Genomic DNA, 57,483 nt, shown 5'->3' with positions numbered 1-57,483 from the left:
TGGCCGCGGCCGGGGCGCTGGTCGCTGCCGGGTGCGTGCCCGGCGACGGCGGCGGCGCGCCGGGCGGGGGCGACCTGCAGGGCGTGCAGCTGAAGGTCGCCGCCAAGTGGACCGGGGTGGAGCAGGAGAACTTCGTGGAGGTGCTCAGCGCCTTCGAGGAGGAGACCGGCGCCACCGTCGAGTACGAGCCCACGGGCGAGGACACCGGCGCCTACCTGGGGCCCAAGATCGAGGCGGGCGAGCCGCCGGACGTGGCGCTGCTGCCCCAGCCGGGGCTGCTGGAGGAGTACGCCGCCCAGGACGCCCTGGTGCCGCTGTCCGGCGACGCCGCCTCGGCGCTGGAGTCGAACTACACCGACTACTGGCGCGACCTGGGCTCGGTGGACGGCGAACCGTACGGCATCCTGCTCAAGGCGGCCCACAAGTCGATCGTGTGGTACCGCCCCGACGCCTTCGACGCCGCCGGGGTGCAGCCCCCGCAGACCTGGGACGACATGGTCGGCACCACGGCCCCCACCCTCTCCGACGCCGGCGAGACGCCCTTCGCGATGTGCGGGGCCTCGGGCTGGACGCTGACCGACTGGTTCGAGAACGTCTACCTGTCCCAGGCCGGGCCGGAGAACTACGACCGGCTGACCGCGCACGAGATCCCCTGGACCGACGAGTCGGTGGTCCAGGCCCTGGAGACCCTGGGCGAGGTGTGGGGTGAGCCGGACTACATGGCCGGCGGCACCTCCGGGGCCGTGCAGACCGACTTCCCCACCTGCGTCACCCAGGTCTACGGGCAGCAGGAGGCGGCCATGGTCTACGAGGCCGACTTCGTCGCGGCCAGCGCGACCGAGGCCGGGGCGACCGTGGGCGAGGACGCCCGGGCGTTCCCCTTCCCCGCGGTCGGCGAGGCCGCGCCGGTGGTGGTCGGCGGCGACATCGCGGTGGCGATGAGCGAGAACGAGGGCACCCAGGAGCTGCTGGCCTACCTGGCCTCTCCGGAGGCCCAGAGCACCTGGGCCGGCCTGGGCGGCTACCTGTCGGCCAACTCCCAGGTGCAGCCCGACGCCTACGACGACGACTTCACCCGGCAGCTCGCCCAGACCGTCCTGGACGCCGGCGAGGACGTCCGCTACGACATGTCCGACCAGGTGCCCAGTCGGTTCGGGGCCACCGAGGGGCGCGGCATGTGGGCCGCGCTGCAGGACTTCCTGCGCGACCCGGGCGACCCCGAGGCCGCCGCCCAGGAGCTGGAGGACGCCGCGCAAGAGGCGTCCTGACCCCGGCCGGGTCCGGCGGCCCCCGCACCCCGGGGCCGCCGGGCCCGCCTCCCCCGGCACCAGCGACAGCGGAGAGGAGGGCGCGCGGCGCACCGCGAGGGCGCGCCGCGCTGCACCGCGATGGCCGAGACCTCACAGCCGCCGGAGGCGGGAGGCGCCGCACCGGGCGGCCCCGCGGCCGGCGAGGAGCCCGGGCCCCAGGAGCCCGGGCGCGCGGGGGCGTTGGGCCCCCCGGGCTGGCTGGCGCTGGCCTTCCTGCTGCCGGCCCTGCTGTTCCTGGGCGCCTACATGCTCTATCCCATCGGGTTCTCGGTGTACCGGAGCCTGTGGGACGCCTCCGGCACCACGTTCGTGGGACTGGAGAACTACCTGCGGATGTTCACCAACCCGCCCACGTTCGTGGCGCTGCGCAACAACGTGGTGTGGGTGGTGGTGGCGCCGATCGCCGTGACCGTCGCCGGGCTGATCTTCGCGGTGCTGACCGAGCGGATCCGCTGGGCCACCGCGTTCAAGCTCGTGGTGTTCATGCCGATGGCCGTGTCCTTCCTGGCCTCCGGCGTCATCTTCCGCCTGGTCTACGAGCAGGACCCCGAGCGCGGGCTGGCCAACGCGGTGATCACCACCGTGCAGGACACCGTCGCCCCTGCGGGGGCCTACCCCGACGCCCGCCCGCGCGAGGGGGCGGGCCTGGCCGAGGGCCCCGAGGGCGGCTACCGGCTGGAGGCCGAGGCGGCGCCGGGCGAGGGGGTCGCGCTCCCGCTCGTGGGGGTGGCCGCCGACGACCTGCCCGCCTCGGCCGGACCGGCCTCCGGGCCCCCGGACGCGGGGCCGGAGGCGGTCACCGGAACGGTCTGGCTGGACTTCACGCCCGGCGGTGGCGGAGAGGAGGGCGCGATCGACCCGGAGGAGCGGGGCCTGCCCGGCGTCCAGGTGCGCCTGGTCGAGGCCGACGGCTCGACCGCCGCCACCGCGAGGGCCGGCGGCGACGGCTCCTTCGCCTTCGAGGGCGTCGAGCCCGGCGCGTACACGGTGGTCCTGGACGGGCGCAACTTCGCCGAGCCCTACCGGGGCGTGACCTGGCTGGGGCCCACGCTCGTCACCCCGGCGATCATCGGCGCCTACCTGTGGGTGTGGGCGGGCTTCGCCATGGTGCTCATCGCGGCCGGGCTCGCGGCGATCCCCCGCGAGGCCCTGGAGGCGGCGCGGGTGGACGGCGCCACCGAGTGGCAGGTGTTCCGCCGGGTCACGGTGCCGCTGCTCTCGCCGGTGCTGATGGTGGTGTTCGTGACCCTGATGATCTATGTGCTGAAGATCTTCGACCTGGTCTTCGTCATCGCCCCCGGATCGGTGCAGGCCGACGCCAACGTGCTGGCGGTGGAGATGTGGCGGGTCGCCTTCGGCGCCAACGACCAGGGGCTGGGCAGCGCGCTGGCGGTGTTCCTGCTGGTGCTGGTCGTGCCCGCGATGGTGTTCCAGATCCGACGGTTCCGCCGGGAGAACTCATGAGCGACGACGCCGCGGCCACGGCTCCCCCCGACGCGCGTCCGGACCCGCCGCCGGAACCGGACGGGGGCCAGGGCGTGCCCCGCCGCTCGGCGGCCTCGCGGGCGGCGGCCCTGCTGGGGTCGGGCGCGGTGCAGGTGCTGCTGGTGCTCATCGCGCTGTTCTGGCTGGTGCCCACCCTGGGCCTGTTCGTCTCCAGCCTGCGCACCCCGGCCGACAACGCCGCCTCGGGGTGGTGGACCGCGCTGGCCCGGCCGGCCGAGCTCACCCTGGCCAACTACGCGGGCCTGCTGGACAACCCGGTGTTCGTCGGCTCGTTCTGGAACACGGTGCTGATCACCGTGCCCTCGACCCTGCTGATCGTGGTGATCGCCTCCCTGGCCGGCTACGCGCTGGCGTGGATGGAGTTCCCCGGGCGGGACTGGCTCTTCCTGGGCGTGGTGGCGCTGCTGGTGGTGCCCATCCAGGTGGCGCTGGTGCCCATCGCCCAGCTCTACGGCGGGGCGGGCATCTACGGCTCGATCGTGGGCGTGGTGCTGTTCCACGTGGGCTTCGGGCTGCCGTTCGCCATCTTCCTGCTGCGCAACTTCTTCGCGGCGATCCCCCGGGACCTGCTGGAGGCGGCGCGGATGGACGGCGGCAAGGAGCTGACCATCTTCCGCCGGGTGATCCTGCCCCTGGGCGGCCCGGCGATCGCGTCGCTGACGATCTTCCAGTTCCTGTGGGTGTGGAACGACCTGCTGGTGGCGCTGGTGTTCGCCGACGCGGCCAACCAGCCCATGACCAAGGCCCTGCAGGCCGAGATGCGCCAGTTCGGGGCCAACATCGACGTGATCTCCTCGGGCGCCTTCATCTCGATGGTGGTGCCCCTGGTGGTCTTCTTCGCCTTCCAGCGCTACTTCGTCCAGGGGGTGATGGCGGGGGCCGTCAAGTAGCCGCCGGCCCGGAACGCGAAGGGGGCGGGGCGCCGCGCGCCCCCGCCCCTGCTCTCAGGGCCCCGCTCCGGGCCTCAGCGCACCGGGCCTCAGCGGTTGTCCGGGTGGCCGATGGCCAGGCCGCTCTCCTTGTCGAAGAAGTGCAGCTGGGTGACGTCCACCGACAGCGTGATCTGCTGTCCGTGGGTCACCTCGCTGCGCGGGTTGACGCGCGCGGTGAACACCGACTTGTCGCCGGCCAGCGGCAGCCCGCTCCCGGAGCCGGCGTCCTCGCCGTCCCCGGAGAGGTCGGCGGCCAGCGCGGCGGCCTCCTCGTGCTGCACCGGCGGGGCGTCCACGCTGAAGATCACATTGATCTCGGTGCCCAGCTCCTCGGTGACGTCGGCGGTCACGCGCATGCTCGGGCTCTCGCCCGAGGAGAGCGCGGCGTCGTCGAAGTCGGAGGGGCGGATGCCCAGGATGACCTGGCGGCCGAAGTAGTCGCTGAGCCCGTCGCGGGAGGCGACCACGCCGGCGGGGACCTTCAGGGCCTGGTCGGCGAACTTGAGCACCGCCCCGTCGCCGTCGCGCTGCAGCTCGGCCATGACGAAGTTCATCGCCGGCGAGCCGATGAACCCGGCGACGAACAGGTTGACCGGGTGGTTGAACAGGTTCTTGGGGGTGTCGACCTGCTGCAGGCGGCCGTCGCGCAGCACCGCGACCCGGTCGCCCAGGGTCATCGCCTCGACCTGGTCGTGGGTGACGTAGACGGTGGTCACGCCCAGGCGCTCGTGCAGCTGGTTCAGGGAGGCGCGCATCTGCACGCGCAGCTTGGCGTCCAGGTTGGACAGCGGCTCGTCCATGAGGAAGGCCTGCGGCTCGCGGACGATGGCGCGGCCCATGGCCACGCGCTGGCGCTGGCCGCCGGAGAGGGCGGCCGGCTTGCGCTTGAGGTAGGTCTCCAGGCCGAGCATCTCGGCGGCCTCCTGCACCCGGCGCTGGATCTCGGGCTTGGCGACCTTGCGCAGCTTCAGGCCGAAGGCCAGGTTCTGCTCGACCGTCATGTGCGGGTAGAGGGCGTAGTTCTGGAACACCATCGCGATGTCCCGGTCCTTGGGCGGGCGGTCGTTGACCACCTCCTCGCCGATGACCAGGTCGCCGGCGGTGATCTCCTCCAGGCCGGCGATCATCCGCAGGGCGGTGGACTTGCCGCAGCCCGACGGGCCGACCAGCACCATGAACTCGCCGTCGGCGATCTCCAGGTCGAGGTCGTCGACGGCCTTGACGCCGCCCGCGTAGACCTTGTCGACCCCGTCGAGGACGATTTTCGCCATGCTCGGGCTCCCGTGTCCGTGAGTGACCGATCTCGTGATCGATCCGACCTGACGTTTCGATCACATCGAACACGATCGGGCGGTTCCTGTCGATAGCGGGATCGATTTCGATCCGATTTCGGTCGCTGTGAGGGGAGTGGGGGGAGGGGAACGCGTGCGCGGGCGGTCGCGGAGGGGTGGCCGGGGGGCGTCCTGCGGACGAAGTGGCGCCGAATCGTCAGGGTGCGTTAGCCTGTCGGCGGTTATCCCTTTCCGGACACTTCGCGTGCCCGCGCCGGGCCCTTCCGGCGGTCATCGGCCGACACGGGCGGCGGTGGTTGCGGCGGAGGGGCCGGAGTCTGGGTAATCTACTGACCAGTCCAGCACTGGACGGACCGGTCGAGCGGTCCGGCGCGTGCCCCACCGGCCGCCGCACCACGCACCAGGTGCGCTCGGAGGTCGGGTAGGCGCCGGGGTTCCGCGACCGGGCGGGGGGTTGGACCCGGAAAAGGCCCGAACATCCAGTAGACAACGGTCTCCGCGCTCGCCGCCGACGAGACGGATCCGGTCCGAAGGGTGGTTTCGGGCCTTTTCCGCGTCCCCCCATACCCCGCCCCGACGGGGCGGCCGTCCGGGGAGGACGCCCGCCGCATGAGCGGAAGGCGCGGGGAGGCCAGGGGACGGGAGCCGCGGCACCCCGCGCCGGGCGTCCCTCCCCGCCTGCGCCGATCGGGCGCGGGCCCATCTGGTCGCCGGCGGCCGAAACCGCCCGCACCCACCCTCTCTCCGGCCTCCCCGCACACCGCCGCCGCACCGGTCGCCCCACCCAGCACAGGCGGTTTCCGGGCGCCTGTGCCGGGGATCCAGGCCCTCCGGGGGCGGTTCAGGGGTGGTGGTACTGTTGCGCTGTGCCGGGGCCCACAGGGCCCGGCGCGTGCCATCCCCCTCCCCGCAGAGCAGACGTCCCGGCGCCGGCGGCCCATCGGCCCCGCGCCCTCCCCGGCCCGTCGCAGGGCCACGGGGACGCAGGTGGAAAGCGAGCCGCACGTGGTAGCCGAGGGCACCCGCTCCGATGCCGGCGGCGCCGAGGGCACCGGAGCCGCCCCGCGGCCCCGGTCCGGAGGCCGCCCCCGCCGCCCCTCGCGCACGGCCCTGCTGCGCGCCGCGGCCGCCGCCGCGAGCGGCCTGGCCCAGCTGTTCTCGCTGCCGCCCTACGGCCTGTGGTGGCTCGGCCCGATCGCGGTCGCCCTCCTGGGCTGGGCGGTGCTCGGCGTCCGCCTGCGCCGCGCCGCCTGGCTGGGCCTGCTGTCCGGCGCGGTGCTCATGGTCCCGCTCATCCAGTGGCAGGACGTGTTCGGCGTCGACGTGTGGCTGGCCATCTCCGCCGCCGAGACCGCCTACTACGTCCCGATGGCCATGGCCCTGGCCGCCGTCTCCCGGCTGCCCGGGTGGCCCGCGTGGACCGCGGCGGTGTGGGTGCTGCAGGAGGCGGTGCGCGCCCGCTTCCCGCTCGGCGGGTTCCCCTGGGGCAAGCTCGCCTTCGCCCAGCCCGACACCCCCTTCTCCGGTTACGCCGCCCTCGGCTCCTCGCCGCTTGCCTCCTTCGCCGTGGCGCTGTGCGGGACCCTGCTGCTGGCCGGGCTGCTGCGCGCCCTGCGCCCCCGCACCCCGGGGGCCGGAGCGCGCGCCCTGGCCCTGCCGGCCGGGCTGCTGGCCGGGGCGGTGGCGGTGCCGCTGTTCGGCGCCGCGGCCCCGCACATCGGCGCACCGCAGGCCACCGGCACCTCCACCGTCGCCCTGATCCAGGGCAACGTGCCCAACGTCGGCGAGATGGACATCGCCGGGGAGCGCATGCAGGTGCTGCAGAACCACGTCGACACCGTCGAGGAGCTCGCCGACGCCGTGGACGCGGGCGAGGCCGAGCGGCCCGACCTGGTGGTGCTCCCCGAGAACGCCAGCGACCTGGACGCCTACACCGACCCCGAGGCGGCCGAGCTCATCGACCGGGCCGCCCGGCGCATCGACGCGCCCCTGCTCTTCGGCATCTCCCACTACAGCGACGACGGCACCGAGCGGGAGGTCCGCAGCGTGGTGTGGAGCCCGCAGGAGGGGCCCGGCGCGCACTACGCCAAGCGGTACCTGGTGCCCTTCGGCGAGTACATCCCCTACCGCGACTTCTTCACCCGGTTCGTGGAGCGGCTGCGCCGGGTCGGCGCCGACGCCGTGCCCGGGACCGAGCCGGGCGACCTGGAGATCGGCGGCACCACCCTGGCCACGGCCATCTGCTTCGACGTGGCCTTCGACCGCCCGCTGCGCGAGGCGGTGGCCGCGGGCGGCGGGATCATCGCGGTGCCCACCAACAACGCCAACTACAACTTCACCGGCCAGAGCGACCAGCAGCTGGCCATCACCCGGCTGCGCGCCGTCGAGCACGGCCGCCCCGCCGTGGTCGCCGCCACCAGCGGGGTGAGCGCCTTCGTCGCCGCCGACGGGACGCTCACCTACCGTTCGCCCGAGGCGGAACGGGCCTGGCAGGTCGCCGAGCTGCCCGCCATGGAGGGGCTGACCCCCGCCACCCGCCTGGGCGCGCTGCCCGAGGCGGCCCTGTGCGCCCTGGCCCTGGGGGCCCTGGCCGCCGCGGCGGTGGCCGCGCGCCGGGGCCGCACCGCCCGCGCCGCGTCCCCGGCGGAGGGTGAGAAGCGGGTGTGAACCCGCCGCCGCGGGAACGACGGGCCGGCCGCACGCGTTGTCCCCGACGAAGACCGCGACGCCGAGGATGGTGGACATGCCCCTGCTGATCGTGTTGGCGCTGATGGCGCTGCCGTTCGCCGAGATCTGGCTGATGATCGCGGTCGGCGGGCAGATCGGCGTCCCCTGGACCATCGCGCTGCTGTTCGCCTTCACCGCGAGCGGGGTGCTCGTGCTGCGCCGGGCCGGGACCCGCGCCCACCGCCAGTTCGAGGAGACCCTGCGCGCCCAGGCCCAGGCCTACCGGGACGCCGGCGGCGACCCCCAGGCCACGGCCAAGGCCCTGCGCGAGGGGGACTCGGCCCGCTCCCGCGACGGCATGCTGGGCGCGCTCATGCTCATGGTGGGCGGCATCCTGCTGGTCATCCCCGGGTTCATCACGGCCGCTCTGGGCGCCCTGCTGGCGCTGCCCTTCACCCGGCCGCTGCTGCGCTGGGCCTTCTCGGCCTGGGCCGACCGGCGCGCCCGCGCCATGGGGGCGACCGCCGGTCCCGGGTCCTTCGGCCCCTCGGGCCCCTCCGCCCCGTCCGGCTCCTCGAAGGGCCCCTCCGGCCGCCCCGGGAGCGGCAAGGTCATCCAGGGCCGCGTGGTCACCGACCCCGCCGAGAACGGCGGCACCGCGGGCTGAGGCGCTCTCCGGCGCCCCCGCCGTCGTTCCACCGGCCCCGGACGGCCCCGAACCGCTCCGGGAGTGCCCGCCCTACGGGCGAACCAGGCCTTTTCCGGGTGTCCCGGGCGCATGCACTCGTGACTCGGGGGACAATTGAGGCGTGAGCAACGAACCGCGGTGGAACTACCTCATGGACATGGACGGGGTGCTGGTGCGCGAGGAGCACCTCGTCCCCGGCGCCGACGCCTTCGTCGCCGAGCTGTGCGAGAGCGGCATCGGCTTCATGGTGCTGACCAACAACTCGATCTATACGCCTCGGGACCTGAGGGCGCGCCTCAAGCGCACCGGCCTGGACATCCCCGAGGAGTCGATCTGGACCTCCGCGCTGGCCACCGCACGGTTCCTGGACGAACAGCGGCCCGGCGGCTCGGCGTACGTGGTGGGGGAGTCGGGGCTGACCACGGCCCTGCACAACGTCGGCTACGTGCTGACCGACCGCGACCCCGACTACGTGGTGCTGGGCGAGACCCGCACCTACAGCTTCGAGGCGATCACCCGCGCCATCCGGCTGGTGGAGAACGGGGCGCGGTTCATCGCCACCAACCCCGACGAGAAGGGCCCGAGCCAGGAGGGCTCGCTGCCGGCCACCGGCGCGATCGCGGCGCTGATCGAGCGGGTCACGGGGCGCGCGCCCTATTACGTCGGCAAGCCCAACCCGCTGATGATGCGCTCGGCCCTGCGCGCCCTGGGCGCGCACTCCGAGTCCACGCTCATGATCGGCGACCGGATGGACACCGACGTGCGCTCGGGGCTCGAGGCGGGACTGAAGACGGTGCTGGTGCTGTCGGGCATCTCCGGCCGGGACACCGCCGACCTGTTCCCCTACCGGCCCACCAAGGTGATGAACTCGGTGGCCGACCTGGTGGGCATCACCGCCGACCCCTTCGGCATCGGGGTGCCCGCGGCCGAGTGACCCGCGGGCGGCCCCCTGCCGTCCCGGACGCGAAGAGGGCGGCGGCCCGGTCTCCCGGGCCGCCGCCCTCCTGCAGCGGCGCTCCCGCCGCTCGGCGCCTGGCGGCATCCCCTCCTCAGGCGCTCTTGCGCTGCGCCATCGTCTCCATGTGCTCCCGCTCCTCGCGACGGCGGGCACGCAGCAGCTCGAGGCGCTCGGCGAGGACCTCTTCGAGCTCTTCCACGCTGCGGCGCTCCAGGAGCATGTCCCAGTGCGTCCGGGCGGGCTTGGCCTTCTTCTCCGTGGGCTCCTCGCCGTTGACCATCAGGGCGGTCTCGCCGCAGTAACGGCACTCCCAGTTCGAAGGAGTCTCGGCCTCGGTCGCGAAGGTGACGGAGAAGCGATGACCCCGAGGGCAGTCGTAGGTCACCTCCTGGCGCGGTGCCAGGTCGGTGTTGCGGTCGTTCTCGTAGCTCGTCGCCCCGAGCCGCGTGCCGCGAAGTGCTCGCTCGGCCATCGTTTACATGCCTCCAGGCGCTCTAGCGGTCTTCGTGGTTGTAACGCTCCGGTCCGTCTCAAAGATTCCCCGGACGATCGGGGTCCAACCGTGCGATGATAGGGGGTCGGTCCGCGATGCTCGCATCGGGGGCACCTTACCGTCCGTGAGGGCGGTCCGCGCCCGGTCACGGGGCGCGATCGACGGCCCCGGGCTTTTCGCGGAGTTGCCCCGGCGGAAGCACGGCGGAAACACGGCGGTCCTAGTGTCACCGGAGCCCTGCCCGCACTCGCACGAGGTGGTCGCCGTGGACTCCGCCCCCGCCCCCGCAAGCGCGCCCCCTTCCGGCCCCGCGCCCGGTCACGGGACCGGCGCGGGCACGGCCGCCGGCGCCGGAGCGCCGACCCGCCGGTGGGAGGAGCTGCGGGCCCGGTCGGGGGAGGTCGTCGCGGTGGAGGCGGCGCCCGGCGTCCCCGGCTGGCTGGTCCTGGGCTACCGTGCCGCTCTGGACGTCCTGCGCGACCGCGACCGCTTCGCCGCGGAACCGCCCGAAGGGGCGTGGCGGGCGCGCGGCCCCTGGTCGGGTGCGGTGCCGGCGGACGGGGCCGGCCACCGGCGGGTGCGCTCGGCCCTGCTGGCCGGGGCGGCCGCGATGACCCCGGACCGCACGACCGGCGAGGTGCGCCGGGCCGCGGGTCTCCTGCTGGACGCCCTCGCCCCGCGGGGCGAGGGGGACCTGGTCGCCGACTACGCCGCCCCGCTGCCGTCGATGGCGCTCAACGGGCTGTTCGGACTGGGCCCCGACCACGGGCGGCTGCTGGCCGCCGCCGGCCCCGGCGAGGCCGCCGCCTACTTCGACGGGCTCGTGCGCCGGCGCCGGCGCACGCCCGGGGACGACACGGCCTCGGCGCTGCTCGCCCACACCGGGGAGGACGGGCCGCTGACCGACGCCGAGGCGGCGCGCGCCCTGGAGGGGCTGTGGCGGGCCGGGGCGCGTCCGACGGCGGCCCTGGTGGCCGGCGCGGTGTCGGTGCTCCTGCGGGACCCGCCGGGCGGCACCGTCCCCCCGGCGCACGAGCTGCTGGAGCGGGTGCTGTGGTCGGACCCGCCGGCCGACGTGGTGGCGGGCCGCTACTGCACCCGGGACGTGCGCTTCGGCGGCGCCGTCATGCGCCGCGGACAGCCGGTGATGGTGGCGCTGGCCGCGGCCCACGGGGACCCGTCCGTGGCCGGGGCGGGGCGCGCGTTCGGGGACCGCTCGCACCTGGCCTGGGGCGCGGGCGAGCACCGGTGCCCCTTCCGCGGGCAGGCTGCGGAGATGGCGGCGGCGGGGGTGCAGGCGCTGCTGGACCGGTTGCCGCGGATGCGCCCGGACGGACCCGAGGAGCGCCCGGCCGGGGGCGGGGCCGGCGGCCCCGGCCGGCTCCCGGTGGTCTTCCCGGCCGAGGAGCCGTCCGGGACCGGCCCGGCTCCGGGCGGGAGCGGGCGCGAGGGCGGCGGAGGCCTGCGCAGGATCCTGCGCAAGGCGCGCAGCCGCCCCCGGCCCCAGGGGGCCAGGTACGGCCCGCCGTCGGCGCCCGCGGACGGCGGAGGGCACGAGCCGGCGCCCCGGGAGGCCCCGGTGCGCGCGGCACGTCCCCTGGCGGCCCCGGGGCGGGCCGGGGCCCGCTACCTTGCCCCGATGGCCCCGCCCCCCGCACCGGAGCCCGACGACCTGGACCGCCTCCTGGATCGGTGGAAGGAGCGGTGAGCCCCGGCAGGGACGCCGCAGACGCCGTACCGGCCCGCCCGGTCGCCGTACAATGGCCCCTTCCCGCGGGAACGGGGCGCATCCCCGCCGGAGCGGCGCCGCCGGCGGCGCGGCCCCGGTCCACGGGACGGCCGGAGCCCGCGAAGAACGCCCGGGGCTCCGCTCAGGAGACCGGTTCCAGGATCACCACCGGGATGTCGCGGTCGGTCTTGGTCCGGTACTGGTCGTAGTCGGGCCAGGTCGCCGCCATCACCGGCCACAGGCGCTGCTTCTCCCCGGCGTCGGCCGTCCGGGCGCGCGCGGTGAAGCGGTCACCGCGCACCTGCACCCCGGCCTCGGGGTCGGCCTGGAGGTTCTTGTACCACTGCGGGTGGTCCGGGGCGCCGCCGTTGGAGGCGACGACCACATAGGAGTCCCCGTCGGTCCGGTAGATCAGCGGCGTGCTGCGCGGCCGCCCGGACGAGCGCCCGGTGGTGGTGAGGATGAGGACCGTGGTCCCGTTCCAGTCGTGCCCCTCGGCGCCGTCGGTCTCCCGGTACCGCTCCACGTGCTCCTTGCCGAACAGCATCTGCTCCCCCTCGTGTCGTGGTCGGACGGCGGGCGCCCGGCGTGCACGGCCCCTGCCGGCGGCCCGGGGCCCACCGCTGCCGTCTGGCACTCCAGTTACCCTCCCCGCCCCGGGCGGAATCCCGCGTGCGGCGGCCGCGTGGCGCCGGGCGCCGCCGGGCCCGGGCCCTGTACACCGGTGCCGGTCCGGCCGATCATGGCCCGGAGCCGTCCGAGGGGTGAGTGACGGGAACGGGCCGCCCGCCGCGCCCCGCTCCACAGGGAGGGAAGGGGAGGGACGATGCCCACCTCACGTCGCCGGCGGCGCCCGGCGGCCGCGGCCGCCGCGGGGGCGGCCTGCCTGCTCCTCGGCTCGTGCGCGGTGCTGTCCACGAGCGTGCGCGAGGACGACACGCCCGACTCCGCCTCCACCTCCGTCACCGGAGAGCCCGTCACCCTCAGGCTCGCCTACGCCGACGACCCGCCCACGAAGGCGCTGGTGGACGGGTTCACCCGGCGCCACCCGAACGTGACGGTCGAGCTGGAGCGGACGCAGTTCCGCGACTACGTCACGACCGTCAAGCTCTCCATGTCCTCCGACGACCCGCCCGACATCGCCCAGTACAACCCGGGCGCCATGGGGTCGCTGATCCCGGCCGGGCTCATCATGAACCTGGACCTGCACGCCGAGGCCTACGGGTGGCAGGAGGAGTTCCCCTCCAGCGCCCTGGAGCCCCTGCGCACCGACGAGGACGCCGGAGAGTACGGCAGCGGCAGCCTGTACGCCGTCCCGGGGTCGCTGTCGGTGCTGGGGGTCTTCTTCAACACCGAGCTGCTGGAGGAGGCGGGCGTCGACGGTCCCCCGGCGACCCTGGAGGAGTTCGAGCAGGACCTGGAGCGGGTGGAGGACACCGGGACGACGCCGCTGGGCTCCGGGGCCCTGGAGGTCGGCGGCTTCCAACTGTGGAACGCGCTGCTCAACGTCATGGGCGACCAGCAGGACTACCGCGACTGGGTCTACGGCTCGCCCGGCGCCACCATCGAGACCGCGGCCGCCGAGCGGGCCGCGCGCACCCTGACCCGGTGGGAGCGCGCGGGCTACCTGTCCGAGGGCGCCAACGCCGCCTCCGACATGGACGCCCAGGCCGACTTCGCCGCGGGCGGGAGCGCCTACCTGGTGACGGGCAACTGGGCGGCCGCCGCGCTGTCCGAGGAGATGGGCGAAGACGTCGGCTTCTTCCTCCTGCCCGGGCCCACGGGCCGGGAGCCGCCGGTGGCCTCGGGCTCCAGCGTGTCCTACGCCGTCTCCTCCCGGACCGGGCACCCCGACGTCGCCGCGGCCTTCCTCGACTACCTGGGCACGCACGAGGCGGCGCGGATCCAGGCCCGGAGCGGGTTCATGCCGGTCGACCCGGCGGCGGCCGGGGCGGGGGAGGGGGTGATGGGCCAGATCAACGCCGGCTTCGCCGAGGTCATCGAGGCGGAAGGGCTGGTGCCCTTCCCCGACTACGCCACCCCCGGGATGATCGACCGGCTCACCCCCGGGGTCCAGGGGCTGGTGGCCGGGGTGCGGAGCGAGGAGGAGTTCCTCACCTCCCTCCAGGAGGAATGGGAGGACGAGCATGAGTGAGGGCGCCCCGGCGGCCCCGCGCCCCCGCCCCGCGCGCCGCCCCGAGCGCGGCCCCCGGGCCGGGAGCTCGCGCCCGGGCCGGGTGGGGACGGGCGCCTGGCCCTACCTGCTGCCGGCGGTGCTGGTCTACGCGGGCTTCGCCGTCTACCCGGCCGTCAGCACCCTGCAGTTCTCGTTCCTGGACTGGGACGGGGTGGCGCCGCCGGCCTGGGCCGGTGTCGACAACTTCCTGCGGGTGGTGACCGAGCCGCTGCTGGGCCGGGCGATCCTCAACGCGCTGCTGCTCATCGTCTTCTTCAGCGTCCTGCCGATCGCCCTGGGGCTGGTGATGACGGCCCTGATCGCCGGCAGGGCGCGCCGCGGGGCCGCCTTCTACCGGGTGGTGTTCTTCCTGCCGCAGGTCCTGCCGCTGGTGGCCGTGGGCACCACCTGGCGCTGGATGTACAGCGAGGACGGGATGGTCAACCGGTTCCTGGGGGCGGTCGGGCTCGGGGACCATGCGCGGGCCTGGCTGGGCGACGAGAACACCGCGCTCGCGGCCCTGGGGCTGATCGGCACCTGGTGCATGAGCGGCCTGTGCATGGTGCTGTTCATCAGCGGGGCGCAGAAGGTCGACGCGGCCCTGCACGAGGCCGCCGCCATCGACGGGGCGGGGCCGGCCCGCCGCTTCCTCAGCGTCACCCTCCCCGGGCTGCGCAAGGAGATCGGCATCGCCGGGGTCATCACCACCATCGCCGCCCTGGCCGGCTTCGACCTGGTGTTCGTCACCACCGACGGCGGCCCCGCCGGGGCGACCAACGTTCCGGCGCTTCTGGTGTACCGGCTGGCCTTCAACGAGGGCGACATCGGCGCCGCCAGTGCGCTGGCGGTCGTCCTGACCGTGCTCGTCGCGGTGTTCGTCGGCGCGATCCGCCTGCTGACCCGGGAGAACGCATGAGCGGGGCAGGCCCCATGGGGCAGAGCGCTCTGGGCACGGCCCTGCGCTACGGACTGCTCAACCTCCTGGCCGTGCTCGTGCTCCTGCCCTTCGCCGGCATCGTCCTGGCGGCCCTGCACCCGGCCGGGGCCCAGGTCGCCGGGGCCGCCCTGCCCGACCGGTGGTCCTGGGAGAACTTCGCCCTGGCCTGGGAGGCCGGCGGCTTCGGGGACCTGATGCGCTCGGGGCTGATCATCAGCGGGGCGGTGGTCCCGCTGACCGTCCTGCCGGCCACGATGGCCGGGTTCGCGCTGGGGGTGCTGAAGGTGCGCGGCGGCCGGGCCCTGTCCCTGGGGTTCGTGCTGGGCCTCACCGTCCCGGTCGAGCTGCTGGTCATCGCCCTGTACTACAACCTGCGCGAGGTCGGCCTGACCGACTCCTACACCGGCGTGGTCATGGCCGAGGCCGCCCTGTTCCTACCGTTCGGCGTCTACTGGATGCAGTCGCACTTCTCGGGGGTTCCCCGGGAGCTCGTGGAGTCCGCCCGCATGGACGGGGCCGGCAACGCGACCGTGCTCTGGCGGGTGCTGATGCCGCTCTCCGGGCCCGCCGTGACCACCCTGGCGGTGCTGGTGTTCATGTGGTCGTGGAACCAGTTCCTGCTGGTGCTGGTGATGATGCAGGCCCCGTCGATGCGCACCCCGCCGACCGGCCTGGGGCTGTTCGTGGGGCGCTACGGAACCGACGTGCCCCTGCTGGCCGCGGCGAGCCTCATCGTCATCGCCCCCATCGTCGTGGTCTACCTGGTCTTCCAGCGCAGCTTCGTCGAAGGGGTCACCCGGGGCGCGGTCAAGGGGTGAGCGGGTGCGGCCGCGGGGCGCGCCCCGCGGCCGCACCCGCCTCAGAGCCGTTCGGGCACTTCGTTGCCGGCGTCGCGGATGCCCTTGCGGAAGTCGGTCTTCCACAGCAGGAACCCGCCGATGACGAAGAAGGCGATCAAGGAGAAGATCGCCACCCGGTAGCCGCCGGTGAGCGTCACCGCCACCGTCACCGCCAGCGAGCCCAGGAACGTCGACCCCCGGTCGCTGATCTGGTAGACCGCGAAGTACTCGGCCTCCCGGCCGCTGGGGATGAGCTGGGAGAACAGCGCGCGGGCCAGGGCCTGGGACCCGCCCAGGACCAGGGCGATGCCCACGCCCAGCGCCATGAACAGCACCGGCTCCCCGGCCGGCAGCAGGTAGCCCAGCGTCACCAGCACGCACCACACGGCCAGGGTGGCCAGCACGGCGTTCTTGGGGCCGGTCACCCGCGCCAGCGCGCCGACCAGCAGGGCGCCGCCGAACGCCACGAACTGGATCATGAGGATCGTGCCCATCATGACCTCTTGGCCGATGCCCAGGTCCTGGGTGGCGAACGGGGCGGCGTAGCGCACGGCGGCCTGGATGCCGTCGTTGAACAGGATGAACGCCAGCAGGAACAGCAGCGTCTGCGGGTGGTGGCGCATCCCCTTCACCGTGTGCGCGAACTGCAGCACGGTCAGCTTGGCCGTGGGGCGGCCGGCCGTGAGCGCCAGGTCGGTGTAGCGGTTGCGCAGCGGGCGCAGCGCCAGCACGGTGAACCCGGCCCACCACACACCGGCAGAGGCGAAGGCGATGCGGACCGCGTCGGCCTGGCCCACGCCCAGGTCGTCGGCCATCAGCACCAGCGCCAGATGGGCGGCGAGCATGGTGGCCCCGCCCAGATAGGCCAGGGCCCACCCGGTGCTGGAGACCCGGTCGCGCTCGTCGGGGGTGGCGATCTCGGGAAGGAAGGAGTTGAAGACCGCCAGGGAGGCGCCGTAGACGACGTTGGCGACCAGGAACAGGGCCGAGGCGAGCAGCCAGCGGTCGCCGGCCAGGTACAGGGCGCTGACGGCGACCGAGCCGGTGAAGGCCAGCCAGAACAGCCACCGCTTCTTGTGCCGGGAGCGGTCGGCCAGGGCGCCCACCGCCGGGAGCAGCAGGATCTGCAGCAGGATCGCGGTGGTGGTCACCGCCGGGTACAGGGCGTTGGCGTGCAGCTTGATGCCCAGCGGATACACGTAGTAGGGGCCGCCGGTGCACACGGTGGTGTCCGGCGCCCCGGCGGCGGCGCAGGCCAGGCCGCTCAGGTAGGGGCCGATGAGCACGGTGACCACCGAGGTGATGAACACCTGGTTGGCCCAGTCGTACAGGTACCAGCCGCGCTGCTCCCGCTTGCGCTGGGCCGGATCGGGGGAGGGGGCGTTGCCGGGTGCGGGGGTGGGGGCGGCGGAGGTCATCTGGTGCGGGATCCGTCCTGGTCGTCGGCGGCGGGGACGGGGTCGCCTCCGGCGGGCGGCCAGGCGCCGCGTGCCCTGAGGACGTCGCGGAGCCCGGTGGTGTTGTCGGTGACGATGCCGTCCACCCCGGCGTCGAGCAGGCGCGCCATCACGCCGGTGTCGTTGACGGTCCACACGTGCACCTGCATGCCCAGCCGGTGGGCGGTGGCGATCAGGTCGCGGCTGAGCACGGGGAAGCCGTGCATGCGCATGGGGATCTGCACGCACTGCACGCCGCGGCGGGCGAGCGGGCGCAGCGCGGGGTGGAGCGAGGCGACGCGCAGCCGGGCGACGTCGACGGGGCCGCAGGAGGTGGCCACGCGGGGGCCCATGGTCCGGCGGACGCGGTCGAGCCGGGCCTGGTCGAACGAACCGAGGCAGACCCGGTCCCAGGCGCCGGTGCGGTCGAGCACCCCGGCCAGGGGCTCCACGGCGCCGTCGGCCTTGACGTCGATGTTGAAGCGGGCCTGCGGCCAGGCGTCCAGCAGGTCCTCCAGCAGCGGGACCGGCTCGCCGCCGCCCACCCGGGCCCGGGCGACCTCGGTGGAGGGCAGGTCGGCGATGGCGCCGGAGCGGTCGGTCGCCCGGTCCAGGGTCTCGTCGTGGAAGGCCACGAGCACGCCGTCCCGGGTGGCGTGCACGTCGGTCTCCAGGTAGAGGTAGCCCAGGTCGACCGCGTGCTGGAAGGCGGCCGCGGTGTTCTCCAGCTCGGTGCGCGCGTTCCCGGCGGCGTCGAAGAGCCACCCGCCCCGGTGCGCCAGCCCGATGGGGACGGGGAGATCGAGGTAGCGGTGAGTCACACCCAGAAGTATGCCGTTCTGCGGCGACACGGACACCACCGCCCGGCGGCCCGCACCACCCCCGAAGGCGAACGCGCGGTGCGGGGGCCGGGCGTCCCCTGAGGCGTGCCCTCCGCGCTGTTCGCCTGACCGGTCCGGGCCCGGCACCCGCCGTGGCCGCCGTGCCGGCGGTACCGCCATCGCCCCATGGGCCCCGGGCCGGGGCGGCGATCGGGATCAGGGCGGCGCTGATCCCGTTTCCTGGGCCGACCGGAAGGCCGAACGCGCGGTGCCCGGCGAAAAAGCTGGAATTCCATGTGGCAACGGGCGGTGGCCGCGGCCTCTGTATCTGTGACGGGCGCGGCTCCGAGCCGCCTCCCCGCTCCCGTCGGTGCCCGAGAGGAGCTGGAAATGCCGCGACTGCATCCGCCCCGGCGTCCGTCCGCGATCCGCTGCCAGCGTGTCCAGGGAGCCTGGTCGGCTCGCCAGGTGTCCCGACTGGCCCAGCTCACCGCCGAGGTCCTGGCGGGCGAGCGCGCGCCGGTCCAGGTGGAGCCCCTGCTCGACCCGCGCCCGTACTCGCTGCTGTGCCGCAGGGCCGGCGTCTTCCGCGAACGCACCCGCCCGCGCGTCCTGCGCACCTGGGTCCGGTGCCAGGGCCCCGCGGTGGCCGAGGTGGCGGCACTGGTGCGGTGCGGGCGCCGCCACCGGGCCCTGGCCTTCCGCGTGGTGCGGAAGGAGGGCCTGTGGGTGTGCACCCATCTGGAGACCGATACCGACAAGAGCTGAGCCCCTCCCCGGAGACCGCCTGCCCCCGGGCGTAGCGGGCGGGGCAGGCGGCCTCCTCGTCGAGAGCGACGTTCCGAGGAGCCGCGACCAGGCCGGACCCCGAAGACGCGGCCACGGCGAGGGCCCACCCGGGGGCCGTCAGAATGACGGCCCCCTCAAGCGGCATGCGACCGGCCGAAAGCGGGACCGGCGATCGATAGTGGTGGATTCACCACTTCAGGCCGCTGATCGTGGCGATTCCACCACTATCGATGTGCGGGAGCCGAGCGCCCTGCAAGCGGCCCCGGACGATTTCCGAAAGCCACAGTGGCGCCGGCCGTCGTGTGCCCGGTGAGGGGGCCGCGGCCCTGCACGGTTCCGCCGCTCTGGAAGGGCGGCCGTGCGACCATGGGCCCGTGTGGCCCGTGTGGCCGAGGCCGGCGGCGTCAAGCGGGGCCCTTCCCCGTCCTGGGGTGCATGTGCGGCATCGGGGATGAGCGGGGCCCGGCGATGTGAATGGGCGGGATTCGGGGCATGTCTTCCGCGCCTTCCGCGATTATGACCCTCCGTGCCGGTATAGTGACTATGTGTTGCCACATCGCCACTCAGCGTCGCAGCCCGCAGGTGTGCGCCCCGCCGACCGCGGCCGGCCGGGGCGGGCGCGGGCCTTCCGCAACGACTGGACCGGCCTCCACCCGCCCGATCCGGGGTCCTGGACGCCCCGTCTGGCGGTCGGCGCCGTGGTCACCGCCCTCGGCGGCGAGCGCCTGGACCTGACCCTGGCGGCGCTGTCGGTCCAGACCTACCCCGCGCACCTGCTCGACGTGGTCGTCATCGCCGCGGACGGGGTCCCGGTGCCCGCCGACCCGGGCGAGAGCGTCCGCGTCGAACGGGTCCCCGCGGGCACCGGGGCCGCGGCCGCACGCGCCCTGGGCGCCCGGCTCGCCGAGGGCGACATCCTCTGCTGGCTCGACGCCGGCATGCTCGTCGACCCCTTCTACGCCGAGACGCACGCCCGCTGGCACCACATGCGCCCCGACTGCGTGACCCTGGCCGACGTGCTCTGGGCCCAGGACGCCCCCGCCGACCCCGCGGACGTGGCGGTCATGGCCCTGTCCGGCGGCATGGCCGACGCCCTGGGCGGTGAGGGCGCCTGCGCCGACCGCGACGCCCTGCTGGACGCCACCGGCGACCTGGCCGAGGCCGACGGCCGCGCCCGCCTGGCGTTCACCCGCGCCGCATGCGCCGTGCGCAGCGCCTTCTACCGGGCCGCCGCCGACGGCGACGCCCTCTTCGGCGAGGCCGAGCTGGCCGACCGGCTCTGGAACGCCGGAGCCCTGTTCCTGGCCGACCGCGACGCGCCCGCCTGGTCCACCGGCGACGCCGCCCCGGCCCTGGCCGCCGGGCACCGGGGCGGGCCGCACCCGCCGCGTGTCCGCGCGGTCGTCGACATCGGCGGCGCCGACTACGACATGGTGCGCGGGTGCGTCGACCGGCTGCTGGACGCCGGCGAGCCCGACGTCGGCGTCGACCTGGTCGCCGACTGGGAGGGGGAGCGCGTCTCCGAGGAGGCGCTGCTGGAACTGCGCCTGATCCAGGCCGCCTACCTGGCGGACGCGCGGGTGCGCTTCGTGCCGGACCCGCCCCGGACCGGCTTCCCCTCGCCCTTCCTGCTCCAGCTCCCCGTCGCCTGGGGCCTGGCCCCCGGAACGCTCGGGCTGCTGACCGCCCGCGCCGAGCGGGCGCAGGCCGGGATCGTCGAACTCGTCCCCGAGGCCGCCCCCACACCGGGCTCCGGCGTCCGGCTCTGGCGCACCCGCGCGCTCACGCGGGCGCTGCGCGAGCGCTGCGAGGGGGAACGGGCGGCCGACGTCGTCGCCGAGGTGCACGGGCGCTACCGCATCCGGGCGGGTGAGGGCACGCTGGTGGACCTCACCGACCCGGAGGCCTGCCACTACCGCTCCGAACCGCTGCGGACCGGAACCGCCGCCGAGGCCGACGACGGGGGAGGGGCCGCAGGCCCCGAAGGGCACGGCGCCGATGAGGACGCCGTCCCGCACGACGACCGCTCCCTGCACGGGGGACCCGATGGGGAAGGGACCGGGCAGGGGCGCCTGCGGGCCCTGGCGGCGAGGATGGGCGGCGCCGTGGCCCGGGTGCGCCGCCTCTGTGCGAACCCTCTGCGTTTCATCCGCTGACCCGGCCGGCCACAGCGGGCCCCGCGGGCGGGCCGCGTTGTTGATCTCGGGGAAGTCGGCCCTATACCGGCCGGTACAAGGCCGACTTCCCCGAGATCAACAACGGAAAGGGGAACGGCCCTGCAGGCGCGGTTCCAGGGCCGCTTCTCCCGGGACCGGCACGGGAGCGGGCGCAAGCCGCACCACGGCGCCGGACACGGACACGCCGCAGCGCCCCTGCGGCCCCGCCGCCCGGCAGGCGGGCCGGAGCGGGGCACCTGCTGCTCCGTCGTCGCCGCCGACCACCCCGACCCCAAACGGCCCGCCGCCCGGCAGGCGGGCCCGGGGAAGTGTCCGCCCCTGTCGTGTGGTCGGCCTCCGCCGGGTCCTCGACCGACCTGTCGTTGCAGTACTAGCCCTCGCCCGTGCCGATGGCGTCCAGGGTCGCCTGCAGGTCCTCGCGGATCTCCTCGGGCAGGGGCGCCGACCCGGTCTCGGCGGACGCCGCCTCCTGGCCCTCAGGGCTGATGACGTAGCTCAGGAAGTCCCGCACCCGCTCGCCCCTGGTCTCGTCCTCATATTCCATGCAGGCGACCTGGTAGCTGACCAGGACGATCGGGTAGACACCCTTCTCGGTCGTGCCGTAGTCCAGCTCCAGCGCGTGGTCGTAGCGGCTCGACCCCTCGCGCTCGGGGGCGTCGGCCACCACCTTGGCCGCCGACTCCGGGGACAGCTCCACGAACTCCTCGCCCACGCCGACGCGCGCCGCCGACATGTGCCCCACGTGGGAAGCCTCCACGTAGCCGATGGTGCCCTCACCGCCGGACACCGCCTCGGCGATGCCGCTGTTGCCCTGTGCGGCCTCGACCGGGGGCAGCGGCCACTGGCCGCCGGGGTCGAAGGTCCAGGTGTCCGAGGCGGTGCTGTGCAGGTACTCGGTGAAGTTCTCCGTGGTGCCCGACTCGTCCGAGCGCGAGACCGGTGTGATGGGCATGTCCGGCAGGTCGGCGTCCGGGTTGTCCTCGGCGATCTCGGGGGCGTCCCACGTCGTGATGTCGCCCTTGAAGATGCCCGCGATGGTGGCCGGCGCCAGGTTCAGCTCCTCGACGCCCTCCAGGTTGAACACGACCGCGATCGGGACCACGTAGGCGGGGATGTTCACCGCCTCGGAGGAGTCGCAGCGCCCCACCGCCTCCTCGTGCTCGACGGGGTCCAGCGCGGCGTCGGACCCGGCGAAGGCGACCGCGCCGTCGAGGAACTGGCTGCGGCCGCCGCCCGACCCGATCGCGTCGTAGAAGACCAGCGCGTCCTCGCAGGAGGTCTGGTAGCCCGCGATCCACGTGGTCATCGCGTTCTCCTGGGCGCTGGAGCCCGCACCGGACAGGGTGCCGTCGAAGCAGGCCATGTTCTCGGGCACCGGGATCGGGTCGTTGCCGCGCACGGCGTTGTCGCTCCCGCACCCCGTGGTCAGGGCGACGGCCCCGGACAGGGCGGCCGCGAGGCAGGCGCGGCGGCTGGACGGACGCATGCGCATGGCTGTGGTGTTCTCCCCTGGTGGGCGCCTCGGCGGCGTTCCGGCGGCCGCCCCCTGTCGGGCACGGTACGGCCCGTCGGACGGTTCCGGGCACGGCGCACCGGCGCGGCTGAACGAACGACGTCGAAGAATTTAACAACTGGTGGCGCGCCGCGCCGAACCGGGCCGGTGTGGTGATGGGCTCACCCGGCCCGGGAACCCGTCAGGCCCGGTCGCGGGCCTGACGGATGCGCTCCAGGACGGCGCGCAGCCCCAGCTCGTAGCCGAACGCCCCGCAGCCCGCGATGTAGCCCTGCATCACCGGCGCGGTGACCGAGGTGTGCCGGAACTCCTCGCGCGCGTAGACGTTGGAGATGTGGACCTCAACGCAGGGCGTGTCCACCGCGTCCACCGCGTCGCGCAGCGCGATGCTGTAGTGGGCGAAGGCGCCCGGGTTGACGACGATGCCGTCGAGGTCGGCGGCGCCGTGCACGAGGTCGACCAGTTCGCCCTCGTGGTTGCTCTGCGCGCACCGCACCTCGGCCCCCAGCTCGGCCCCCAGCGCGGCGACCCGGCGCTCGATGTCGGCCAGGGTCGTGGAGCCGTAGGTGGCGGGGTCCCTGCGGCCCAGGAGGCCGAGGTTGGGGCCGTTCAGCAGCAGGACGGTCGGGCGGTCGGTCGCTTCGGACAAGGGGAGGCCTTCCGTGCGGTCGGGTGGCGGTCGTGCGGCGGGCGCCGGCCGGCGGGAGCGGCCGGTGCCGGAAAGCCTAGCCCCGGGACCGATGGCACGGTTACCGGCCGCGCGCACGCGGGCACCAAGGAGTGCAGATGAGCAGCCACGGACCGACCGCGCCGACGTCGACCTACCGCCTGCAGATACGCCCTGCGGGCGGCCTTCGCGATGCCGCCGACACCGCCTCCTACCTGCACCGGCTCGGGGTGGGGGCGGTCTACACCGCCCCCCTGCTCGCCGCCCCCGGCTCCACCCACGGCTACGACTGGACCGACCCCCGCCGGGTCTGCCCCGACCTGGGCGGGGAGGAGGCGCGCGCCGCGCTGGCGGCGCGGCTGCGGGCCCTGGGCATGGGGCTGGTGGCGGACATCGTCCCCAACCACATGTCGGTGGCCCTGCCCGAGGCCAACGCCTGGTGGTGGGAGGTGCTGCGGGACGGTCCCCGCGCCGTGCACGCCCGCTGCTTCGACATCGACTGGGAGCGCGGCCCGCTGGAGCTTCCGGTGCTGCCCGACGACGGCGACGGCGGGCGGGCGGCGCTGTCCCGCCTGGTCCTGCGCGGGGGGCACCTGGAACTGGACGGGCGCCGCTACCCGGTGGCCGAGGGCACCGTCCCCCACGACGGGGAGGCCGATCCGGAGCAGGTGCACCGGGCGCAGCACTACCGCCTGGTGTCCTGGCGCCGCTCCCGCGAGGCCATGTCCTACCGCCGGTTCTTCGACGTGTCCGACCTGGCGGCGCTGCGGGTGGAGGACCCGTGGGTGTTCGAGCGGGTCCACCGGGAGGTGCTGCGCTGGGCCGACGCGGGGGAGGTGACCGGTCTGCGGGTGGACCACCCCGACGGGCTGGCCGACCCCGGCGGGTACCTGCGCCGCCTGCGGGACCGGTTCGGCGGGTGGATCGCGGTGGAGAAGATCCTGGCGCCGGGGGAGGAGGCGCCCGCGAGCTGGCCGGTCGAGGGCACCACCGGCTACGACGCCGCGCGCGAGGTGTGCGGGCTGTTCGTCGACCCGCGGGCGGAGGGGCCGCTGACCCGCCTGGCCGAGGAGCTGGGGGCGCCGGGGGACCCGCGCCGGGTGGAGGAGGAGTGCAAGCGCCGGGCGGCCACCGAGGTGCTGGCGGCGGAGACCCGCCGCATCGCCTCGGCCGTCGAGCGCGCGGCCGCCGCGGAGGCCGGAGGGGAAGCCGGCGGCGCGGACGAACGCGGGGCGGGGGGCCGCGGCCCCGCGGAGGCCACCGTCCGGGCCGTGGCCGAACTGCTGGCCTCCTTCCCCGTGTACCGCACCTACCTTCCCGAGGGGCTCGGCCGGTGGGCCGAGGCGGTGCGGCGCGCCCGCGAGCGCGTGCCGGAGGCCGCCGCCGAGCTGGCGCTGATCGACCGCCTGGTGCGCGGCGACCCCGGTGGCGAGGCCGCCGTGCGCATCCAGCAGACCAGCGGCATGGTGACGGCCAAAGGGGTGGAGGACACCGCCTTCTACCGGGCGACGCGGTTCATCGCGCTCAACGAGGTCGGCGGCGACCCGGCCGGGTTCGGGGTGTCCGTCGGCGCCTTCCACACCGCCCAGGCCCGCAGGGAGACGGCCCGGCCGCACGGCATGACCACGCTGTCCACCCACGACACCAAGCGCTCCGAGGACGTGCGCGCGCGCCTGGCGGTCCTCACGGAGATCCCCGAGGAGTTCGCGGCCGCGGTGCGCGAGTGGACCGTCCGCCGCGGGCTGAGCGAGCCGTCACTGAACCTGCTCGCCTGGCAGACCCTGGTGGGGGCGTGGCCGATCAGCGCGGTGCGGCTGCGCGAGCACCTGCTCAAGGCGGCGCGCGAGGCGAAGGCGGCCACGTCCTGGACCGACCCGGACCCCGCCTTCGAGGAGGAGGTGCGGGCCTGGCCCGAGCGGGTGCTCTCCGACCGGCGCATCACGGTCGGCGTCCAGGGCCTGGTGTCCTGGATCCGGCCGCACGGGTGGAGCAACGCACTCGGGCAGAAGCTGGTGCAGCTGGCCATGCCGGGCGTCCCCGACGTGTACCAGGGCACCGAGCTGTGGGACCTGTCGCTGGTGGACCCCGACAACCGGCGCCCGGTCGACTTCACCGCCCGGGAGGTGCTGCTGGAGCGGCTGGAGTCGGGGCGGCGCCCCCCGGTGGACGCCTCGGGGGAGGCGAAGATGCACGTGGTGCGCCAGGCGCTGCGCCTGCGCCGCCGCCGGGACCTGCGCGGGTACCTGCCCCTGCGCGCCGAGGGGTGCGCGGCCGGACACGCGGTCGCCTTCGCCCGGGGGCCCGACCTGGGGGCCGCCGCGGTGGCCACCCGCCTCCCGGTGGCGCTGGAGGCGGACGGGGGGTGGAGGGACACGGTCCTCCCGCTCCCGTCGGGCCCGGGGCGCTGGCGGGACCTGCTCAGCGGCCGCGAGGTGGAGGCCCCGGCCGCCGGCGGCCGGGTCGCGCCGAGGCTGTCCGACCTCCTGGCCGACTATCCGGTGGCCCTCCTGGAACGGAGGGAGTGAGCGGCCGGGCCGAGCCTTTCCTCGGGACCCGCCCTCGGGACCCGCGCCGGGACGGGGGACGGCGCTCGTCCGCCGGTCCCTCGCCGGGCTCAGTAGAGTGGACGGCGATCATGGCTACCTTGCGCGACGACGGGCGTCCTCCCGTGCTCGACCGGCTCCGGATGCCCGCCCCTGTCCTCGCCCGCCTGGCCTGTCCCCACTGCGGGGCCGGGCTCGAACCGGTGGGCAACGCCGTGCGCTGCTCGTCCGGGCACGCCTTCGACGTCGCCAAGGAGGGCTACCTCGGCCTGCTCACCGGCGCCAAGCCGACCGGGACCGCCGACTCGGCCGACATGGTCCGCGACCGGCAGGGCTTCCAGGAGGCCGGGCACTACGACCCCCTGGCCGCGCGCATCGCCGAGGCGGCCGCGCCCGCCCTGGCCGACGGCGGCCTGGTCGCCGACATCGGCGGCGGCACCGGCTACTACCTCGCCCGCGTGCTGGACCGCTCCCCGCAGGCCTGCGGCCTCGGCCTGGACCTGTCCAAGTACGCCCTGCGCCGCGCCGCCAAGGCCCACCCGCACGCCGGGGCCGCCGCCTGCGACGCCTGGCGGGGCCTGCCGCTGAGCGACGGCGCCGCATCGGTGCTGCTCAACGTGTTCGCGCCGCGCGGCGCCGAGGAGTTCCACCGCGTGCTGGGCCCCGACGGCCTCCTCGTCGTCGTCACCCCCGGCCCCGGCCACCTGGGCGAACTGGTCGAGGCCCTGGGCCTGGTCTCGGTCGACGCGCGCAAAGAGGAGCGCCTGGAGGAGACGCTCGCCACCCGCTTCGAGCACGCCCGCGGCGAAGCCCTGGACCTCGCCCTGCGCCTTCCCCGCCGCGACGCGGTGACGGTCGCGGGCATGGGCCCCAGCGCCCGCCACCTGGAGGCCGGGGAGCTGGAGCGCCGCGCCGCGACCCTCCCCGACCCCGTCGAGGTCACGGCCTCCTTCCGGATCGGCGTCTACCGCCCCCGCCCCTGAGGCCGGCGGCGCGCGGACCGCAGAGGACGGGACCGCGCCGGGCCTCCGAGGTCCGCCGGACGGCACCGCAGGGCGCCGCCTCCGCGTGATCTCCGGGGCGGGCGGGTAGGGCCACTCCGTGAGCGACGGCGCAGGTGACCGGCTCTCCGTGTGGGCCCCGGACCATGACCGGGTACGCGTACGGGCCGGTGGACGGGACCGGGACATGGAACCGCGGCCGGGAGGCCGGTGGGTGCTCGACGGGCCGCCGCCCGAACCGGGGACCGACTACGCCTTCCTCCTGGGCGACGACCCCGAACCGCTGCCCGATCCCCGGTCGGTGCACCAGCCCTACGGCGTCACCGGCCCCTCGCGCGCCTACGACCACTCCGCCTTCCCCTGGACCGACGGGGCCTGGACCGGGCGCGCCCTTCCCGGGGCGGTCCTCTACGAGCTGCACATCGGCACCTTCACCGCCGAGGGCACCTTCGACGCCGCGATCGGACGCCTGGACCACCTGGTCGACCTGGGGGCGGACCTGGTCGAGGTCATGCCGGTCAACGCCTTCGACGGCGACCGCGGGTGGGGCTACGACGGGGTGCTCTGGTACGCCGTGCACGAGCCCTACGGCGGCCCCGACGGCCTCAAGCGCTTCGTCGACGCCTGCCACGCCCGCGGCCTCGGCGTCGTCCTGGACGTCGTCTACAACCATCTGGGCCCCTCCGGCGCCACCCTGCACCGCTTCGGGCCCTACTTCACCGGCGGCGAGACCGCCTGGGGCCCATCGCTCAACCTCGACGGCCCCGGGTCCGACGAGGTGCGGCGCCACGTCCTGGACAACGCGCTGGACCGGCTGCGCCACTTCCACCTGGACGGCCTGCGCCTGGACGCCGTGCACGCGCTGCGCGACGACGGCGCCCGCCCCCTCCTGGCCGAGCTGTCGGCGCGCACCGAGGCGCTGGCCGCCGGACTGCGCCGGCCGCTGTCGCTGATCGCCGAGAGCGACCGCAACGACCCGCGCACGGTCCGCCCCCGCGCCGCCGGCGGCCTGGGCATGACCGCCCAGTGGTCCGACGACCTGCACCACGCCCTGCACACCGCGCTCACCGGGGAGACCCACGGCTACTACGCCGACTTCGCCGGCCCCGCGGTGCTGCCGCGCACCCTGCGCCGGGTCTTCCTGCACGACGGCGGGTACTCCTCCTTCCGCGGCCGGAGCCACGGCGCCCCGGTCGACGCCGCCGAGGACTCCGGGGCCCGCTTCCTGGCCTACCTGCAGACCCACGACCAGGTCGGCAACCGCGCCCTGGGCGACCGCCTGTCCGCCTCGGTCCCGCCGGACCTGCTGGTGTGCGGGGCGGCGCTGGTGCTGTGCTCGCCCTACACCCCGATGCTCTTCATGGGCGAGGAGTGGGCGGCCTCCACGCCGTGGCGGTTCTTCGCCTCCTTCCCCGACCCGGACCTGGCCGAGGCGGTGCGGCGCGGCCGCCGGCGCGAGTTCGCCGCGCACGGGTGGACCGACGCGGTCCCCGACCCGATGGACCCGGCCGCGCGGGAGGCCTCCGTCCTGGACTGGGAGGAGCCCGCGACCGACCCCCACCGGGCCGTGCTGTGCGCCTACCGGGAGCTGATCGCGCTGCGCCGGGCCCGCCCTGAGCTGGCCGACCCGCGGCTGGACCGGTTCGCGGTGCGCGCCTCCGACGACGGGCGGGTGCTGGTGCTGCACCGCGGCCCGCTGCGGGTGGCGTGCAACCTGCGTCCGCATCCGGCCGACGCGGTGCTGGACGCACCGGTGCGGCGGGTGCTGCTGGCCTCGGGCGAGCCGCGGGTGCGGGGCGGCCGGCTGTGCCTGGGCGGGCACGCGTTCGCGGTCGCCGAGGTCGTGCCCGACGACCGGGAGCAGGTGGACCCCACCTGCGACCTCTAATGCGAAAACCGTCAGAAGATCGCCGACTAGCCGCGTTATCAGTTGTCGATCTCAAGTTTCGCCCCTGAAACAGTTGACGAATTCGGGTGTGAGTGCTGATCATGGGGCACCGCACCCGAATCGGACGATGGGCAAGGGGCCATGAGCACGAACACCGCGCAGGAAGCGACCCGCGAGGACGTCCAGCGGCTCTCGGACGCCGCCCGGGACCACCTGTGGATGCACTTCACCCGCCACTCGGCCTTCGAGGACGGTGCCCGCGTCCCGGTCATCACCCGCGGGGACGGGGTCCACATCTGGGACGCCGAGGGCCGCCGCTACATCGACGGGCTGGCCGGCCTCTTCGTCGTCCAGGCCGGGCACGGGCGCCGCGAGATCGCCGAGGCGGCCGCGCGGCAGGCCGCCGACCTGGCCTACTTCCCGCTGTGGAGCCACGCCCACCCCGCCGCCATCGAACTGGCCGAGCGGCTCGCCGCGCACACCCCCGGCGACCTGGACCGGGTCTTCTTCACCACCAGCGGCAGCGAGGCGGTGGAGACCGCCTGGAAGCTGGCCAAGCAGTACTTCGCGCTGACCGGGCGGCCCGACAAGCGCAAGGTCATCAGCCGGTCGGTCGCCTACCACGGCACCACCCAGGGCGCGCTGTCCATCACCGGCGTCCCCGACCTGAAGAAGGTCTTCGAGCCGCTGGTCCCGGGCGCCCTCAAGGTCGCCAACACCAACCTGTACCGCGCCGACGAGATCACCGGCGAACCCGGGACGGCCGATGACCCCGAGGCGTTCGGCCGCTGGGCCGCCCGCCAGATCGAGCTGGCCGTCCAGGCCGAGGGGCCGGAGACCGTGGCCGCGGTGTTCCTGGAACCGGTGCAGAACTCGGGCGGCTGCTTCCCGCCGCCGCCCGGCTACTTCCGTGCGGTCCGCGAGATCTGCGACCGGTACGACGTACTGCTGGTCTCCGACGAGGTCATCTGCGCCTTCGGGCGGGTGGGCCACATGTTCGCCTGCGAGCGCTACGGCTACACCCCGGACATCATCACCTGCGCGAAGGGGATGACCTCCGGGTACGCCCCCATCGGCGCGGCCATCGCCTCCGACCGGGTCTTCGCGCCGTTCCGGGAGGGGAGCAACGCCTTCACCCACGGGTACACCTTCGGCGGGCACCCGGTGTCCTCGGCGGTGGCGCTGGCCAACCTCGACGTGTTCGAGCGCGAAGGGCTCACCGGGCACGTCCGCGAGAACGAGGCGGCGTTCCGGGGCACGCTGGAGAAGCTGAAGGACCTGCCGATCGTGGGCGATGTGCGCGGGGACGGCTACTTCTACGGCATCGAGCTGGTCAAGGACCGCCAGACCCGGCGGTCCTTCGACCCCGAGGAGTCCGAGCGCATCCTGCGCGGCTTCGTGTCCGGGGCGCTGTTCGACGCGGGCCTGTACTGCCGCGCCGACGACCGCGGCGACCCGGTGATCCAGCTGGCCCCGGCGCTCATCGCCGACCAGCCCGTGTTCGACGAGATCGAGCAGATCCTGCGGTCGGTGCTGACCGAGGCGGTGTCCCTGCTTTAGGGGCGGCCCGACGACCGGAGAGGCGGGGCCGGCCGGGAGCCGAAGGCGGGGCGGGCCCGGCTCCGAGGCGGAACGGCCGCGCTGACCTGGTCGGACGGCAACGACACCACTCTGAGGGACGCGGCCCGGGTCGGCGACGAGGGGGCGCCCGGCGGGCCGCCGTCGCCACGGCTCCCAGGAACGCCGTTCCGGAGGCGAGGGCGGGCGTCCCCGGGCGATCCGATACCGGCGCCCGCATCCCTGTCCGCGGTCGATATCGTGGAAACGCCCCCCGAACCGAACGAAACGACCCGGCCGCGCGGCGCGCGGCCCCGTGAAAGGCCCTGCATGCGCGACGACCCGTCCGGGAGCGGGGCGCCTCCCGACGCGGCGCCGCGCATCCTGCTCGTGGACAACCACGACTCCTACACCTTCAACCTGCACCAGCTCATCTGGCAGGTCGCGGGGGCCGAGCCGCACACCGTGCCCAACGACGGCTTCGACCCGGCCGAGGTGCTCGCCGGGGGCCACACCCACCTCGTGGTCTCGCCCGGCCCCGGCAGCCCGCACGTGCCCGGCGACATCGGGCGCCTGCCCGAGCTGCTGGAAGCCTTCCCCGGCCCCGTCCTGGGCGTGTGCCTGGGGCACCAGCTGCTGGCCGCGCTGAGCGGAGGCAAGGCCGAGCACGCGCCCCAGGTCATGCACGGCCGGGTCGACGAGGTCGCCCACGACGGGCGCGGGGTCTTCGCCGGTCTGCCCCAGGGGTTCCGGTGCGTGCGCTACCACTCCCTGGCCGTCCCGGAACCGCTGCCGCCCGGGCTGCAGGTGACGGCGCGCGCGTCCGACGGCGTCCTGATGGGCCTGCGGCACCGGGAACGGCCCCTGCACGGCGTCCAGTTCCACCCCGAATCGGTCGAGACCGAGTACGGGCGCGAACTGATCGCGAACTTCCTGGCCCTGCCGGGGCGCGCGGAGGAGCGGAGGCCCACTGCGCAGGGGCGGCCGGAGCGGCGGAGCGGTGCGGCAACGCTCCGGAGCGAGTGCTTCCGCGACGGCGCCACCGCCCCCGACGTGCCTGGGACGGGGAGGAACGGGACGGCGGACCCCGGTTCCTCCGCACCCGGGGCGGCGGATCGCGACCGCGCCGCGGTGGCCGCGCAGGGCCGCCCGGAACCGGTGCGAGGGGTGCCCGGCAGCCCGGCCCGTGACGTGCACGTGCGCGCCGTCGACCTCGACGTCTCGCCCGAGGACGTCTTCACCGCCCTGCACGCCGGCGACGACCACGCCTTCTGGCTGGACAGCGCCCGCACCGCCTACGGCATGGGGCGGTACAGCTTCCTCGGCTCCGTCGACACCCGCCGCGACCCGCTGCTGCGCTACAGCGCCGGCCCCGGCGCCCCCCGCCTGGAGGAGGTCCGCGGCGGCACCGCCCGCCCCCTGAGCGGCGGCCTGTTCGACGAGCTCGCCCGCCGCACCGCCGCCGACCGCGTCGACCCCGACGCCTTCCCGCTGCCCTTCCTCGGCGGCCTCGTCGGCTACCTGGGCTACGGCGCCGCCGACGGCAGCGCCTCGGCCGGACCCGTCCGGCCCGACCCGCGCGGCCCCGACGCCGAGTTCCTCACCGTGCGGCGCTTCCTGGCCGCCGACCACCTCACCGGCGCCGCCTGGCTCGTGCACAGCGGCGGCACCGCCGCCGAGGCGGCCGCCTGGTTCGACGGCTACCAGGAGCGGCTGCGCACCGTGCACCCCGCGCCGCCACCGCCCCCGCCCGCACCGCAGGGAGCGGCCCGCGCCACCGTCGTGCGCGGGGACTACCTGGACGACCTGGCGCAGGTCCGCTCCTGGCTGCTCGACGGCGAGAGCTACGAGGCGTGCTACACCTACGCCATGGACGCCGCCGCGCCCGACGGCCCCGACGGCCCCGACGGCCTCCTGGCCGCCTACCGGCGCCTGCGCCGCGACAACCCCGCCCCCTATGCCGCCTACCTGCGCAGCGGGGCGCGCACCGTGCTCAGCGCCTCCCCCGAGCGCTTCCTAGAGATCGACGCCCACGGCTGGGCCGAGAGCAAGCCCATCAAGGGGACCGCCGCCCGCCTTCCCGAGCCCGCCGCCGATGCCGAGGCCGCGCGGGAGCTGGCCTCCGACACCAAGACCCGCGGCGAGAACCTGATGATCGCCGACCTGATCCGCAACGACCTGGGCCGGGTGTGCCGCCCCGGAAGCGTCCACGTGCCCCGCCTCATGGGTGTGGAGTCCTACGCGACCGTCCACCAGCTGGTCACCTCGGTCAAGGGGCGGTTGCGCGCCGACCGCGGAGCCGTGGACTGCCTGCGCGCGCTCTTCCCCGGCGGCTCGATGACCGGAGCCCCCAAGGAGCGCACCGTCGCCCTCCTCGACGCCCTGGAGAGCCGTCCGCGCGGCCCTTACGCGGGCTGCCTGGGATACCTGGGGTTCAACGGGACCGCGGACCTGAGCATCGTCATCCGCACCCTGGTGTGCGACCCGGAGGGCGCGCGCCTGGGAACCGGCGGCGCCATCACCGCCCTGTCCGACCCCGCCGAAGAGCACCACGAGACGCTCCTCAAGGCGGCGGCGGTTCTCCGCTGCATCGGAGCCGAGCCCCCGGAGGATTCCCGCTCAGGGGAGCGAGACACCTCACGTCCGGGCCACCCCGCCCCTGGGCCCACCGGCGCATAGTCTTTGCCACGTCGCAATGGGGCGGCCGCGCGCCGCGGCACGGGGGAGTGGCAGTGCACGGAGAGTACAAGGTCCCGGGTGGAAAGCTCGTGGTGGTCGACTTCGAGCTGGAGGACGGCCGGCTGCGGCACGTCCGCGTGGCCGGCGACTTCTTCCTGGAGCCCGACGAGGCCCTGGAGGAGATCGACCGCGCCCTCGAAGGGGCCCCGGCCGACACCGACGCCAAGGCCTTGGGGCGCCGCATCGAGAGCGCCCTGCCCGAAGGCACGTCCATGTTCGGCTTCTCCTCCGAGGCGGTGGGCGTGGCGGTGCGCCGCGCGCTGTCGCACGCCACGACGTGGAGCGACTACGACTGGCAGCTGATCAAGGACGGGCCGCACGCCCCTGAGGTGCACATGGCCCTGGACGAGGTCCTGACCCGAGAGGTGGCCTCCGGTCGCCGCAGGCCCACCCTGCGCTTCTGGGAGTGGGACCGCCCCTCGGTGGTCATCGGCAGCTTCCAGTCCCTGCGCAACGAGGTCGACCCGGACGGGGCCCGCCGCCACGACGTCACGGTGGTGCGCCGCATCAGCGGCGGCGGGGCGATGTTCCAAGAGCCGGGCAACAGCATCACCTACTCGCTGTACGTGCCCGAGCCGATGGTGCACGGCATGCCCTTCGCCGACAGCTACGCCTACCTGGACGACTGGGTGCTCGAGGCGCTGAGCGGACTGGGCGTGGACGCCTGGTACCAGCCGCTCAACGACATCGCCTCCAAGGGCGGCAAGATCGCCGGCGCCGCCCAGAAGCGGGTGTCGGCGCACGATGGGGCTGTCCTGCACCACGTGATGATGGCCTACGACATCGATGCCGAGAAGATGGTCGATGTGCTGCGCATCGGCAGGGAGAAGCTGTCGGACAAGGGCACCAAGAGCGCCCAGAAGCGCGTGGACCCGCTGCGCCGCCAGACCGGCCTCGCCCGCGAGCAGGTCATGGACGCCATGGTGGCGACCTTCCGGGAGCGCAACGGCCTCACGGATGACACCCTGACCGACGCCGAGCTGGAGACCGCGCACGAGCTGGCCGCCACCAAGTTCGGCTCCCGCGACTGGACCGCCCGCGTCCCGTAGCCGCTCTGTCGCGGAGCCGTAGTGCCGGGTGCGGCCGTTCCGACGGAGGTTCGGAGCGGCCGCACCCGGCACCCCGACACCCGGCGGCCAGGGCCCGGAGCCGGCGCCCGTCGGCGGATCAGGCGCGGGCCGCGATGGCCTCGACCTCGAACAGCACGTCGGGCGCCGCCAGGGCCGCGACGCCGAGCAGGGGCTGCACGGGAGGCTCGGCCCCCAGTACCCCTGCACGGCCTCGGCGATCGGCCCGAGCCTGGTGGCGTCATGGTCCACGACGTACGTTCTGAGCTGGACGACGTGGCCGAAGTCGAGCCCGTGCGCGGGGAGGGGGTCGGTCAATGCGTCCTTTGAACCGGGATGTGCCGTCCGAACAGGAGAAGCGGTGCGACCGCCCCGGCAGGGGCCGGGGCGGTCGCACCATTGTGCCGTCTTGCGCCGACTATTCGACCAGCAGGACCTCCAGCGTCCTGGGGCCGTGGACGCCCTCCACGCGCTCCAGTTCGATGTCGCTGGTCGCCGACGGGCCGCTGATCCAGGTCTGCGGCAGCACCGGGTCCAGGCGCTCCACGGCCTCGGGGACCCCGTCCACCACCTGGCGGGCCCGCACCACGCACAGGTGGTAGTCCGGGACCAGGGTCAGCGCCCGCCGCCCCTGGTGCTCGCCGGTGTCCAGGATGATCGTGCCGGTCTCGGCCACCGCCACCGCGCACCCGGTCACCGCGCCGTCCACCGCGTCCAGCTCCGGCACGGACAGCACCCGGTCCTCCCACGGCGCGTCCCGCAGCACCTCGGCGCCGCTCCGGGAGAACCACTCCCCGGGGGCGTCGCCCGGCACCGCCACCCGGGCGGCGCCCCGGCGCTCCAGCGCCTCGGCGACCGCCGCGGGCAGCTCCGCACCGCGCACCCGGCGCACCTGCGCCCGGTAGTCCTCCAGCCGGTCCACCAGCAGGTCCAGCGCGGGCCCCTGGCGGTGGGTGCGCGCATAGTCCCGCGGCACCGGCGCGTCCCCGGGGTCCTCGTCCCGGGGCACGTCCGCCAGCGCGGCGCGCACCTTGGCCAGTACGCGCTCACGCGATCCGAGCGGTGCGCTCATCGCTCCTCCTCCCCGCCCCGGGCGTGCTCGCGCCACCAGTCGCGGAACGGCCGCTCGGGGATGTCGGGCAGGTCGCGGGTGTCGGTCCAGGCCGCGCCGGGGCCGGGCAGCCGCCGGGGCACCGCCCCGCGCAGCGACGAGGCGGCGCGCTGGGCCAGGTGCATCCGCCGCGGGTCGTCCAGCACCCGTTCGGCCGCCGCCATGGCCGCCTTCTCCGCCCCCGGCCGCTTGCCCTCCACCGCGCGCTCGCGCAGGTGCACCAGCACCTCCGGGATGTCGATGGCCACCGGGCACACGTCGTAGCACGCCCCGCACAGCGTCGAGGCGAACGGCAGCGCCTTCTCGACCGGCCCCTGCATGCCCTGCAGCTGCGGGGTCAGGATCGCGCCGATCGGCCCCGGGTAGACCGACCCGTAGGCGTGGCCGCCGGTGCGCTCGTAGACCGGGCAGATGTTCAGGCACGCCGAGCAGCGGATGCACCGCAGCGCCTGGCGCCCCACCCGGTCGGCGAGGGTGTCGGTGCGCCCGTTGTCGAGCAGCACGAGGTGGAACTCCTGGGGCCCGTCCCCGGGCGTCACGCCCGTCCACACGGTGCTGTAGGGGTTCATCCGCTCGCCGGTGGAGGAGCGCGGCAGCAGCTGCATGAACACCTCCAGGTCCGACCAGCTCGGCACCAGCTTCTCGATGCCCACCACCGAGATCAGCGTCTCGGGCAGCGTCAGGCACATCCGCCCGTTGCCCTCGGACTCCAGCACCACCATGCTGCCGGTGTCGGCCACCGCGAAGTTGGCCCCCGACACCGCCACCCGGGTCTCCAGGAACTTCTGCCGCAGGTGCCGCCGGGCGGCCTCGGCCAGCTCGCGCGGGTCGTCGCCGAGCCCCTCGGGGGCGGGCACGCCCCAGGCGCCCATGCGCTCGCGGAAGATCCGCCCGATCTCGGCCCGGTTGCGGTGGATGGCAGGGACCAGGAAGTGCGAGGGCAGGTCGTCCCCGAGCTGGACGATCAGCTCGGCCAGGTCGGTCTCGTAGGCGGTGATGCCCTCCTGCTCCAAGGCGTTGTTCAGCTCGATCTCCTGGGTGGCCATCGACTTGACCTTGACGACCTCGCGCTCGCCGGTGGCGTGCACCAGCCGGGTCACGATCGCGCGGGCCTCGTCGGCGTCGGAGGCCCAGTGCACGGTGCCGCCCGCGGCGGTCACCGCCTCCTCCAGCCTCTCCAGGTAGTGGTCCAGGTGGCGCAGGGTGCGGTCCTTGACGGCCCGCCCGGCCTCGCGCAGCCCGGCCCAGTCGTCCAGCTCCTCGACCACCTCCCCGCGCTTGCCGCGGATGGTGTGCGTGGCCTTGCGCAGGTTGTGTCTGAGCTGGGCGTTCCCGGTGGCCCCGCGGGCCGCGTCGGGGAAGGCGGGCATCCCCACGAATGTCGCGCTGCTCATGCGAGGGCCGGCTCCCGTTCCGTCGACGCCAGGATCTCCGCCAGGTGCACCACGCGCATGCCCGCGCGCTCGCGGCTGAGCGTCCCGCCGATGTGCATCAGGCAGGAGTTGTCGACCGCGCACAGCACCTCGGCACCGGTGGAGGCGGCGTTGCGGGCCTTGTCCGAGCCCATCGCCGCCGACACGTCCGGGTTCTTCACCGCGAACGTGCCGCCGAAGCCGCAGCACTCGGCGGCGCCGGGCAGGTCCACCAGGCTCAGCCCGCGCACGGCGCGCAGCAGCCGGTAGGGGCGGTCGCCCAGGCGCAGCATGCGCAGCCCGTGGCAGGTGGGGTGGTAGGTGACGGTGTGCGGGAAGTAGGCGCCCACGTCGGTGACGCCCAGCACGTCCACCAGCAGCTCGGACAGGTCGTACACGCGCGGCGCCAGATCGGCGGCGGCGCGCTGCAGACGGCTGCCGTCCTCGCCAAGGCGCGGGTAGTTGTCGCGGATCATCGCCGCGCAGGAGCCGGAGGGCGCGACGACGGCGTCGGCGCCCTCGAACGTGCGCAGGAAGCGCACGGCCAGGCGCTGGGCGTCGCGCCGGTAGCCGGAGTTGTAGTGCATCTGCCCGCAGCAGGTCTGGTCCTCGGAGAACACGACCTCGTGCCCCAGCCGCTCCAGCAGCCGCACCACCGCTCGCCCGGTCCCCGGGTACAGCGTGTCGTTGACGCAGGTGACGAATAGCGCGATCCGCATGCGCTCCCTCTTCTCCAGGGCCGCTCCCGTGGGGCGGCCCGCGCGGTCGGTCGGGTGCCGACACTTCGGCGTGGGCCGCCGGACCCCGTCCGGTGCGCCCGGACCGCCCCCCCACAGGGGCGGTCCGGGCGCCGGGAGGCGTCCGCGGGGCTCACCCTAGACGCGGAGCCGGGCGCCCACCCGGCGGCGGAAGGGCGTGTCGGCGCGTCCCTCCGCCCATGCTCAGGCGGCCGTCAGCACCTGCCGCTGGCCGCCCAGTCCGTCCACCTCCAGTTCCATCACGTCGCCGGCCCGCAGGTAGGGCGTGTCCGGCCGGGTCATGGCCACGCCCGCGGGGGTGCCGGTGATGACGACGTCGCCCGGGCGCAGCGCCATGAAGCGGCTCAGGTGGCGCACCAGGAAGGGCACATCGAAGATCATCGCCTCGGTGGTGCCGTCCTGCACCAGTGCGCCGTTGACCCGGGTGCGCAGGCCGAGCGCGGCGGTGCCGCGCGCCCCCAGTTCGTCGGGGGTGACCAGCCACGGGCCCAGCGGGGTGAAGGTCTCGAAGGACTTGCCCTTGCCCCACTGTCCGCCGTGGCCGAACTGGTGCTCGCGCTCGGTGACGTCGTTGGCCACCGCGTACCCGGCCACGGCCGCCTCGGCCTCGGCGTCGGACTCCAGGTAGCGGGCGGTGCGCCCGATCACCACGGCCAGCTCCACCTCGTGGTCGGTGGCCGAGCAGCCGCGCGGGATGCGCACCGGGTCGTGTGGGCCCACCACGGTGTCGGTGGGCTTGATGAAGACGATCGGCCGCTCGGGCGGCTCGGCCCCGGTGGCCGCCGCGTAGTCGGCGTAGTTGGTGCCGATCCCGATGAGCTTGCCGCGGGGCGCCAGCGGCGGGCCCACGCGCGGGCCGCCGGGGGCGCCGGCCCCGGCGCCACCGGCGGCCCCGGACAGCACCGGCAGGCCGCCGGCCTCCAGGGCGGCGCGGGCGCGCTCCAGGCCCCCGCCGGACAGGAAGGCGCCGTCGATGTCGTCGGTGATCGGGGACAGGTCGAGGGGCACGCCCTCGGGGGACAGGGCGGCGGGCCGTTCGGCCCCGGGCGGTCCGATCCTCAGCAGCTTCACGGTGCAGGCCTTTCCGTCGGCGGCGTCCGCGGCCGGCGCGGCGCACGGGCGCGTCGATTGGTCTGATCAGTTCGGTGCTGTCCGTCCGCCGATGTCCCGGATTCGGGCCGGTAGATGACGGTGTGGTCTGCCTCATGTCGACAAAGTGGTCGGATCACTTCTACGTGCAGCGGAGAGGGGGTGTCAAGATGGGCGGAGCAGAACGACCGTGCGCGGTGCCGAGGCCCGCCGCCCCCTGGAGAGGACCCCGCGTGATGCCGACCGACGGCCCGAGCCCCGCCGCGACCGAGGCGCGCATGCCGGTGACCCGGCGCCCCGTCGAGCGGATCAAGGAGATGATCGCCGAGGGGCGGCTGCGCCCCGGCGACCGCCTGCCCACCGAGCGGGACCTGGCCCAGGAGTTCGAGGTCTCGCGCAGCTCCATGCGCGAGGCGGTGCGCACGCTGACCACCCTGGGCGTGCTGGAGGTGCGGCACGGCGCGGGCGTCTACGTCTCCTCGCTGCGCCCGGCCGACCTGCTGGAGACCTTCTCGGTGCTGGCCGAGATCTCCCAGGGCGACACCCTCATCGAGGTGCTGCAGGTGCGCCGGATGCTGGAGCCGGCCGCCACCGCGCTGGCCGCGGCCCGCGCCACCGACGCGCAGCTGGAGCGGGTCGGCGCCATCCTGGACCGGATCTCCTCGGGCGGGGGCGGCCGCGAAACGGTCGCCGCCGACCTGACCTTCCACCAGGCGATCGTGCAGATCACCGGGAACGCCACGCTGTCGGCCATCAACGACGGGCTCTCCTCGCGCACCTTCAACGCGCGGGTGTGGCGCGGGCACTGCGCGGCCGGGCAGGCCGCGCGCCTGCGCCAGGACCACGAGCGGATCTACCGAGCCCTGCTGGACCGCGACCCCGACGCCGCGCGGGCCGCCGCCACCATGCACGTCATGGAGGTCGAGCGGTGGCTGCGGGCCGACCTGGACACCGGACCGGAGGGCGCGGCCGCCGAACCGGCCGCCGGCGGGGGTGAGCGGCCTCACGGTCGGCGGTAACAGGCCTGTCACGGGCCGTCGAGCGGGTGCAACGTGCGGCGGGCACCATCGCCGGCATGGGAGCAGACGCACGCACCACCGCAACGGACCGCACCCCGCACGGGGCGCCGCCCGCGCCCTCGGCACCGCACGCCGGCTTCCTCGGCCGGGAGGCCCTGGAACTGGGGGCGCTGCTGCTGGCCGGGGGCGCCGCGCACCTGCTGGTGCTCTCCTTGGGCCACAGCGAAGGCGGGGGAGCGCTCCTGATCGCCTTGGGCGCCGCACTGGTCGCGGGCGCCTCGGTGCACCGCTGGCGCCGCCACCGCCGGGCCGCCCGGGAACCGGGGCCGGGGCGCCGCACCGCCGGCCCGCGCAGGCAGGGCGAGCGGCTGTGGCGGCTCCGGGTGGCCGTGGACGACCTGCCCGGCGGCCTGGCCGCGCTCACCGCCCGGATGGCCGAACTGGGCGTCGACATCAGGCTGGTCCAGATCCACCCGGGCGCGGGGGAGGCGCTCGACGACTTCTACCTGACCGCTCCGGGGCCGGTCGGCCCGGACCGGCTGCGCGAGGCCGTGGCCCGCGCCGGCGGCCGCACGCCGGTGGTCGAGCCCGCCGACCTGCACGAGCTCAGCGACACCACGGGCCGTGCGCTCTCACTGGCGGCCGCGGTCGCCGCCGGGGGCACCACGCTCGCCGAGGCGCTGGCCGCACTGTGCGGGGCCGACGCGGCCGAGCACACCGCCGCCCGGCCGGACGGTCCGGGGCCCGACGAACTGGCCGGGACCGCCCTGTGCCTGACGGTGCCCGGGGCCGGGTACGTGCTCCTGCACCGCGAACAGGTGCCCTTCACCGCCGTGGAGTTCGCCCGCTGCCGCGCCTTCGTCCAAGCGGCGACGGCGCTCACCGGCGACAAGGCGCCCAAGGAGTGGGGCCACCGGTAGCTTGACGCGATGGGCTTGGGCTCCGGATGGAGGGGGAGCACGAACGGCCGATGCGGCGGTATCGCGGCCGGACACCGCGGCCGGGGTCCGATCAGGCCGGGGAACCCGCGGAGCGCCGCCGAGCCCTGTGGGGCATGGGGGCCGAGGACGCGAGACGCTGCGCGGGCGCTCCTCGCCGTGCGGGGAGCAGGACCGGGGCTCCTCCTCACCCTTCCCAGCGCAGCGGCAGGTGCGAGATTCCGTTGATGAAGTTGGAGGTCAGGCGCTTGACCGGGCCGTCGCGGCGGGGGCAGGGGAGCATGCGCACCATCTCGGTGAAGAAGATCCGCATCTGCAGCCGGGCGAAGTGCGCGCCCAGGCACAGGTGCGGGCCGTCGCCGAAGGCCAGGTGGTCGTTGGGGGAGCGCCCCGCGTCGAAGCGCATGGGCGCGTCGAACACCCGCTCGTCGAAATGGGCCGAGCAGTGGTAGACCACCACCTTGTCCCCGGCGCGGATGCGCCGCCCGCCCAGCTCGGCGTCGCGCACCGCCGTGCGGCGGAAGGTCAGCACCGGCGGGTGCCAGCGCAGGACCTCCTCCACCGCCGACGGCACCAGGGCGGGGTCGGCCGCCAGCCGGGCGTGCTCGCCGGGGTGGTCGGCCAGGGCCAGCACGCCCCCGGGAAGCGCGCTGCGCACCGTGTCGTTGCCCGCGATGACCAGCAGGAAGAAGAACATGCGCAGCTCGTCGTCGTCCAGGCGGCGCCCGTCGACCTCGGCCTGCACCAGCGCGCTCATCAGGTCCTCGCCCGGACGGCGCCGCTTGGCCTCCGCCAGCCCGTCCGCGTAGGCGAACATGTCGCCCAGCATGGCCGGGGAACGCGGATTCACCGGCCGCCCGTCCGAGCCCGGGACGGGCGCGGCGTGCTCGTCGTCCTGGTAACCGATGACCCGGTTGGTCCACTCGAGCATCAGGTGCCGCTCACCCGGCGGCATGCCCAGCAGCTCGGCGAGGTTGCTCAGCGGGAAGTCGTCGGTGACCTCCACCGGCAGGTCGCACCGGCCGCTCCGGGCCACCGGCTCCAGCAGCGCCCTGGCGCGCGCGGTGACCGCCTCGGTGAAGCGGTCCAGGCGCCTGCGGGTGAAGGCCGAGGTCACCAGCCGCCGCAGCCGCATGTGCTCGGGCGGGTCCATGTTCAGGACGGTGCGCCGCAGGAACGGCAGGTCGCCGGGGTCGGGGTCGCGGATCTGGGTGGCCCCGGCGCTGGAGGAGAACACCTGCGGGGTGCGCAGCACGTGCCGCACGTCCGCGTGCCGCGTGACCGCCCAGAACCCGGGCCCGGCCGGCCACCCGTCGACCTCGTGCTCGGCCTGCCAGGACACCGGGGCGGTGTCGCGCAGCTCCCGCAGGGAGCCGTGCGGGACGCCGTCGGCGAACACCCGCGGGTCGAACACGTCCGGCGTGCGCGGGGGAGCGCTCACTCCGCGCCCGCCAGGTGCCGCTCGACCAGGGTGGCCAGCGCCACCGGCACCTCGTCGGCCGGGTAGTGCCCGGCGCCGGAGAGCACCTCGATCCGGGCCGCCGGGTACCAGGCGCCGAAGGTGGGCCGCAGGGCGTCGGCGCCCAGCGCCGGGTCGTGCTCCCCGGCGATCGCCAGGACCGGGACCGGGCTGCCCTCGATCTCCTTGTGGAAGTCGGTGTCGGCCCAGGCCGTGAGGTAGGCGGCGAAGGCGTCGCGGTCCGAGGCGGCCAGCGAGTGCTCCACCACCGCGTCCAGCCACACCCCGGTCAGCCGCTTGCCGGTCGTCATGTCCACGATCGCCCGCCGCAGCGCCGGGTCGTCGGCGGCGCCCTCGAACACCGCCCGCGTCTCGGCGTCGAAGGGCACCCCGGAGGCGGGCACCGGCGCCGCGCCGACCATCGCCCGGACCCGGTCGGGCGCGTCGGCCAGCACCCGCTGCATCACGCTCCCGCCCATCGAGTGGCCGACCAGGGAGAAGCGGTCCCAGCCCAGGGCGTCGGCCAGGTCGAGCACGTCGGCGGCGGCCTCGGCGACGGTGAAGGCGCCCGTCTCGCCCTTGCGGCGGCCGTAGCCGCGGTAGTCGGGGAAGGCGTAGCTGAACGCCCGCCGGTCCAGATGCGGCCACAGGGGCGCCCAGGCCTCCCCCGAGCCGAACCACCCGTGCAGTGCGATCACCGGGTGGTCGCCCTCGCCGACGCGGCGGCATCCCTCGGCATGTCCAGCGGCCATCTCGCGTGCCTCCTCGAACGCGCTGTTCCGACGCCTGGAGCCTCGCCCGCGCCGCCCGGCCCGTCAAGGGCCCGGGCCCCTGCGGGCCCTCCCGCCACAGGGGCGCCGCCTGTATCGTGTGCGCGTTCCGCGGGGCACGGGCACCGGCCCGGGGGACCCCGCGCATTCCCCACACGGACGGAGAAGCCAGGTGAGACGGCGCGAGTTCGTCAAGGCGGGCATCGGCGGCGCGGCGGTGGCCGCGGCGGCGGGCGGCACCGCGGCGGCCGAGGGGAGGGCGCCCGAGGGCGCCGGCGTCGGCGCCGAGGGCGTGCCCCGGGTCCTGGAGGAGGGCGCACCGGCCGGCCGGGAGGCCGGCGGGCGGTGGGTGCGGCCGGAGATCGGCGTGGAGTACGTGGCCGTCGAGCCGCGCGACGGCGAGGCGGCCGAGGTGCGGTTCGCCACCGCCGGCGGTTCCACCGCGTGGCGCCCGGTCCACGTGCACGGCGGCGGTCCGGACGGCAGCCCGGCGACCACCGCGCTGGCCGCCGCCCCGCCCGGGTGCACCGGGTACCAGGTCCGCGCCGAGGGCGGCGTCGTCCGCAGCGCGGCGCTGAACGTGACGCAGGGGCCGCAGGTGCGCATCGGCGGCCGGCGCGGCGGCGGGCTGCGCGCCGACACCGGGGCCCCGGGCGGCGCCGAGGTCACCTACCTGACCCGCGCGGGCTGGGGCGCCGACGAGTCGCTGCGCTTCGACGGCTCCGGGGAGGAGATCTGGCCGGCCGAGTACTACCCGGTGCAGACCGTCACCGTGCACCACACCGCCGTGGAGACCACCGGCGACCACGCGGCCGACGTGCGGGCGGTGTACCACTACCACGCGGCCACCCAGGGGTGGGGCGACATCGGCTACCACCTGCTCATCGACCCCGAGGGGCGGGTCTACGAGGGGCGCTACTCGGGCGAGGACGGCCTTCCGGTCTTCGCCGAGGAGCCCGCGCCGGGGTCGGCCGAGTCGGTGACGGCCGGCCACGTGTACCTGAGGAACAGCGGCAACATCGGGGTGTGCCTGCTCGGCGACTTCACCGACGCGATGCCCACGGACGCGGCGGTCGACGCCCTGGTCGCGGTGCTGCGGCTGCTGTGCGAGCGGACCGGTGTGCCGCCCAACGGCGAGGTGGAGTACGAGAACCCGGTCAACGGGGAGACGGCGGTGCAGCTCGGCGTGTCGCGGCACCGCGACTGGCTGGCCACCGAGTGCCCGGGGAACACCTTCGCCGCCGCCTTCGACGAGGTGGTCCGCCCGCGCCTGGAGGGCGGATACCGCTGATCCGCGCCCTGACACGGGCAAGGGTCGGGGAGTAGCGCTCCCCGACCCTTGCCGCACTCCGGTGGACGGACTCAGCCGCCGTGGGTGACGCCGGTCTTCTGGCAGGCGTTGTAGTCGCCGGTGACCGACAGGATGTTCAGCGGGCCCTCCCAGTTCCAGGGGGCGATCGCGCAGGGCGCGACGTCGCCGTTGATCAGCGCGTAGCTGTCACCGTCGTCGTGCCCGTGGCCGTAGCCGCCCGCGTAGGCGGGGGCGGCCGCGGTGAACGCGGCGGCGGTCAGGGCGGCGACCGCGAAGGCCTTCTTCATGGTTCTCACTCCAGTTCGTGAATGGTCGAAAAAGTGGCCGGCACGGCAGGCGCCGGGCGGAGTGCGGAGCCGGAAGGGGGTGCGCCTCTCCCGGCTCCGCGCCCGTTCCGCCTCGCAGCGTCCACCGCGCGAAGGCAGCCTCGGGCCGAAGATCAGCCGCCGTGGGTGACGCCGGTCTTCTGGCAGGCGTTGTAGTCGCCGCTGGGCGACAGGATGTTCAGCGGGCCCTCCCAGTTCCACGGCGCCACGGCGCAGGGCAGCACGTCGCCGTTGATCAGCGCGTAGCTGTCGCCGGCGGAGGCCGCGGGCGCGGTGGCCATCAGGGCGCCGGCAGCGACGGCCGCGACCGCGAGGAACTTCTTCACGGGATCTCCTCATACGAGAGACAGGATCAGGGGCGGTCGGCCCCCTTTTGGTCACGACGTACAGTAGCGAATTCAATACCCAGTGTGAAGACCTTGAGGTCGGCGGTGTGTCGGAGACGCCTTGTGCGGCGGGCGAACCGGGACACAGCAGGGCAGGGTGCCGCCGTGGTGAACGGGAATTTCGGCGGACCGAATAACGGCATCGGCGACACGCCGGGACGGAACGGTCGCCCGTTGGCGATCGCGCTCGGGCCGCCGCGTCCCGCCCGGGCGCGGGAGGGCGGTCGGCGGGGCGCGCGGTGGGATGATCGGGGGCATGGAACACGAGCTTCACCTGACCGGGGACGCCGGCGCCGACGGGCTGCTGTCGTCGGACCCGCTGGCGCTGATGATCGGCATGCTCCTGGACCAGCAGGTGGCCATGGAGACGGCCTTCGCCGGGCCGAAGAAGATCGCCGACCGGATGGGGCGCGAGCGCCTCGACGCCGCCGAGATCGCCGGGTACGACCCGGAGGCCTTCGCCGGGCTGTTCTCCCAGACGCCGGCGGTGCACCGGTTCCCCGGGGCGATGGCCAAGCGCGTACAGGCGCTGTGCGGGACGGTCGCCTCCGAGTACGGCGGGCGGGCCGACGCGGTGTGGACCGAGGGGGACCCCGACGGCAAGGAGGTGCTCAAGCGCCTCAAGGGTCTGCCGGGCTACGGCGACCAGAAGGCGCGCATCTTCCTCGCCCTGTTGGGCAAGCGGCTGGAGGTCCGCCCGAAGGGGTGGCGTGAAGCCGCGGGCGCCTACGCCGAGGAGGGGGCGCGCCGCTCGATCGCGGACGTGGTCGACGAGCAGACCCTCGAAGAGGTCCGCGAGACCAAGCGTGCGGCCAAGGCCGCGGCGAAGAAGTCCTGAAGCGGGGCCGGGCGCCCGGCGCATCGGGCGGGGCCGTCCCCTGCACGGGGCGGCCCCGCCCGATTGTCACGCCTCGAAGATGTCCTCGGCCCGCTCGGCGTTCACGGCCGCGAGGAACCAGGTCCTCAGCAACCCGATATCGGAGCACGCCGCGATGCGTGCCCGGACGGCGTGGTCGACCGTCAGCCCCCGCGCAAGCAGGACATCGACGATCGCGGCCGCGCGTCCTTCCGCGCGTGCTTCCGCGAGCCCCGCCGCGTAGCCCTTGGAGTAGTGCTCCTTGGCGAACGGGCTGTAGACGGGCCAGGTGCCGGACGTCGTTCCGCCCTCCAGGGTTCGGTCGACCTGCGGTGGCGCGAGTCGATGGCCGTATTCACAGGGGACTCGCGCAGGGGGCCTCGCCTTCGCGGGGCGTGCGGGCATCCGTTGTCCCGCCGGGGTGCCCGCTCAGCGGTCAGGCCTCGAAGATCTCCTCGGCCCTGTCCACGGTGAGGGCCGCGATGCTCCAGGCCTTGAGGCGTTCGATGTCGTTGCAGGCGGTGATGCGTGCACGGGTGGCATCGTCGACCGGCAGTCCGCGGGCCTCCAGGAGATCGATGACCGTAGCGGCGCGCTCTTCGGTGCGCCCGTCCTCGTGACCATGGCCGTAGTGGGTCTTGGCGAAGGGGCTGTAGACGGGCCAGGTGCCGGACGTCATTTCGGCCTCCAGTGATTGTTTGACCTGCTGTGACGCGAGTCGATAGGCGTATTCATAGTACTTCGACGAGTCATCGGTTTCGAGCCTGCTCAGCCCCTCCAGGAACGCGGTCAGCACGCTCATGGACGATCCGTGCGCCATGACGCTCAGGGCCGCCAGGGCGGGGTCGTCGGCCACGGTGCCGGCGTCCTCGACCCGGGGGATGTCGTCGGGGCCGATCGCCACCGGAGGGTAGCGGTACCCCGGGAGCTCTGTGCCGATCGGTTCGTCGTAGAAGTCGGCCGCGGCCTGGGAAGGGCAGACCACTGCGACGACGGGGGCGCACCTGTGGAACAGCCACAGCGCCGCGGCGTACCGGGCGATCTGGCGGCGCTTCTGCTCCTCCTTCTCGTGTTGGATCTCCACCACCAGGACGCTCGACGGAGCCGAGGGCGAGCCCTGGGTGAAGACGTTGTCGGGATAGAAGTCCCTGGACGGGCGGTCGTTGAGCTCGTTCGACGCCTCTCGGAGGGGGACGTGGGGCCGGATGGCGGCCTCCGCGTTCTTGGCGCACACGAGCCTGGCGACCGTCTGGGGGGATTCGCGGACGAGGTCCTTGACCCCGTCGTGTCGTGGAGATGGCACGTTGCGTAACGATAGAGCGACTTCCCGCGTCGTGCGGGGAAAACGGCCGGATTCACCGGGTGGGCGGCGGGAGGCGGGTTGGCCGGGGATCCGCTCCGACGAATCAATCGCGCTCAGTAGTATGTGCGTTGCTCTGTGTACCTGTAGGGCCGGTAGTCGAACGGAGAACGCATGCCCCTGCTCCTCGCACGCTCCCTCGGTGTCGCTTCCTCTCTGGCGCTCGTCTGGGCGGTCGCTCCGGCCGGACCCGCGGCCGCCGCCCCCGCGGACCCGCCGCCGCTCCCCGACTTCGAGAGCCCCTGCCCCGTCGGCGACGCGCCGCCCGCGGACGGGGTCCGCGGCCCCCACCTGTGCGGGGACGCCCGCCTCGGACCCGAGGAGATCCCGGAAGAGGGCGTGGTCGGCGACCTCGTGGAGGACTACGACCGGCTCGGCCGGCTCAACCCCGTGGCCTTCCTCGCCCGGCACTGGGAGCGCGGTGTCGACCCCGACACGGGGGAGCCCCGGGAGGGCTGGGACTACCCGCCCCACGAAGGTTTCGAGGTCGTCGACGGCGAACCGGTCAAGGAGGTCGAGACCCTCGCCGAAGGCGAGGTGCTGGACCGCTTCGGCTCCCCCTGGGGGAGCTACCTCGCGCCCGCGGGCGCCCCCTTCGCCCAGCGTTCCCTTCCGCCCGACGCCCTCAACACCTGGGAAGGCGGAGCCGAGCACAACTACCTGTGCTATGTGGTGGACGAGCCCTTCGAGGCCCAGGTCGGCCCCATCGCCCCCGCGTTCGAGCAGCCGGGCGGCGGTGAGCAGGTCCTCCTCGATCCCGCCCTGGTCCCCGAGGCCGAAGGCGACGACGCGCTGGGCGCCGACTCCCTGGTCGAGTGGGGCTACATCGACGAGCGCCCGGCCGAGGACTGCGCCCCCGACGACGCCGACCGCGGCGACGGCGCTGACGGCGCTGACGACGCTGACGGCGCCCACGGCGCCGCCGCAGCCGGGGCCTGAGCAGGGGCCGCCCGGGAGCGGCGAAGGCGCCCGGCCGGCGGGCGAGTGCCGGTCGGGCGCCTTCGGCCGGGCCGTCGCATCCGGCGGCCGGTCAGTGGAACGGGCGGCTCACACGAAGAACTCGGTGTACAGGAAGAACAGGCTCACCGCCGCCAGGCCGATCATGCCGGCCCAGGCCCAGCCCATCATGAAGCGGGACGGCAGGTGCTCGCGCTCCTCCCCGGTGAAGTCCTTCAGCGCGCGGATGTTCAGCCAGAACAGCACCGGCGCGAAGAACAGCGCCAGCACCGAGGCGATCTGCACCACCAGGATCGGCTCGGGCATCCCGAAGATGATCGCGGCGCCCGCGACCACCCACAGCACCTGGAACCCCCGGTAGAGCAGCTTGCGGGTGGACGGGGAGTCCCACGCCTTGCGGATCCGCACGCAGCACTCCTCGAACACCCGGGCCTGGCCGTCGAAGTAGGTGAAGACCGTGGACCACAGCGCGGCCACGCCCCCGGCGATGATCACCGGGAAGATCCACACGCCGAAGGTGTCGGTGTAGATCCGGGCGATGGTCGAGCCCATCTCCTGCGACTCGGGCACCAGCCCCAGGGGGTTGAGCACCACCGCGCCCACGATCAAGAACGCCATGCCGGTCAGCGCCGAGACGACGTAGGAGATGTTCATGTCGCGGCGCATCAGCTTCAGGTGGTTGCGCAGGTAGCCCGGAGCGACCTCGACGCGGTGGCCCTGCGCGCGCAGCTCGCGCACTCGCACCATGCCGCTCTTCTTGTCCACCGCCCAGTTGGACTGCATGGGGGCGACCTCGACGGTGGTGGGGAAGTACCCCCACATCGCGCTGAACAGCAGCATCGCCCCGGCGGGCGGCAGGGCGGGCGCCAGGCGCGCCAGGTACTCGCCGGGCGGCGGCGACTGCAGCAGGAACGCCAGGATCACCGCGGCGGCGAAGACGATGATCGCCACCTTCACCACGACCTCCAGGGCCTGGTACCGGCCGGCCCACAGGACGCCCACGCACGAGATCAGCACCACCATCGCCCACGCCTGCAGGGGCAGGAACGGGAACGCGGCCCACAGCATCGCCGCACACCCCAGGGCGCGGCCCGCGATGCCGAAGGTGTTGACCAGGGACTGCCCGCCCAGGTACCACAGCGGCCACATTCCGCGCCCGGTGCCGACGCGCTCGTAGGCCTCCATGATGCTCTCGCCGCGCACCAGGGTGTAGCGGTGCGCGAACTCGAACGCGCAGTACTTCATGATGTAGGCGAACGGGATCACCCACAGCAGGGCGTAGCCGAACTGCGCCCCGGCCGTGGGGCCGTGCATGATGTGGCTGGCGCCGATGCCGGTCATCGCCGCGGCGATGCCGGGCCCCATCGCCTTCCAGGTGTCGCGCACGCCGGTGCCGGGGGCCTCCAGGCGGATCGGTGGCGCCTCGGCGGTCGCGGAGGGCTCGGGGGATCGCGCGTCGCCGTCCGCATCGGCGGGCGGACGGGGACGGGGGACGTAGGGCGCCTCGGCCTCGGGCGCGGGCGCGTGCGGCTGGTCGGCGGCGCTCGCGGCGCCGTCCTCGGGTACTCCGCCAGGTGCTCTACCGGCTGGATCCATGGGGTCGACTCCTTGGACGACAGTGCGGATGCGGGCGGGAAGCACAGCCCCCATCAGCCCCCTTGGAACGCCATGGGTCGTTGCTCTCGTACGTGGCCGTCTCCTGCGGTCGGGGGTGGTCGTGTCGGTCGGGGCCGCCGGCGGTGCGGCCGGTGCCCCGGGGCGCGGATGGCGGACCGCGGCTCGGGGCGCGTGTCAGCGGTGGTGGCCGGGGATCGTGTCGGTCGGAGGCGGTCCGGGGAGGAAGCGCCGCCCGTGGCGGGCGGGACGGATGCGAAGGATCCTGCGCCCCGGGGCGCGGCCCGGTCAAGCCGCGCCCCGTCGCCGATCCCCCGGATCCGTCCCGAGCGGCCCCTCCGGCCGGCGCCGCGCGCTCAGAGGAGGCCGGCGGCCCGGGCCCACCGGTACTTGGCGCCCAGCACCTGTACCGGCATCTCGGTGGTGTAGGGGTAGGCGGCCACCCCGTGCTCGAACAGGTGGGCGCACGCGGCCTCGACCTCGGTGTCACCGGACAGCGAGGCCACCACCGGCTTGTCGATGCCCTCGGCCCGCGCGCGCGTCACCACGTCGGCCACCAGCTCGGCGAAGACCATCGGAGGCGTGACGATGGTGTGCCAGTAGCCCAGCACCAGCGCGTGCACCCGCGGGTCCTCAAGGCCCAGCCGGATGGTCTTCTCATAGGTGGACGGGGGCTCGCCCCCGGTGATGTCCACCGGGTTCCCCGCGGCGCCGAACGGGGGGATGAAGGCGCGGAACGCCTCGTCCAGGTCCGGCGGGATCTCATAGAGCGACATGCCGTTGTCCACGACCGCGTCGGACAGCAGCACGCCCGAACCGCCGGCCCCCGTGATGATCACGACGTTCTCTCCCTGCGGGGCCGGCAGCACCGGCAGCGCCCTTCCGTACTCCAACAGCTCCCGCAGGCCCGGCGCGCGGACCACGCCCGCCTGCCGCAGGATGTCGTCGTAGACCTTGTCGTCCCCGGCGAGCGCCCCGGTGTGCGACCCCGCCGCCTTCGCCCCGGCCGAGGTCCGCCCGGCCTTGAGCACCACCACCGGCTTGCGGGGCACCACCTCGCGCGCGGCCTCGACGAACGCCCGGCCGTCCTTGAGGTCCTCCAGGTGCATCGCCACGGCGCGCGTGTTGTCGTCGGAACCGAAGAACGTCAGCAGGTCGTCCTCGTCGATGTCGGCCTTGTTGCCCACGCCCACGATCGCCGACACCCCGGTGCCGGTGCTGCGGCTGAAGCCCAGGATGGCCATGCCGATGCCCCCGGACTGGGAGGTCAGGGCGGTGCCGCCGGAGACGTCGTAGGGGGTGCAGAAGGTCGCCGACAGGTTCTCGGGCGTGTAGTAGTAGCCGTAGATGTTGGGGCCCAGCAGCCGCACCCTGTGCCGCCGTGCGACCGCCAGGACCTCGTCCTGCAGGTCCTGGCGGCCGGTCTCGGCGAAACCGGAGGGGATCAGCACGGCGCCCGCCGCGCCCTTGGCGCCGACCTCCTCCAGCGCCCCGGCCACGAACTGGGCCGGGATGGCGAACACCGCGACGTCGATCCCGCCGGGGATGTCCCCCACCGAGGCATAGGCCCGCCTCCCGTAGACCTCGTCGGCCTTGGGGTTGACCGGGTACACCTCGCCCGCGTACCCGCCGTCGACGATGTTGCGCATCACCGAGTTGCCGATCTTGCCGGCCTCGTTGGAGGCGCCGACCACCGCGATCGACCGGGGGCGGAACATGCGCTCCATCGCCGACTGGATCTCCTCGCGCCCGAACCGCGGGGGCGGCTCCGGCGGGTCGAAGTCCAGCACGAACCGCAGGTCGGCGGCGATCGCGCCGGAGGCGGAGGCGAACACCGGGTTCAGGTCGGCCTCGGCGATCTCGGGGAAGTCGGTGACCAGCTCCGACAGGCGCACCAGCAGGTCGGCGAGGGCACCGCGGTCCACCGCCGCGCCGCCGCGCACCCCGTCCAGGACCTCGGCGGCGCGGATGGAGCCGATCTGCTCCAGCGCCTCCTCGCGGGTCAGCGGCGCCAGCCGGAACGCGGCGTCCTTGACCACCTCGACCAGCACACCGCCCAGGCCGAACACCGCGATCTTGCCGAAGGTGGGGTCGGTGGCGGCGCCGATCAGCACCTCGGTGCCCCCGGCCACCTGCCGCTGCAGCTGCACGCCGTCGATGCGGGCTCCGGGGTCGTAGGCGCGCGCCGCGGCGGTGATGCGGGTGTAGGCCTCCTTGACCGCCTGCGGGGAGTCCAGGCCCACCTCCACCCCGCCGGCGTCGGTCTTGTGCAGGATGTCGGGGGAGACGATCTTGGCCACCACGGGCAGGCCCAGCTCCACGGCCAGGGACACCGCCTCGTCGGCCGAGGAGGCCACCGCCTCGCCGGGAACGGCGATGCCGTAGGCCTCGGCCAGCGCCTTGCCCTCGGGGGCGGTCAGTGCGGTGCGGCCCTCGGCGCGCGCCCGGTCCAGCACTGCGCGCACGGCGGCGCGGCCGCGTCCGGGAGAAGAGGGGGAGGGGGACATCGGTCAGATCACTCCGTTCGATGCGAGGTCGGCGATCTCCTCGTCGGAAAGGCCCAGCTCCGCGCCGTAGACGTCGGCGTTGTGCTCGCCCAGCAGCGGCGAGCGCGCCACGTCGGCCGCGGAGTCCGACAGGCGGATGGGCAGGCCCACCGTGGTGTAGCCGCCGCGCTCCGGGTGCTCGACGTCGGTGACGATGCCGTTGGCCCGCAGCGTGGGGTCCTCGATGATCTCCTTGGTGGACAGGATCGGGCCGCAGGGGATGCCGCGCTCGGTGAGCTTGCCCAGCACCTCCCACTTGGGCAGGCGCGCGGACCACTCCTCGATGATCCCGAAGGCCTTGTCCAGCTTGTCCAGCCGCGCCTCGGGGGTGGCCCACTCGGGGTCCTCGGCCAGCTCCGGGCGGCCGGCCAGCTCGGCCAGGTGCGCCCAGCCCTGCGGCTGGATGATGACGTAGACGTAGTCGTTGGGGCCGCCGGGGGCGGTGCGCACCGCCCAGCCCGGCTGTCCGCCGCCCGAGGCGTTGCCCGAGCGCGGCACCTCGTCGCCGAATTCGGAGTTGGGGTACTCCTTGAGCGCCCCGTGCGCCAGGCGCTGCTGGTCGCGCAGCTTGACCCGGCACAGGTTGAGCACCGCGTCCTGCATGGCCACCTCGACCCGCTGGCCCCGGCCGGTGGAGGTGCGCTGGTAGAGCGCGGCCAGGATGCCGGCGACGGTGTGCATCCCGGTGCCCGAGTCGCCGATCTGCGCCCCGGTGGCCAGCGGCGGGCCGGAGTCGAAGCCCGTGGTGCTCATCGACCCGCCCATCGCCTGGGCGATGACCTCGTAGGCCTTGAAGTCGGCGTAGGCGCCCGGGCCGAAGCCCTTGATGGAGGCGTAGACCAGGCGCGGGTTGGCCTCGCGCAGCACCTCCCAGGTGAACCCCATCCGGTCCAGCGCGCCCGGGGCGAAGTTCTCCACCAGCACGTCGCTGCGCCGGACCAGGTCGAGGAAGATCCGCTTGCCCTCGTCGGACTTGGTGTTGAGGGTGATGCTGCGCTTGTTGGAGTTCAGCATCGTGAAGTAGAGGCTGTCGGCGTCGGGCAGGTCCCGCAGCTGGCGGCGGGTGATGTCGCCGGAGGGGGCCTCCAGCTTGACCACGTCCGCGCCGAGCCACGCCAGGATCTGCGTCGCCGAGGGGCCCGACTGCACGTGCGTCATGTCGAGCACGCGGACCCCGTCGAGTGCCTTGCTCATGGCCGAGTCTCCCTTCGGGGCCGGATCACTTGTACATGGTCTGGTTCATCGTCCCGGGGGCGTAGACCTCCGGATCGATCCAGACGTTGATGAGCGAGGGCTTGCCGGACTCGCGCGCGCGGCGCAGCGCGGGGCCGATCTCGGAGGGGTCGTGGACCTCCTCGCCGTAGCCGCCGAGCATCCGGGCGAACTCGGAGTAGCGCACGTCGCCCAGGGTGTTGCCGATCTCGCCGCGGTCGGCGCCGTACTTGGCGATCTGGCCGTAGCGGATCTGGTTCATCGAGGAGTTGTTGCCGATCACGCCCACGAACGGCAGGTCGAAGCGGACCATCGTCTCGAAGTCCCAGCCGGTGAGGCTGAAGGCGCCGTCCCCGAAGAGCGCCACGATCTCCTTGTCGGGCCGGGCGTACTTTGCGGCCATCGCGAAGGGGACGCCCACGCCGAGCGTGCCCAGCGGCCCCGGGTCCAGCCAGTGGCCGGGGGACTTGGGCTGGACCACCTGGCCGGAGAACGTGACGATGTCGCCGCCGTCGCCGATGTACATGGAGTCCTCGGTGAGGAAGTCGTTGATCTCCGAGACCAGGCGGTAGGGGTGGATGGGGGTGCCGTCGGAGGTGAAGAGCGAGGCGCGCTCATTGCGGGTCTTGGCCTCCACGGCGCGCAGCTCCTCCAGCCACGCCTTGCGCCCCTGGGCGCCGGTGTCCTTGAACCCTGAGGCGGCCTGCAGGACCGCCGACAGGACGGTCTCGGGGTCGCCGACGATCCCCAGGTCGACGTCGCGGTTCTTGCCGACCGTCGTGTAGGACATGTCGATCTGCACCACGGTCGCGTCGTGCGACAGGCGCTTGCCGTAGCCCATCCGGAAGTCGAACGGCGTGCCCACGATGATGATGAGGTCGGACTCGCGGAAGGCGTGCCGCCGGGAGAGCTGGAAGTGGTGGGGGTCCCCGGGCGGAAGGGTGCCGCGGCCGGCCCCGTTCATGAAGGCGGGGACGTTGAGCGAGCGCACCAGGTCGGCTGCGGTGTCGGTGGCCCTGGCGGTCCACACCTGCCCGCCCAGGAGGATGCTGGGGCGCTCGGAGCGGACCAGGAGCTCGGTGAGGCGTTCGATCGCCGCGGGGTCGCCCGCCTGGCGGCCCGAGGCGCGGTAGTGGCCCGCCTGGGGGATGCGGGCGCTCTCCAGGGGGACGCGCGCGTCGAGGACGTCCCGCGGGATCTCCAGGAAGGCGGGCCCGGGGGCGCCGTTGTGCGCCTCGCGGAAGGCCATGGAGACCATGTCGGCGACGCGCTCGGTGTGCGGCACGGTCGCGGCGAACTTGGAGATCGGCGCGATCATGTCGACGTGCGGGAGGTCCTGCAGGGAGCCCATCTTGTGCTGGCTCAGTGCGCCCTGGCCGCCGATGACGAGCAGGGGGCTCTCCGCGCGGTAGGCGTTGGCGATGCCGGTGACGGCGTCGGTGGTGCCGGGGCCGGCGGTGACCACGGCGCATCCGGGGCGGCCGGTGACCCGGGCGTACCCGTCCGCGGCGTGCGCGGCGACCTGCTCGTGGCGGACGTCGATGACGTCGATGCCCTCGTCGGCGCAGCCGTCGTAGATGTCGATGATGTGTCCGCCGCAAAGGGTGAAGACCACGTCCACGCCCTCGGATTTGAGGGCCTTGGCCACCAGGTGGCCGCCGGAGAACGAGGTCCCCTCGCCGGTGTCGTTGCTCATGGAGGGATGCGCTCCTCACTCGTCGGTGCCGATCGAGGCGTCCGAATACTGCATACAGTATGTGCTTCTTTGCTACATCAGCCCGCGTCCGCTGTCCAGGACCCATGGCCCGCCGATCTCGGTCACGCGAGGCCGAGGGGGTGAAGACGCCGGAAGGGTGCGGGGGTTCGGGGAGGGCGCCCCTGCGGGCGCAGCCGCAGGAGCCCTCCGCAGGGGAGCCGCCCTGGAGGCGCGGCCGGGGGAGGGGAAAGGGAGGCCCGGTCGGCGGATCCGCCCCGGCGGGGGCTGAGGGCCCCGTCGCTCGGCGCGACTCGCCGGCGGGGCGCCGTTCCCGCCCCGCATCGGGAGGCGTCGGCGGCCGTGAGCCACCTGCACCTGCGGCCCCTGCGGGCGGCGGACCGGGTGGGGCGGGAGGTGGGCCCCGGCGCCACCGTGCCTCCGTCCTCCCCGTTCCCGTGTCCTGCCCCTCACACCGCCGTGCGGTGCACCGGGGGCAGGGTCCTGGTGGGGACCGGGCGCCGGAGGCGTGCCGCCGTCGCGGCGGCGGCCGCCGCGACGGCCCCCGCGGCCGCGACACCGATCAGCGCCGCGTCGCCGGCCGGTGGGCCCCAGGCGATGAGCGCGGCGGCGCCGCCGACGCCCAGAAGGCCGCCCGCCCCCTTCGCGCTGTAGACCAGGCCGTGGATGCGGGCCGAGCCGCGCACCCCGAAGTAGTCCTCGGCGAGGGCGCGGGTGAGCGGATAGCAGGCGCCCCCGCCGAGGCCGGCGGGCGCCGCGAACAGCGCGAGCGCGACGGGGGAGGCCGCCGCCAGCGCCCCGGCCATCCCCAGGTGGGCGAGGGCCCCGCAGGCCAGTGCCGCCGCGAGCACCCGGCGGCGGTCGCCGCGCTCGGCCCAGCGCCCGGCGGCGATGCGGCCGAGCCCGCTGGAGGCGATGAGCGCGGCCATGGCGGCGGCGACGGCGCCGGGGGCGAACCCGGAGGCGCTCAGCAGCAGGGGCAGGGCCGCCAGGTCGAACAGGGCGGCGGCCCCCGCGCCCGCGACGACGGCGTGCAGCGCCGGAAGGGCGCCGCTGCGCCAGGCCTCGGCCGGGGTGTGGTCGCGGGCGGCCGCCGGACCGGCGCGCGGGCGCAGGGCCCAGGTGCGCGGGTCGGTCTGCGGCGGCCACCAGTCGTCCGGCGGGAGGGTGAGCCGCCGGCCGCAGACCGCGCCGACCAGGGCGACGGCGGCGGCGAGCACCGCGCAGACCGCGGGCAGGGACGCGGCGCCGAGCCCGAACGGGGCGGCCGCGGCCAAGGGGACGGTGCCCAGGGCGAAGGCGGCGCCGGTGAAGGCGGTGTGCCACGTGGGGCGCTCGGGGTACCAGGCGGCGGCGAGGTGGACGCACGAGTGGTAGACCAGCCCGGCGCCGATCCCGCCCGCGACGCCGTAGCCGAGCAGCGCCCAGCCCAGGCCGGGCGCGAAGCCGAGCGTGAGCAGGGCCAGGCAGGCGAGGGCGGCCCCGATCGGGACGGCGGTCCGCGGCGGGAGCAGGCCCGCCGCGCGCAGTCGGGCGGCGGGTGCGGCGCACCCGGCCTGGACGAGCACCCACAGGGCGAACGGCAGCAGTGCCGCGCCGGGCTGCCATCCGTGCGCGGCGGCGATGGCGGGAACGGCAGTGCCGTAGCCGAACTGGAGCACCCCGACCGAGGCCAGTGCGGCGGCCGCGAAGCCGAGCAGGCGGGGGCGGTCGCACCCGGCGAGGTCCCGTGCGGCGGGTCCGACCCGGTAGCGCCGCCCGGCCCAGTCGCGGCAGACCCCGGTCGGGGGCGGGGCATAGGGCGAAGGCAGGTGGCCGCCCCGGTCGGTGAGGGGCGGCGAGGGGGTGGGGTTCATGGATCACCTCCCGTAATGCATACAGTATGCATAGCGATGGCCCTCCTGCCTAGAGGTGCGCAGGAGGCCCACGAAAAGGGGGCGGGCCGAAGGCCCGCCCCCTTTTCGTGGGCCGGTGGCCGGGTGTCTCACCCGCGGCCGGCCGTGGGGGTCACCGGCCCCCTCGCCGGCCCGTCGCCCGCCATCGTCCTCGTCGCGGAAGCTCATGCCGACCTATTGCATACTGCATACAATCTCGGTATGACTGTTCCAGGGGGGCACGACACCCGAGGAGGGGCCGGTGGACCTCTACGAACACCAAGCCAAACAGCTCTTCGGCGAGCACCGGGTGCCGCTCGCCGAGCGACAGTTGGCCCGAACCCCGGAGCAGGCGGCGGCGAGCGCCGCCCATCTGGGGGGACGGGTCGTCGTCAAGGCGCAGGTCAAGACCGGCGGCCGCGGCAAGGCCGGCGGTGTGAAGGTGGCCGACGGCCCCGAGGCCGCCCGGGCCGAGGCCGAGCGGATCCTGGGCATGGACATCAAGGGCCACACCGTGCGCAGCGTCCTGGTCGAAGAGGCCAGCGACATCGTGGCCGAGTTCTACCTGGCCGTCCTCCTCGACCGGGCCGAGCGCGCCTTCTCCGCGATCTGCTCCGCCGAGGGCGGCGTCGACATCGAGCAGGTGGCCGCCGAGCGCCCCGCCGCCGTCGTGCGTCAGCCCCTGCCCGCCGGCCGCGGGCCGGACAGCGGCGCCGCACTGGCCCTGTGCGCCAAGGCCGGGCTGCCGGCCGAGGCGCACCAGGGCGTCGCCTCGGCCCTGCTGCGCCTGTGGCGGGTGGCCCGCGAGGAGGACGCCACCCTCGTCGAGGTCAACCCGCTCGCCCTGGTGGGCGACGGCCGGGTGGTGGCCCTCGACGGCAAGGTCACCCTCGACGACAACGCCGTGTTCCGCCACCACGAGCGGCTTCCCTTCCACGAGGACGACGGGCCGCGCGACCGGGAGGCCGACGCCCGGGCCAAGGGCCTGAACTACGTCGAGCTCGACGGTCAGGTCGGCATCATCGGCAACGGCGCGGGCCTGGTC

At 74.6% G+C, this 57,483-nt stretch carries 46 protein-coding genes (1 of these 46 only partly in view); 24 read left to right on the top strand and 22 right to left on the bottom strand.

Going from position 1 to position 57,483, the window contains the following annotated elements; translation table 11 throughout:
- From C892_RS0124965 to C892_RS0124955, 3 genes are all read left to right on the top strand, one after another.
- On the top strand, positions 1-1,268 hold the 3' portion of the coding sequence (locus C892_RS0124965) for an ABC transporter substrate-binding protein (RefSeq protein ID WP_193374807.1). 40 nt of this gene lie to the left of the window's left edge; 1,268 of the gene's 1,308 nt are visible here — the last part of the coding sequence; its start codon lies beyond the left edge, outside the window; its stop codon occupies positions 1,266-1,268.
- A gap of 120 nt (positions 1,269-1,388) precedes the next feature.
- The gene (locus C892_RS0124960) at positions 1,389-2,774 is read left to right on the top strand and encodes an ABC transporter permease (RefSeq protein ID WP_017559438.1); all 1,386 of its coding nucleotides are present in this window, start codon (positions 1,389-1,391) and stop codon (positions 2,772-2,774) included.
- Entirely contained in the window at positions 2,771-3,706 is a 936-nt protein-coding gene (locus C892_RS0124955; protein ID WP_017559437.1) for a carbohydrate ABC transporter permease, read from the top strand. Before C892_RS0124960 ends, C892_RS0124955 begins: the two co-directional genes overlap by 4 nt.
- A gap of 89 nt (positions 3,707-3,795) precedes the next feature.
- Here C892_RS0124955 and C892_RS0124950 read toward each other — a convergent pair whose 3' ends face one another.
- A complete protein-coding gene (locus tag C892_RS0124950) occupies positions 3,796-5,019 on the bottom strand; it encodes an ABC transporter ATP-binding protein (protein ID WP_017539112.1) in 1,224 nt (407 codons plus the stop codon).
- A 1,026-nt stretch (positions 5,020-6,045) separates the two neighbouring features.
- Between C892_RS0124950 and lnt the strand changes: the two genes are divergently transcribed.
- From lnt to C892_RS0124935, 3 genes are all read left to right on the top strand, one after another.
- Positions 6,046-7,707, top strand: coding sequence for an apolipoprotein N-acyltransferase (gene lnt / locus C892_RS0124945; RefSeq protein WP_017559436.1), 1,662 nt, complete (start codon positions 6,046-6,048; stop codon positions 7,705-7,707).
- A gap of 76 nt (positions 7,708-7,783) precedes the next feature.
- On the top strand, positions 7,784-8,374 hold the full coding sequence (locus C892_RS0124940) for an FxsA family protein (protein WP_026124621.1): 591 nt from the start codon (positions 7,784-7,786) through the stop codon (positions 8,372-8,374).
- 172 nt (positions 8,375-8,546) lie between these two features.
- Positions 8,547-9,329 (top strand): HAD-IIA family hydrolase, encoded by a 783-nt coding sequence (locus C892_RS0124935; protein ID WP_017559434.1) that lies wholly within the window; start codon positions 8,547-8,549, stop codon positions 9,327-9,329.
- Between the two features lie 115 nt (positions 9,330-9,444).
- Here the strand turns inward: C892_RS0124935 and C892_RS0124930 are convergent, their stop codons facing one another.
- Positions 9,445-9,825 (bottom strand): RNA polymerase-binding protein RbpA, encoded by a 381-nt coding sequence (locus C892_RS0124930; RefSeq protein WP_017539108.1) that lies wholly within the window; start codon positions 9,823-9,825, stop codon positions 9,445-9,447.
- A gap of 286 nt (positions 9,826-10,111) precedes the next feature.
- On the opposite strand from C892_RS0124930, the gene C892_RS0124925 reads away from it, so the two are divergent.
- Positions 10,112-11,554 (top strand): cytochrome P450 family protein, encoded by a 1,443-nt coding sequence (locus tag C892_RS0124925; RefSeq protein WP_239647523.1) that lies wholly within the window; start codon positions 10,112-10,114, stop codon positions 11,552-11,554.
- A gap of 163 nt (positions 11,555-11,717) precedes the next feature.
- On the opposite strand, the gene C892_RS0124920 is transcribed toward C892_RS0124925, so the two are convergent.
- Positions 11,718-12,122: a nitroreductase family deazaflavin-dependent oxidoreductase gene (locus C892_RS0124920; protein WP_017539106.1), complete on the bottom strand. Its 405-nt coding sequence runs from the start codon at positions 12,120-12,122 to the stop codon at positions 11,718-11,720.
- Between the two features lie 279 nt (positions 12,123-12,401).
- Between C892_RS0124920 and C892_RS0124915 the strand changes: the two genes are divergently transcribed.
- From C892_RS0124915 to C892_RS0124905, 3 genes are read left to right on the top strand one after another with little or no spacing between them, the layout of a single operon-like run.
- The gene (locus C892_RS0124915; RefSeq protein WP_017559432.1) at positions 12,402-13,730 is read left to right on the top strand and encodes an ABC transporter substrate-binding protein; all 1,329 of its coding nucleotides are present in this window, start codon (positions 12,402-12,404) and stop codon (positions 13,728-13,730) included.
- The gene (locus C892_RS0124910) at positions 13,723-14,667 is read left to right on the top strand and encodes a carbohydrate ABC transporter permease (RefSeq protein ID WP_017559431.1); all 945 of its coding nucleotides are present in this window, start codon (positions 13,723-13,725) and stop codon (positions 14,665-14,667) included. The genes C892_RS0124915 and C892_RS0124910 overlap by 8 nt, the downstream gene beginning before the upstream one ends.
- A gap of 14 nt (positions 14,668-14,681) precedes the next feature.
- Entirely contained in the window at positions 14,682-15,506 is an 825-nt protein-coding gene (locus C892_RS0124905) for a carbohydrate ABC transporter permease (RefSeq protein WP_017559430.1), read from the top strand.
- Between the two features lie 41 nt (positions 15,507-15,547).
- On the opposite strand, the gene C892_RS0124900 is transcribed toward C892_RS0124905, so the two are convergent.
- Positions 15,548-16,945 carry an MFS transporter gene (locus tag C892_RS0124900; RefSeq protein WP_017559429.1) on the bottom strand — a complete coding sequence of 466 codons (1,398 nt, stop codon included), beginning with the start codon at positions 16,943-16,945 and terminating at the stop codon, positions 15,548-15,550.
- On the bottom strand, positions 16,942-17,784 hold the full coding sequence (locus C892_RS0124895; RefSeq protein ID WP_017559428.1) for a glycerophosphodiester phosphodiesterase family protein: 843 nt from the start codon (positions 17,782-17,784) through the stop codon (positions 16,942-16,944). The genes C892_RS0124900 and C892_RS0124895 overlap by 4 nt, the downstream gene beginning before the upstream one ends.
- Before the next feature lie 468 nt (positions 17,785-18,252).
- Between C892_RS0124895 and C892_RS0124890 the strand changes: the two genes are divergently transcribed.
- Positions 18,253-18,552 carry an Rv3235 family protein gene (locus C892_RS0124890; protein ID WP_017539100.1) on the top strand — a complete coding sequence of 100 codons (300 nt, stop codon included), beginning with the start codon at positions 18,253-18,255 and terminating at the stop codon, positions 18,550-18,552.
- 605 nt (positions 18,553-19,157) lie between these two features.
- Positions 19,158-20,729 (top strand): hypothetical protein, encoded by a 1,572-nt coding sequence (locus tag C892_RS29565; RefSeq protein WP_051060606.1) that lies wholly within the window; start codon positions 19,158-19,160, stop codon positions 20,727-20,729.
- A gap of 391 nt (positions 20,730-21,120) precedes the next feature.
- Here C892_RS29565 and pstS read toward each other — a convergent pair whose 3' ends face one another.
- Entirely contained in the window at positions 21,121-22,242 is a 1,122-nt protein-coding gene (pstS, locus tag C892_RS0124880; protein WP_017559427.1) for a phosphate ABC transporter substrate-binding protein PstS, read from the bottom strand.
- 202 nt (positions 22,243-22,444) lie between these two features.
- Positions 22,445-22,912, bottom strand: coding sequence for a type II 3-dehydroquinate dehydratase (gene aroQ, locus C892_RS0124875; RefSeq protein ID WP_017559426.1), 468 nt, complete (start codon positions 22,910-22,912; stop codon positions 22,445-22,447).
- A 137-nt stretch (positions 22,913-23,049) separates the two neighbouring features.
- On the opposite strand from aroQ, the gene treY reads away from it, so the two are divergent.
- From treY to C892_RS0124845, 6 genes are all read left to right on the top strand, one after another.
- Positions 23,050-25,455, top strand: a complete 2,406-nt coding sequence (gene treY, locus C892_RS0124870; RefSeq protein WP_017559425.1) for a malto-oligosyltrehalose synthase — start codon at positions 23,050-23,052, stop codon at positions 25,453-25,455.
- Positions 25,456-25,616: 161 nt separating this feature from the next.
- Positions 25,617-26,456, top strand: a complete 840-nt coding sequence (locus tag C892_RS0124865; RefSeq protein ID WP_193374808.1) for a putative RNA methyltransferase — start codon at positions 25,617-25,619, stop codon at positions 26,454-26,456.
- A 148-nt stretch (positions 26,457-26,604) separates the two neighbouring features.
- Positions 26,605-28,362: a malto-oligosyltrehalose trehalohydrolase gene (treZ, locus tag C892_RS0124860; RefSeq protein ID WP_239647528.1), complete on the top strand. Its 1,758-nt coding sequence runs from the start codon at positions 26,605-26,607 to the stop codon at positions 28,360-28,362.
- A 141-nt stretch (positions 28,363-28,503) separates the two neighbouring features.
- On the top strand, positions 28,504-29,922 hold the full coding sequence (locus C892_RS0124855) for an aspartate aminotransferase family protein (RefSeq protein ID WP_017559422.1): 1,419 nt from the start codon (positions 28,504-28,506) through the stop codon (positions 29,920-29,922).
- 327 nt (positions 29,923-30,249) lie between these two features.
- A complete protein-coding gene (locus tag C892_RS0124850) occupies positions 30,250-32,598 on the top strand; it encodes a chorismate-binding protein (RefSeq protein WP_017559421.1) in 2,349 nt (782 codons plus the stop codon).
- Between the two features lie 53 nt (positions 32,599-32,651).
- Positions 32,652-33,707: a lipoate-protein ligase LplAB gene (locus C892_RS0124845; RefSeq protein WP_026124619.1), complete on the top strand. Its 1,056-nt coding sequence runs from the start codon at positions 32,652-32,654 to the stop codon at positions 33,705-33,707.
- Between the two features lie 436 nt (positions 33,708-34,143).
- Here C892_RS0124845 and C892_RS0124835 read toward each other — a convergent pair whose 3' ends face one another.
- From C892_RS0124835 to C892_RS0124820, 4 genes are all read right to left on the bottom strand, one after another.
- Complete coding sequence (locus C892_RS0124835; RefSeq protein ID WP_017559419.1) at positions 34,144-34,797, bottom strand: LutC/YkgG family protein; 654 nt, start codon at positions 34,795-34,797, stop codon at positions 34,144-34,146.
- Positions 34,794-36,206: a LutB/LldF family L-lactate oxidation iron-sulfur protein gene (locus tag C892_RS0124830; RefSeq protein WP_017559418.1), complete on the bottom strand. Its 1,413-nt coding sequence runs from the start codon at positions 36,204-36,206 to the stop codon at positions 34,794-34,796. Before C892_RS0124830 ends, C892_RS0124835 begins: the two co-directional genes overlap by 4 nt.
- 20 nt (positions 36,207-36,226) lie before the next feature.
- Positions 36,227-36,967 (bottom strand): (Fe-S)-binding protein, encoded by a 741-nt coding sequence (locus tag C892_RS0124825; RefSeq protein WP_017559417.1) that lies wholly within the window; start codon positions 36,965-36,967, stop codon positions 36,227-36,229.
- Between the two features lie 222 nt (positions 36,968-37,189).
- Positions 37,190-38,077: a fumarylacetoacetate hydrolase family protein gene (locus C892_RS0124820; RefSeq protein ID WP_017559416.1), complete on the bottom strand. Its 888-nt coding sequence runs from the start codon at positions 38,075-38,077 to the stop codon at positions 37,190-37,192.
- A 254-nt stretch (positions 38,078-38,331) separates the two neighbouring features.
- Here C892_RS0124820 and C892_RS0124815 point away from each other — a divergent pair, with 254 nt between their 5' ends.
- Both C892_RS0124815 and C892_RS0124810 read left to right on the top strand, forming a co-directional pair.
- Positions 38,332-39,114 carry a FadR/GntR family transcriptional regulator gene (locus C892_RS0124815; RefSeq protein ID WP_017559415.1) on the top strand — a complete coding sequence of 261 codons (783 nt, stop codon included), beginning with the start codon at positions 38,332-38,334 and terminating at the stop codon, positions 39,112-39,114.
- Between the two features lie 56 nt (positions 39,115-39,170).
- A complete protein-coding gene (locus C892_RS0124810; protein WP_017559414.1) occupies positions 39,171-40,034 on the top strand; it encodes an ACT domain-containing protein in 864 nt (287 codons plus the stop codon).
- Between the two features lie 205 nt (positions 40,035-40,239).
- On the opposite strand, the gene C892_RS0124805 is transcribed toward C892_RS0124810, so the two are convergent.
- Entirely contained in the window at positions 40,240-41,493 is a 1,254-nt protein-coding gene (locus C892_RS0124805) for a cytochrome P450 (RefSeq protein WP_026124617.1), read from the bottom strand.
- On the bottom strand, positions 41,490-42,263 hold the full coding sequence (locus tag C892_RS0124800) for an alpha/beta fold hydrolase (protein ID WP_017559412.1): 774 nt from the start codon (positions 42,261-42,263) through the stop codon (positions 41,490-41,492). The genes C892_RS0124805 and C892_RS0124800 overlap by 4 nt, the downstream gene beginning before the upstream one ends.
- A 190-nt stretch (positions 42,264-42,453) precedes the next feature.
- Between C892_RS0124800 and C892_RS0124795 the strand changes: the two genes are divergently transcribed.
- Positions 42,454-43,572: a peptidoglycan recognition protein family protein gene (locus tag C892_RS0124795; protein ID WP_017559411.1), complete on the top strand. Its 1,119-nt coding sequence runs from the start codon at positions 42,454-42,456 to the stop codon at positions 43,570-43,572.
- Positions 43,573-43,643: 71 nt separating this feature from the next.
- Here C892_RS0124795 and C892_RS0124790 read toward each other — a convergent pair whose 3' ends face one another.
- Both C892_RS0124790 and C892_RS0124785 read right to left on the bottom strand, forming a co-directional pair.
- Complete coding sequence (locus C892_RS0124790; protein ID WP_017539078.1) at positions 43,644-43,880, bottom strand: hypothetical protein; 237 nt, start codon at positions 43,878-43,880, stop codon at positions 43,644-43,646.
- Between the two features lie 152 nt (positions 43,881-44,032).
- Entirely contained in the window at positions 44,033-44,245 is a 213-nt protein-coding gene (locus tag C892_RS0124785; protein ID WP_017539077.1) for a hypothetical protein, read from the bottom strand.
- A gap of 316 nt (positions 44,246-44,561) precedes the next feature.
- Here C892_RS0124785 and C892_RS0124780 point away from each other — a divergent pair, with 316 nt between their 5' ends.
- Positions 44,562-45,143 (top strand): HhH-GPD-type base excision DNA repair protein, encoded by a 582-nt coding sequence (locus tag C892_RS0124780; protein WP_026124616.1) that lies wholly within the window; start codon positions 44,562-44,564, stop codon positions 45,141-45,143.
- 66 nt (positions 45,144-45,209) lie between these two features.
- Here the strand turns inward: C892_RS0124780 and C892_RS0124775 are convergent, their stop codons facing one another.
- Both C892_RS0124775 and C892_RS0124770 read right to left on the bottom strand, forming a co-directional pair.
- Positions 45,210-45,566, bottom strand: coding sequence for a hypothetical protein (locus tag C892_RS0124775; RefSeq protein WP_017559409.1), 357 nt, complete (start codon positions 45,564-45,566; stop codon positions 45,210-45,212).
- Between the two features lie 31 nt (positions 45,567-45,597).
- Positions 45,598-46,464: a hypothetical protein gene (locus C892_RS0124770; RefSeq protein WP_239647522.1), complete on the bottom strand. Its 867-nt coding sequence runs from the start codon at positions 46,462-46,464 to the stop codon at positions 45,598-45,600.
- A gap of 171 nt (positions 46,465-46,635) precedes the next feature.
- Between C892_RS0124770 and C892_RS0124765 the strand changes: the two genes are divergently transcribed.
- The gene (locus C892_RS0124765; protein ID WP_017559407.1) at positions 46,636-47,460 is read left to right on the top strand and encodes a TNT domain-containing protein; all 825 of its coding nucleotides are present in this window, start codon (positions 46,636-46,638) and stop codon (positions 47,458-47,460) included.
- A gap of 108 nt (positions 47,461-47,568) precedes the next feature.
- Here C892_RS0124765 and C892_RS0124760 read toward each other — a convergent pair whose 3' ends face one another.
- The 5 genes from C892_RS0124760 to C892_RS0124740 all read right to left on the bottom strand — a co-directional run bounded on the left by C892_RS0124760 (position 47,569) and on the right by C892_RS0124740 (position 56,420).
- Positions 47,569-49,074 (bottom strand): Nramp family divalent metal transporter, encoded by a 1,506-nt coding sequence (locus C892_RS0124760; protein WP_017559406.1) that lies wholly within the window; start codon positions 49,072-49,074, stop codon positions 47,569-47,571.
- A gap of 374 nt (positions 49,075-49,448) precedes the next feature.
- Positions 49,449-51,599, bottom strand: coding sequence for an acetate--CoA ligase family protein (locus tag C892_RS0124755; RefSeq protein ID WP_017559405.1), 2,151 nt, complete (start codon positions 51,597-51,599; stop codon positions 49,449-49,451).
- Between the two features lie 3 nt (positions 51,600-51,602).
- On the bottom strand, positions 51,603-52,832 hold the full coding sequence (gene frc / locus C892_RS0124750) for a formyl-CoA transferase (protein WP_017559404.1): 1,230 nt from the start codon (positions 52,830-52,832) through the stop codon (positions 51,603-51,605).
- Positions 52,833-52,857: 25 nt separating this feature from the next.
- A complete protein-coding gene (locus C892_RS0124745) occupies positions 52,858-54,546 on the bottom strand; it encodes a thiamine pyrophosphate-binding protein (RefSeq protein ID WP_017559403.1) in 1,689 nt (562 codons plus the stop codon).
- Positions 54,547-55,013: 467 nt separating this feature from the next.
- The gene (locus C892_RS0124740) at positions 55,014-56,420 is read right to left on the bottom strand and encodes an MFS transporter (RefSeq protein ID WP_017559402.1); all 1,407 of its coding nucleotides are present in this window, start codon (positions 56,418-56,420) and stop codon (positions 55,014-55,016) included.
- 280 nt (positions 56,421-56,700) lie between these two features.
- Here C892_RS0124740 and C892_RS0124735 point away from each other — a divergent pair.
- Positions 56,701-57,483, top strand: a 783-nt coding sequence (locus C892_RS0124735) for an ATP-grasp domain-containing protein (RefSeq protein WP_017559401.1), incomplete at its 3' end; no start/stop codon positions are given.

The organism is Nocardiopsis baichengensis YIM 90130 (assembly GCF_000341205.1).
Classification (GTDB): Bacteria; Actinomycetota; Actinomycetes; order Streptosporangiales; family Streptosporangiaceae; genus Nocardiopsis_A; species Nocardiopsis_A halophila.
This window is presented reverse-complemented; position numbering and strand designations above follow the sequence as displayed.

What these genes read in the sequence shown, in the direction of transcription:
- C892_RS0124960 (WP_017559438.1), top strand. Translation starts at nt 1,389, where the DNA reads ATGGCCGAGACCTCACAGCCGCCGGAGGCGGGAGGCGCCGCACCGGGC.
- C892_RS0124955 (WP_017559437.1), top strand. Translation starts at nt 2,771, where the DNA reads ATGAGCGACGACGCCGCGGCCACGGCTCCCCCCGACGCGCGTCCGGAC.
- C892_RS0124950 (WP_017539112.1), bottom strand. Translation starts at nt 5,019, where the DNA reads ATGGCGAAAATCGTCCTCGACGGGGTCGACAAGGTCTACGCGGGCGGC.
- C892_RS0124940 (WP_026124621.1), top strand. Translation starts at nt 7,784, where the DNA reads ATGCCCCTGCTGATCGTGTTGGCGCTGATGGCGCTGCCGTTCGCCGAG.
- C892_RS0124935 (WP_017559434.1), top strand. Translation starts at nt 8,547, where the DNA reads ATGGACATGGACGGGGTGCTGGTGCGCGAGGAGCACCTCGTCCCCGGC.
- C892_RS0124930 (WP_017539108.1), bottom strand. Translation starts at nt 9,825, where the DNA reads ATGGCCGAGCGAGCACTTCGCGGCACGCGGCTCGGGGCGACGAGCTAC.
- C892_RS0124920 (WP_017539106.1), bottom strand. Translation starts at nt 12,122, where the DNA reads ATGCTGTTCGGCAAGGAGCACGTGGAGCGGTACCGGGAGACCGACGGC.
- C892_RS0124915 (WP_017559432.1), top strand. Translation starts at nt 12,402, where the DNA reads ATGCCCACCTCACGTCGCCGGCGGCGCCCGGCGGCCGCGGCCGCCGCG.
- C892_RS0124910 (WP_017559431.1), top strand. Translation starts at nt 13,723, where the DNA reads ATGAGTGAGGGCGCCCCGGCGGCCCCGCGCCCCCGCCCCGCGCGCCGC.
- C892_RS0124905 (WP_017559430.1), top strand. Translation starts at nt 14,682, where the DNA reads ATGGGGCAGAGCGCTCTGGGCACGGCCCTGCGCTACGGACTGCTCAAC.
- C892_RS0124900 (WP_017559429.1), bottom strand. Translation starts at nt 16,945, where the DNA reads ATGACCTCCGCCGCCCCCACCCCCGCACCCGGCAACGCCCCCTCCCCC.
- pstS (WP_017559427.1), bottom strand. Translation starts at nt 22,242, where the DNA reads ATGCGCATGCGTCCGTCCAGCCGCCGCGCCTGCCTCGCGGCCGCCCTG.
- treY (WP_017559425.1), top strand. Translation starts at nt 23,050, where the DNA reads ATGAGCAGCCACGGACCGACCGCGCCGACGTCGACCTACCGCCTGCAG.
- C892_RS0124865 (WP_193374808.1), top strand. Translation starts at nt 25,617, where the DNA reads ATGCCCGCCCCTGTCCTCGCCCGCCTGGCCTGTCCCCACTGCGGGGCC.
- C892_RS0124855 (WP_017559422.1), top strand. Translation starts at nt 28,504, where the DNA reads ATGAGCACGAACACCGCGCAGGAAGCGACCCGCGAGGACGTCCAGCGG.
- C892_RS0124850 (WP_017559421.1), top strand. Translation starts at nt 30,250, where the DNA reads ATGCGCGACGACCCGTCCGGGAGCGGGGCGCCTCCCGACGCGGCGCCG.
- C892_RS0124835 (WP_017559419.1), bottom strand. Translation starts at nt 34,797, where the DNA reads ATGAGCGCACCGCTCGGATCGCGTGAGCGCGTACTGGCCAAGGTGCGC.
- C892_RS0124830 (WP_017559418.1), bottom strand. Translation starts at nt 36,206, where the DNA reads ATGCCCGCCTTCCCCGACGCGGCCCGCGGGGCCACCGGGAACGCCCAG.
- C892_RS0124825 (WP_017559417.1), bottom strand. Translation starts at nt 36,967, where the DNA reads ATGCGGATCGCGCTATTCGTCACCTGCGTCAACGACACGCTGTACCCG.
- C892_RS0124815 (WP_017559415.1), top strand. Translation starts at nt 38,332, where the DNA reads ATGCCGACCGACGGCCCGAGCCCCGCCGCGACCGAGGCGCGCATGCCG.
- C892_RS0124810 (WP_017559414.1), top strand. Translation starts at nt 39,171, where the DNA reads ATGGGAGCAGACGCACGCACCACCGCAACGGACCGCACCCCGCACGGG.
- C892_RS0124800 (WP_017559412.1), bottom strand. Translation starts at nt 42,263, where the DNA reads ATGGCCGCTGGACATGCCGAGGGATGCCGCCGCGTCGGCGAGGGCGAC.
- C892_RS0124790 (WP_017539078.1), bottom strand. Translation starts at nt 43,880, where the DNA reads ATGAAGAAGGCCTTCGCGGTCGCCGCCCTGACCGCCGCCGCGTTCACC.
- C892_RS0124780 (WP_026124616.1), top strand. Translation starts at nt 44,562, where the DNA reads ATGGAACACGAGCTTCACCTGACCGGGGACGCCGGCGCCGACGGGCTG.
- C892_RS0124775 (WP_017559409.1), bottom strand. Translation starts at nt 45,566, where the DNA reads ATGCCCGCACGCCCCGCGAAGGCGAGGCCCCCTGCGCGAGTCCCCTGT.
- C892_RS0124765 (WP_017559407.1), top strand. Translation starts at nt 46,636, where the DNA reads ATGCCCCTGCTCCTCGCACGCTCCCTCGGTGTCGCTTCCTCTCTGGCG.
- C892_RS0124760 (WP_017559406.1), bottom strand. Translation starts at nt 49,074, where the DNA reads ATGGATCCAGCCGGTAGAGCACCTGGCGGAGTACCCGAGGACGGCGCC.
- C892_RS0124755 (WP_017559405.1), bottom strand. Translation starts at nt 51,599, where the DNA reads ATGTCCCCCTCCCCCTCTTCTCCCGGACGCGGCCGCGCCGCCGTGCGC.
- frc (WP_017559404.1), bottom strand. Translation starts at nt 52,832, where the DNA reads ATGAGCAAGGCACTCGACGGGGTCCGCGTGCTCGACATGACGCACGTG.
- C892_RS0124745 (WP_017559403.1), bottom strand. Translation starts at nt 54,546, where the DNA reads ATGAGCAACGACACCGGCGAGGGGACCTCGTTCTCCGGCGGCCACCTG.
- C892_RS0124740 (WP_017559402.1), bottom strand. Translation starts at nt 56,420, where the DNA reads ATGAACCCCACCCCCTCGCCGCCCCTCACCGACCGGGGCGGCCACCTG.